The following is a 53603-nucleotide window of genomic DNA, read 5'->3' on the forward strand; positions in this document are numbered from 1 at the left end:
GTTAACCTTCAGGGAACCGCCATGTTTTTCCTCAACAATTTGACGCGCGATCGCGAGTCCTAACCCTGTCCCTTTTCCTACTCCCTTAGTCGTAAATAAATGGTCAAAAATTTTAGATTGCACCTCGGCACTCACACCAATTCCATTATCTTTAATCCCAATTATTACCTGTTTCTGGTCTGCTGATAACTCAGTTACAACTATAATTTGATTGGCAATCTCTGCATAGCCCTTGGTTTGAGTCTTCTAGGGCATCAATTGCATTACTCAACTATGGTAAGGTCAACTTCACGAATCTTAGCCGTTATAGTTCTTTAAGTGAAAAAACTTATCGTCGTCACTTTCTTAAACATTTTAACTTTCCACAATTTAATCAATACTTTCTCCAACAAGCCTTGAATCCTGAGCCGACAATTATTGCTGTCATTGATTGTTCTTTCTTAAAAAAAAGTGGCAAAAAAACTGAGGGTAAAGCTTATTTTTATAATGGCATTGCTCGCACAGAGCTGAACAGGGATTGGGAATTTCTGTGATTTCTATTGTTGAAGTTGAGACACATTTATCTTTAAGAGTTGATGCTAACCTCCGTTATCTTTATACAGGTGAACAAAAGAAACGGGGCGCACCTCGGAAATATGACGGTAAATTTGACGGTCTCGATTTAAGTCGCCTGAATTTTGTTAAAGAAATAAAACCGGGCGTTACACTTTCTACATTAGTTGTGTGGAGTTGTTGTTTAAATTGCCAAATTTGTTTGGCTTGTATTTCTGAAGTTCAAGCCAACGGTAAACTCAAAAATGCCTTATTCTTTAGCACTGATATTCATCTATCGCCTGAACAAATTATTGAATATTATCAGGCGCGTTTTCAGATAGAGTTTGTGTTTCGTGATGCCAAACAATTTACGGGTTTATCTGATTGTCAATCTCCTCATCCCCAACGGCTTGATTTTCATTTTAATGCTAGTTTAACTTCTCTTAACTTAGCCAAATATCAGGCTTATAATTGTCACTTATCAAGCCAGCCTTTTGTGTTTTCTATGGCTGCTTATAAACGTCTGCAACTCAATCGGCATCTGCTTTCAACATTTATCTCTAAGTTAGATTTAGACCCAAATTTGATTTTAAATCACCCTAACTTTCCTGAACTCCTGTCCTATGGTACTTTGGCCGCTTAAAAACTGTCCGAAGTATTGATAGGGTAACGAGCCTGTTTTCAAGTTCGCTAACCGCCAAACGCTGTTCTCGCACTCGACCTACTCTCAGCGCATCAATCAGGCTAAGCAAGGCGTAAAGTTCTGGATCGTTTTTAGCCGCTTGGGGGACTGAACGGTACAGGGGTGCGATCGCCTGCCCTCTGACGACACCTTGAGGGTCAGGCCAGACATAAACCTCAGACGGTGAGGCAATTAGCTTGCTTTTCAACGGCTCAGCCGAATGCGCCGTTGGCAGTCCCCGACTTAAGGGGCCGGGTTGGGCATAGAATACATAGCGCAGCCCGTGAACTACGAATTCTAGTAGTGCTTGGGTCAAAATCCTGCGATTCTCACTATCATAGAGGCCTGCTGCTGCACATCGAGAGAGCGCACTATGAACTTCTGAGGCACTCATACCTAAGCTTTGAGCGAGGGTGCTGTAAGTCCAGGTTGCTTTTTCCCAACTGTGGACTTTGAGTATGGTAACGATATCTTGCGGTTTGAGCATAGCTTTATGGGTAGGCTCCGCCAGCCAAAGGCATCGCTTTCTTTCCTTTATTCTACATTCGCGAATAGCGAATAATCGAGATGTGGCGACTTTAATTTAATGTTCGGCGCTTGTTGAAGGGCGTGAGTTATTTCGGGAGTACAGCGATCGCTTGTGCTGAGAAAGTGGTTGTAGGAGCGATCGCACCATCCACTTCATCCATTTGGCGATTAATTTCTTTAGCAGTATAAATATATCTCTGAACATTGCTATTGCTACACCTTACTTCTGGTTTCGAGGTGAGGTGGATATCGGTTCTTAGTTGAGATTTGAGGATAATTTCTGCTCAATCAAGAAAATCAGTCTCTACAATATATACTTGTTTCTATTGGTAGGGCGATCGCTTGTTTGCACCTTGCAGATTTTGCTGGAAAGTGGCATGGGAAAACACGGGTTAGCGCGATTTCGTTATAGTTCAGTATCAAAACAGCAAGCTCATAAATAATAGAGCCGCTGCTTGCACAAACCTGTAGCTATTGGCGATCGCTTCAGTTGGTGCGATCGCGAGTGATTGGCATTGATTGCCGGTCAATTTGACCTAATAGTTTTCCCTATTCGCTCCCCCGCATTTGCGGGTAGTCATTGGCGCTCGTTTCAGTTGGTGCGATCGCAGGAAATCGGTGTAACTGCTGGCCTGTAGATCTAACCTTACCATTGGCGCTCGTTTCAGTTGGCGCGATCGCAGGAATTGGAATCAAAGCTTACCCGATAGTAGTTCTAGCAGTAACTATAGCTGAAAAGAGCATAAACAAACAGGCTCTACCCAACCACTAAGAGTCAATATTCAGGTTATCCGTTGGAATACTGCATCGAAAAGTATTTGTTGAGCCTGCTAATTCTACTAAAACTGTGAGGGCGATCGTTCGTCTCATTGAATTTTTGTTCAATACTGATCGTGTTGTGGCTCTACCATACAAACGCTCCTCTTTATTAGAGAAGTTTTTTATATTTTGGTATAAATATATCGTTCAACATTGCTATTGCTACTGCCCTTTCCTGCTTTTTGTGCAAGCTTCCTATCTGCATAAGTTTGAGTTCTCATGCGGTTTTTGTTGCTAACAAGCACCCAAATTTAGCTAACAATTAAGCTGAGGCGAGTACAAGTTTACTCGCACATTCTCATAAAAAACAGCGAAAAACAGCCAAAAACTCACGAAAACTCAGCCCTAAAAAGTTAATTTTGAGGTTTTTTCCTGTCCCGGTACGCTTAAGACTTATTTAACAATTTAACAGCCAACTCTACACTCCCAATTCTAGGAATTGTAGCAGAGACAAGCTTGTAACTTGTCTCATTTATAGCAAGGTGTACTTTTACAATTGAGCAAGCAGAACTAATCGAAAATACTGTTAAGGTTGCCTAAAAAATTGCCGCCTCGTTATTAGCCATTCAGCTATTGCATATTAATGTATCGGACAAAGGCGGTAGCGTTTTTCTCTTCTTGAGTTGCAGTTCAGTTTGTTTGGCTTTATTGAATGCAGTGCTACCGCACTTTAGTACAAAAAAAAGCGAAGTGCCTCAATATTTTTGGGCTGCCAGAATGCTCTAACCGTTACTTCGGCAAGCCAGTGAAATTTGTAGTCAAAGGAAAAGCCGCCACAATAGTATGAGCAATCGGCACAGTTGGAGATCGGTTAAAACCAAGCCTTTTGAGACACTTGGCTAACATCGCATCAGTGGCATTGATTGGGACAGTTGAATATCGGGTAAAAATAAGCCCCTTGACACTCCATCTCTAGTTTTTAGGTGTTTGTGGCGATAGCTGCTTCGATCGATTCAAAGCCAATTCTTTGTGGTCATTTGAATTGTCTTGACTTTAAAAACTGCAACTAGCGACTTGACTCCGCTGCCCTTACTCGAATATCCGAATCAGCCTGCAAGTCGTTACCACTGGCTCCCCATTAACCTGATCGATCCAAGTACACTTTGATGACCAAACCAATGCAGAAAACTCGCACTTACTCATTCACAATTTTTAGCTAAAAATTGCGAGGAAAAAAGAGGAGAAAACAGCACAATTATTACTCATTACATCTCGTAATTCCTACTTTTAGCCTCGCAGTGATTATAAATACTTATCATTTTTTGTAAAGAATTGTTGCTTTTGACGCGATTTTTTGTATTTTAGACCCTTCTAAATCCTCCTCAATCCTCGTAATATGTAGGGTAGTCGCATAGCAAGCCATGTCAAATAGACGTTATAGGGGGTAAAAATGAGCACTCTTTGCAAATTTATGGTTTTTGCAAGACTATGATAGGAATTGTTGGTGGGCAGGACTGGCGCGATCGCACACGATAACAGCCAAGGGCTAATTGGGATTATAAAAGCTGGGTATCGCGCAGTGTGTGCTCACGCACACACTGGCAGCCAAGGCAAGAAAGTTTGATGGGGCAGTTTGGACTTTCATAGAACAGTGCGATCGCTCCTAGCTCTCGAAGCCAGGAGCGAGCTACTTGGTGTACAGGTTTGCCTTGGGTACTCGGCATCGGAGCATTGTACGACGCAAGCCAGTTGGTGCAGTTGAGCATTAGCTGGTAATGCCCAACGCGATCGCGCGCCTTGCCATCCTGTTGGCGATGAAGCAGCCAGCAAAGATGTCGATACTCGCTGTGACGATCGTTGGTTCCACAGCGAGCATCGAGCTTGGACTTATCCCTCTTTTGTCACTTCGGGGAGAGAATAACAGTAGGCAACAACCAAATTTGTCACTAATTGAGCCTGAAAAAGAGTCGGAAAATCATTCATAAAAGAGTTTATTAACCAATTTTAAAGTGTCAGATAGCCCAGTCTTAACAAAAGTTAATACGCTGTCGATTACTTTTGTCCGACTACTTAATATATACTATGTTGTGTGGTTATACTCTTATCAGTACCTCAGCTTCGTTGGTTCGCCATTTACCTGGTTTTTAACAAGTCCTACTTTCTGCTGTGAGTAGTTCCGCTTTTTGTTCGCGTGTCGCTATCAAAACTAAACGAGGATATGAACTAAATGTACAAGCTAGCTAAGAGCCATGATTTCCTAATAGTCAACAGTGTAAGCGACTGTTGGCAGCGATCGCTACTCACTAACTCTTAGCAAGGGAAAACTCACCTTAGCAAATCCACATAATTTTACAATTGAATTAAAGGATTCGTTCAATGAAACCCCAATCAGATGTTCAGTTCGATAAACTTGCTTTTGAAAAAATGAAGCGAATAATGCCTAATCTATTGGCAGCTCGTCGAGAAAAAAATCAGAACGAAGATTATCGCACTCGGGCGCTACCAGAAGAAATTGCTTTTAAACTAACGAATCGCTGCAATTTAAGATGTAAACATTGCTATCAATGGAATGAAGATGGTCATCACCACGAGCTAGAAAGAATAGAGCAAAATCGGGATTTAGACTTTTCCATAGTTGAGAAAGTATTTGCACAAACCCATGAAGTAAAGTCCAATGTTTATCTGTGGGGTGGCGAACCACTGATTTACAGAGATTGGGATAAGTTAGTCGATTTACTTGAAAAAGATCCTCGTTGGACATCCATGTGTACTAACGGAATAGGTATCAAGAAGAACCTAAATTCTATTCTGAAGGTGTCAGATTGTTTTGAGATTTTAATTGCTATAGAAGGGTTTAAAGACGAACACGATGCCATCAGGGGCAAAGGTAATTACGAAAAAGCGATCGAAGGACTCGACCTTTTACTAGAGCAAAAAGAGGCTGGTAATTATAAAGGGGAAGTTGCTGTAAATTTTGTTATCACCGATAGGATGGTATCCAGAACTTATGAGTTGATAGAGTTTTTTGAATCAAAAAAAGTCGATACAGTTTATCTCAGCCTACTCTGGTATTTGTCTGACGAGACTTCAGCTAAGATGGATCGATACTATACAAAACACTTTAACTGGCTTTGCACCGAGCAAGAAACTGCCATACCTAGCTGGCACGCTTATAAATATAGACTCAATCCCGATGCTTCCGAGCGACTAATTGAGGAACTGAATAGAGTTAATCAAAGGACTTGGGCACTTAAATTACGCTATAACCCAGCTCTAGATCCTGATGAAGTTAAAGAATTTGTTTTAGGCAGCGATAAACCTGCTCAGAACAAAACTAAATGTTTGTCCATTAAAAACCGAATGGATATTTTTCCAAATGGGGAAGTAGTTTCCTGTAAATTTTTCCCTGAATTATCAGTTGGAGACCTCAAAGAAGAAAGTGTTGGTGAAGTTTGGCAGGGTTGCAAATTTACAAAAGTTCGAGAAACAATCGATCGAGAAGGCTTGATGCCTGTCTGTGCAAAGTGCAATCTTTTGTATTCCCGTGGCATTTGATTCATCTTTGTTTTCCCCTACCTGTTCTTGATATTCCTATCTGTGGGTATTGTGTGGTTGTTGATGCTACGATTACACTCTCCTGAGATGATAGAAGGAATGGAGCGCAAACTCAGAGAGATATATGGTGGGTAAAATCCTTAACCTCAGATATGGCACCGAGCCTTGGCGATTAGAAATCGCGGTTATAAAAACCAAGTCTAGCTGCGCGGACTAATTGAAAATAAAGGAACGGTTTTAAAGCCTGTAGAGGTAGGCTGTATCTGTGTAGCTCCCGACTTCCAGTCTGTGGCTAATAAGGTGTAATATCTGAGTAACGCAAGACTATATTAACCAAAAACAACCTATGCAAGTACACCATTTTTTACAAAAAAGCGCTGAATATTTGCCTAATAAGGAAGCTTTAATCTGTGATGGGCGAAGACTAACATTTGCAGAAATTGAAATTTACTCTAATTGTCTTGCTAATTCCATAAAAGCAGCAGGCTTGCAAAAACTAGACCGAATTGCTATTTACTTAGAGAACTCTGTAGAAGTTGTAATTTCCATTTTTGGGATTTTGAAGGCAGGTTGTATATTTACTATTATAAGTCCCCAGACTAAAGCCAGAAGATTGGAGTACATATTAAACGACTGCCAGGTGAAGGTTTTAATTACTCGCAAAAGTTTTATATTTAGTTGTTTAGAAGATTTCACTAATCTTTCCTTTCTCAAGTTATTACTTCTTGTTGAAGAAAAATTTTTTTATCAAATAGAACCTATCATTCAAGATGTAAAAACATTTTTCTTTTGGGATCTGATAGAAAAATTTCCAAATAGCTGCCCCGATGATGCGTGTAGCGACAGTGACTTATGCAGCATTAACTATACATCAGGTTCTACAGGTAATCCCAAAGGAGTCATGCTGACGCACTCCAACATGGTTTCTGCGGCTGAATCCATAATTGAATATTTAGAAAATACTGCTGAGGATATTATTATCAACGTTCTACCTTTATCATTTGACTATGGGCTTTATAACATATTAATGCCCTTTTATTTTGGCGGAACTGTAGTTCTTGAAAAGTCATTTATTTCTCCTCATCAACTTATTGGGTTAGTCAAACATGAACAAGTAAGTGGGTTGCCTCTGATACCGACAATTATAGGCTTAATGTTAAAATTTAAGAATTTGCAAAAATATGATTTTTCTAGTGTAAGGTACATCACTAATACCGGACAGGCTCTGCCAACTAAGCATATTTTTCAACTCAATGAATTATTTCCTCAAGCTAGGATTTACTCTATGTACGGTCTTACAGAGTGTAAAAGAGTATCTTATCTTCCTCCCGACGAACTGCTGATAAAACCCAAGTCAGTAGGAAAAGCAATGCCTAATGTAGAGGTTTATCTGGTCAGCGAAGATGGTAACAAGATAAATAAACCTGGCGAAATAGGGGAACTCGTGGTTAAGGGACCAAATGTGATGCAAGGTTACTGGAATTTACCTAAAGAAACCGCTAAGGTTTTAAAAATAGATAGAGTAAATGAGAAGGTTTTGTATACGGGGGATTTATTTAAAATGGATGAGGATATGTATCTTTATTTCGTCGGGCGAAAAGATGATATGATTAAGACCTCTGGAGAGAGAGTAAGTCCCAAAGAAATTGAAAATGTTCTGTATCAATTGGAAGGGATAGATGAAGCGGCTGTATACGGTGTTGAGGATGAAATTTTAGGTCAAGCGATTAAAGCAACTTTGGTATTGAAGAAAGGCTCAAATTTAACAGAAAAAAATATTTTTGAACATTGCTCAAAGTATTTAGAAAAATTTATGGTACCCAAGCACATCGAAGTTAAGCATGATCTGCCCAAAACGATAAATGGTAAGATTGACAAAAAAAGTTTAAAGAATTAAAATAATTTTTTGAGAATTAAAATAATCTTTTGTGAGGGTAAGGACTTAAATCTCCAGGTTCTTCCGGATGTTTGGTGTTTAAAGTAGCTGCTTATACATTTTTGCTGGACACTGAAGGCTGAAAATCCTGATGCAGTTAGATTATAAGATTGTGTTATCATCACAAGTACGGGTGAGCCATTCTGGGCTCAAATTGGCTTCTATCTCTCTGGGAAAGGGATTTAGCTCGTTCGCGGTAAATTGTACTCAAACCTAGTCGGAGCAACGAAAAAGTCAAATTGACCTTAATTCGTCTTACTGACTGGGTTTGAGCCTGTTTTCAAGATGAATTTTGTCTAAGTCCCGGTACTCGTGTCGAAGTACGGCGATCGCTGAACTAGGAGACAAGGTTAACACTAAGGTGATGGAAGATGAATGATACTAATTTAAGATTAAAATTTGTAAATCAGGGCTGGAAAAAATTAAAAAAGTTAAACACTATACCTATCGATTTAGAAAGAGTAACTTTAATTCGTGACCAAGACAGCGACTATCTGTCCAATCCTGCTAACGTAGAATCGCTAATGCTTAGCCTTGGTCTTAACGATGAAGGACTAGAAGAATTTCCGGAAAGCTTACACCCCTACTGTGGTCAAGGGTTGCGAATATGGCAGTATCCTGTTCAATTTAGTAAATATTTAGTGGATCTCTCAAAACTCAATATTACTTCCTACTTAGAACTCGGCGTTCGTCATGGCGGAACATTTGTTACCACAGTAGAATATTTGCAGAACTTTAACCCGATCGAGTATGCCGTTGGCGTGGACATTATTCCCTGTCCATCATTACTGGAATACCACAAAATGAACCCGAACGCTGAATTTGCTCAAATCAATACTCAGTCAGATCAATTCCAGCAAATGCTCGATCGCTACGTAAAATTCGACCTGGTATTGATTGATTCGTTCCATGAAGAAGTTCAATGCCGCCAAGAGTTTTTCTCAATTCGAGAAAAAGCCAACATTATTGGTTTCCATGACATTGCAAATGTCAACTACCCAGGCGTAAAAAAAGTTTGGGAAGAGGTAAAAAATATGGGAGAATATGATTGTTCGGAATACACCGATCGATATGAAGAAATCGAACCTTCATACATGGGAATTGGGGTTGCAGTAAGGAAAAATAGACTATGATCGACCAAATTAAAGCTCTTTTAGAAGAAGTAAAAAATGTCCCTGGACTGTCGGAAAACCTTTCTGATTCATCGGACATTATCGATGATGTGAAATTAGATTCTCTAGAAATGATAAATTTCATGCTGAAAATCGAAGAAAAATTGAAAATAGAGATCGATTTCGAGCAACTAGATTTTTCCTATTTGAAATCAATTTCAGCATTTAGTGAGTTTTTGTCTAGGATGGAACGTTTGGATTAAGATCCTCAAATCAAGGTGACGAAATGCTCAATTGTGAAAGTGAAAAAATTACAATTTTAGGTTCTGGGGTCGCGTTAGGGGTTTATATTCCAGCCTTACTTGTTAATTATCAGCTAAGAAAGCTGAACCTCGATTCAGATGTAATGGTTTTAGAAAATTATTACACTGACGATAGTAGAGAAAAATTAAAAGCTTATAAAAAAGCTTATCATACCAATTTCTCTGTGGCTTTAATGGGACATAAAATGACTAAAGATATTTCCGCCAGTTTGGATGATAATTTAGTCAACAATCTTTTGGAGAATTGGCAAGCAGAAAATCGGCTAAAATTTATCGTTTGGTCTGGATTATGGATGCCGATTTTAGAAAAATATAGAGAACAAATTGCTCCTAAAAAATTGAATGTAGATGCTTGTCGAATTGATGCCGATATATCAGCAACATTTAAGATAAACAAGAGCATTAATCAAAATTACAATGAAATTTGGCTGTGGAATTGGGAGCAAAAGAAACTAATCCACGAAATCCCGGTGACAAATCAACCACCTATCCCTTATGCGGACAGAAAAAATCGATTTGTGATTCATGGTGGTGGCTGGGGAATCGGCACATATCAAAGTAGAATTGCCGAGTTAGAAGCCCAAGGAATATTATTAGATATAGTTGCCTATTATCCTGAAGAAACAGAGCGGAAAAACTCAGGAAATAGATATTTTATGGTAGACCCAGATTGGTCTCCCTGGATTAAGAACCAAAATAATCAGCATGAATTTCCTCCGTTTGGCGAAGTAAGCGATTTAAATAATAAGAATTTTCAAACCAAAGAAGAACATCATCTTTTCCACGACTTGGTGAAGCAAAGTAAAGCCATAATTAGTAAACCAGGTGGCGGTACTCTGATCGATTCACTGGCATCGGCAACACCAATTATATTACTGGAAGCTTACGGTTATGCCGAGGAAAAAAATGCGGCCATCTGGGAATATTTAGGCTATGGAATTTCTTACGAAAAGTGGAAAAAAATGAACTATTCCTTGGAAATACTGGAACAGCTTCACCAAAATCTCCTCAATAAAAATCGGTTAATTAACTATCCACAGCAATATGCCGATCGATTATTAGCATTAAGCTGTAAGAAGTAAATGTTCGGAAAGGGAGCAAGAAGGACTAGACATTAATAGACATATTATGCAATTCAATTCAGAACAAGCTCAAAAAAAACTTTGGAATGCTTTTCGCGATGTCTTGAATTCATCGCGCCAAGGCCCTACTCTGCGAGAAATAAACAGAGAGGGATATCTGCCTCTCTCCTTTGCCCAACAGCGTTTCTGGTTAGTCAATCAATTAAACCCAAACAGTTCTGTCTATAATGAGTATGCAGCTTTTCTCCGCTTAAAAGGTTCCCTGAATATAGCTGCATTAGAGCAGAGTTTAAACGAAATTAGACGACGGCATGAAGTTTTGCGAACTAATTTTTCGATCGTCAACGGACAGCCACTTCAGAAGATTTCCCCTTATCATCCTATATCATTACCCGTCATAGATATCCAAAAAATTGCGCCCGATCTGCGGGAGGCAGAAGTTCGATCGCAAGTTATAGCAGAAGCCCAGCAGCCTTTTAACCTCGAACAAGATCCCTTACTGCGATTCAAACTTCTGCGCTTAGACGAAGCAGAATATGCCCTGATGGTAACAGTTCATCATATCGTTTATGATGGCTGGTCTCAAGGCATATTCATCCAAGAATTATCAACACTTTACAACAGCTTCTGCGATCGCCAACCATCACCCCTACCCGAACTGCCCATCCAATATGCCGATTTTGCCCACTGGCAGCGTGAGTGGCTACAAGGCAAAATATTACAGTCCCAGATTGACTATTGGAAGCAACAACTAAATGGTAGCCTTCCCGTATTAAATCTGCCTACAATTTCTCCCCGTATACGCGAAGCCGCTTGTCGCCAAACATCGCCAATTCAAACTTACCAAGGTGCGCGTTATCATTTAGCGCTACCCAAACAACTTCTCGATCGCCTTGATGCTTTAAGCCAGTCGGAAAATGTCACTTTATTTATGACTTTGCTGGCAGCATTTAAAACTTTGCTTTATCGCTATACAGGGCAAAAAGATATTCTGGTTGGTTCGCCCATTGCAAACCGTAACAGACGGGAAATATCAGGGTTAATTGGATGCTTCGTCAATACTTTGGTACTGCGAACTGACCTATCGGGAAACCCAAATTTTAGGGAATTGCTAGGTCGAATTCGAGACGTAGCTTTAGAGGCATATACTCATCAAGATTTACCTTTTGAAAAGCTCGTCGAAGAACTACATCCCAACCGAGATATTAGCAAATCACCACTGTTTCAGGTGATGTTTGTCTTACAAAATACTGCTATACCCACTTGGGAAATTAGAAACTTAACCGTCAGTACAATAGAAGTAGAAAACCAAACTGCTAAGTTTGATTTGACTTTATTGTTAGAGTACACTCCTCAAGGGTTAATGGGGCTGTGGGAATACAACACCAAATTGTTTGATGTTGCCACCATAGCAAAGATGGCAGAACATTTCCAAATCTTACTAGAGGGTATTGTCAGCGATCCAGATCGGCCAATTTACTCTCTACCGATGCTGACACCAGCAGAACAGCATCAGTTAATCGTGGAATGGAATAACACTCAAATTGAAACGCCAAAAATAGAGTGTATTCATCAGTTGTTTGCTGCCCAAGTGGAACGAACACCGGATGCTGTAGCCGTTATTTGTGCAGATGAAGAAATAACTTATAGAGAACTGAATGAACAGGCCGATCGCTTAGCTAATTACCTGCAAGAAATCGGTGTCAAACCAGAATTTTTAGTGGGAATTTGTGTTGAGCGATCGCTAATCATGGTCGTCGGAATATTGGCAATTCTGAAAGCTGGCGGAGCATATATTCCCTTAGACCCTGCTTATCCGCCCGAAAGATTAAATTTGATCTTAGAAGATGCTAATATTTCACTGCTATTAACTGAAAGCAAATTATTGAAAATATTACCAAAAAAACCAGCTAAAATAATATGTTTAGATAATTGGGAAACTACAGAGAAAGATCGGACTAAATCCCGTCAAAATTACCAGTTCTCCCAGCCAATTGCATCTAACTTAGCATATCTTATCTATACATCAGGTTCTACAGGCAGACCCAAAGGCGTTTGCATCGAGCATCATAGCGCTGTCACCCTGCTCCAGTGGGCAAAGACAGTATTTACCCCAGCAGAAATGGCAGGAGTTCTAGCAGCAACCTCTATTTGCTTCGATCTCTCCGTTTTTGAATTATTTGTACCCCTTAGCTGGGGAGGAACCGTAATTTTAGCCGAAAATGCGCTGCATCTTCCCAGCTTAAAAGCAGCAGATAAAGTAACACTAATTAATACCGTTCCCAGTGCGATCGCTCAACTATTCAAAATAGGAGGCATCCCCACTTCCGTTCGCACCATCAACCTAGCGGGTGAAGCCTTATCTAATCGTTTAGTCCAACAGCTTTATCAGTTACCGCACATTGAAAAAGTCTTCAACCTCTACGGGCCTTCCGAAGACACCACGTACTCTACCTTTGCCTTAATTCCCAAAGGATATGATGCTATTCCCCCCATTGGTCGCCCCCTATTAAATACCCAGTGTTTTATCTTAGATGCCCACTTGCAACTGGTGCCCATTGGTGTTCCAGGGGAACTTTACCTGGGCGGTGATGGACTGGCGCGGGGCTACCTCAATCGTCCCGTTTTAACGGCGGAGAAATTTATCCAGAACCAATTTAGCCACAATGTTAGCGATCGGCTATATAAAACCGGGGATATTGTCCGCTACCTAAGCGACAGCAATCTTGATTACCTTGGTCGCATCGATCATCAAGTGAAAATTCGCGGCTTTCGCATTGAATTAGGAGAAATAGAAGCCTTTCTTTCCCAACATCCTGCTGTAGAACAGGTGGTGGTGGTTGACAGAGAAGACAGAAATGGCGACAAGCACTTGGTTGCCTACCTTGTGACCCACCAACCGGCACCAACTCCGGGCAACCTCCGCGCTTTCCTGGCGGAACAGTTACCAGACTACATGGTGCCATCCCGTTTTCTGCTGCTAGACGCACTGCCCCTTACTCCCACTGGCAAAGTAGACCGTCGTGCTTTGCCTGACCCTGAACTAGCTGCTTTCAGCGAACTTGAAAATGGCTTTGTTGCGCCCCGTGACACCTGGGAACTGCAACTCGTCAAAATCTGGGAAAGCCTGCTTAATACAAGTTCGATCGGTGTCAAGGAAAGTTTTTTTGAACTTGGTGGTCACTCGCTTTTGGCTGTCAGCTTGATGGCAGAAATTAAAAAGCAATTTGGACAACAATTACCACTGACGACACTGTTTCAAAAACAAACGATCGAGCAGTTAGCAACTGTTCTTCGTCGTCAGCAACAAACTCAAACCGCCTGGGTTCCATTAGTCGAAATTCAGTCCGGTAATGGTCAAAAACCTTTCTTCTGCGTTCATCCGGTGGGTGGCAATGTCCTCTGTTACCTTGATTTAGCTCGTGATTTGGGTGCAGATCGGCCCTTTTATGGACTGCAAGCCAGGGGTTTGGACGGACAAGATCGGCCTTATGCCAACATTGAAGAGATGGCAGCTTGCTATATTGAAGCTATACGCACCGCTCAACCGCGTGGGCCTTACTGTTTAGGCGGTTGGTCAATGGGAGGAGTTGTAGCGTTTGAAATGGCTATTCAGCTACAAAGACAGGGCGATGAAGTGGCTTTGCTGGCGTTAATAGATAGCTGGGCACCAAACTCTCTTACCAACAGCCTGAGTCAGTTAGATGAGACTGATCTGTTATTGCAATTCGCCAAAGATCTCAGCCTGGGATTAGGCGATCGTTCTCTAGAATTGGACAGCTTACTGCGATCGCTACCCTCATCAGAGCAGTTAAATTTTATTTTGCAGCAAGCACAAATCGCTGGTGTCTTACCAGGGGAAATTGAGCCAGTACAGTTTTATCCATTGTTAGATGTTTTCAAGACCAATCTGCAAGCTATACAACGCTATGTTCCCCAAATCTATTCCCAGAAAATCACCCTTTTCCGAGCCAGTGAAAGTTTATCTGACGGTCTTCAAGATCCGGCATCAGGCTGGCATCCATTGAGTACCGAACCATTGGAACTTTATAACTTGCCCGGTAATCACTATACAATTTTGACTAAACCTTGTGTGGAGAAACTCTCAGCACAATTAAGACATTCTATCGATCGAGCAAGCACGTTTAACCTTCAAGAGTAAAGTTAATGTATTACGATTTGTATTCGCCGCTAATTTGGTTGAAATCTTAATTTCAGCAGTTTTATATACTAGGGTACGCAATCAAAATGAAGAATTTTAGTTAAAACTATGGAACTTACTCGCTCTTATTGGCTGACTAATTTACCCTATCAAGATTTGCACACTACTCCTGAGCTACCTACCCAAACAGATATTGTTGTGATTGGAGGTGGTATTACAGGGGTTAGCACAGCTTACTGGCTGACCAAACATGGACTAAATGTCACGCTGCTAGAACAACGGGGAATTAGTGGCGGTGCGACTGGACGGAATGGCGGGCATTTTAACCCCAGAACTAAGAAAAACTTTGCCGTAGCTTTGAAAGAATATGGGACTGAAACTGCACTGGCAATTCTAGATTATGTTCAGAAAAATGCAGCGGCAATCAAGCAATTTGTAGCCGATCATCAAGTAGATTGCGATCTGTCTATTCGAGGAATGGTGACGCTAGCACTCGATCCTGATGAATTGGAAGCCGTACAGTCAGCAGCATCGGCTCTAGCTCGGTACGGTGTATCAGGAGAATACTGGAACTCTGAGCAATGTGCAGAAAAAATCCATAGCCCAGATTTCTTGGGGGGTGTATTTTTCCCTGATGTGGGTCAACTTTGGCCTGCAAAATTAGTGGTGGCGATCGCTAGAGAATGTCTGAAGCAGGGAACAAATATTCAAACTCAAACGGAAGTGCATCAGGTCGAACGAGCATCTGGCAAAATAATCGTTAAAACTAATCGCGGTTCGATCGCAGCTCAAAATGTTGTCTATGCAACTAATGCTTGGACAAAACATTTACTCCCATTCCTCAAAGACATCATCATTCCCGTTCGCGGACAAATGCTAGTCACTGAACCTGCACCTCCGATGTGGGATTTTAGTTTTTCCACTACCTTTGAATACTGCATTCAACGTCCAGACCGGCGAATTTTTCTGGGGGGAATGCGATGGAAATCTCCCACTGGAGAAATCGATACGGATGACGATTCCACAATTCACCCGGCGGTAAGCCAGGGATTGAAGGAATTCCTGAGCGATCGTTTTCCCGACTTACGCGATCTCAAAGTAGAACAAGAATGGACAGGAATTATGGCGTTTAGCAAAGATCATAATCCTTTAATTGGACAGGTACCCAATCGTCCAGGGGAATACATGGCAGCAGGTTTTACGGGAAATGGGATGGTGATGTCATTTTTAGCAGGATTAGCCGTAACAGAAATGATTTTGGGCCGATCGCCAGAAGTATTTGTCAAGGCTTTTGAGCCGTCCCGGTTTTTTCCTAACTAAGCTTAAAAAGAAAACTGGCATTAATGTATTAATGAACATCATGCTCCCAAACCAATACGACTTTGTTCCTCGCTTCCTGAGACTGGCTTCAATTAATGTCTTTTCCAATATCATGGAGCCTCTAGCTGGGGCAATCAGCCTGGGGTTTTTGGGGCATTTGACTCAAATCGATCATCTAGCAGGGGTTAGTCTTTCGACTACCCTGTTTAACTTTACCTATTTTATGGTGAGTTTTTTACGCATGGGAACCACTGGCGTGACGGCCCAAGCAGTAGGACGAGATGATCGAGAAGAGATGTTTTTGGTGGGAATGCGAAATGGGTTAATTGCATTGAGCATCGGTGGACTACTGCTGCTATTGCAATATCCCCTGCAACAGCTTTGGTTTGCCATAATGACTGCAACCCCAGAAGTGAAAGCATCAGGGATCGATTATTTCAATGCCAGAATTTGGGGAGCACCTGCGGTGGCGATCAACATCGTAATAATTGGTTGGTTCCTGGGACGGGAGATGAGTGGCTCTGTGTTACTGATGTCGCTTCTAGGCAACGTAGCAAATATTACGTTCGACTACCTATTTATCATCCGATGGAACTGGGCAAGTACGGGAGCAGGGTTATCTCAGGCGGTTAGTCAGTATCTTGTTTTAGTGTTAGCGATCGTTTTGGTGAGTTTCCGTATTGAGTGGAACGAAGTCCGAAACGCAGCCAAAAAGTTTTGGAATGTCAGCGCATTCAAAGCAACATTTACCCTCAATGGCAATATCTTCGTCAAGTCAGGAACGACGATGTTAGTTATGACGATTTTCACCGCTCTGAGTTCTGCAATGGGAATAGAAGTCCTGGCTGAAAATGCCTTACTTCTACAAATAATGATGATTTCTGCTTACTTTTTTGAGGGAATCGGGTTTGCTACGGAAACGCTGGGTGGCAACTTCAAAGGGCAAGAAGCGATCGATCGGTTATTGCCCCTGCTACAGGTGACAGTAGGAAGTGGTCTCCTGACAGGACTGATTGCTGCTGGTGTATGCAACCTATTTCCTCAGACGGTTTTTGGCTTATTAACTAATCACAGCGAAGTGACCGATCTGCTGCAAGTTTATGTTCCTTGGCTGCTAGCACTGCTGGCATTTAATTCAGTTTTTCTGATCCTCAATGGATATTTTGCAGGTTTAGCTCTAGGGGAACCGTTACGTAACGCTTCCCTGAGCGGCGCTTTGTTTGGGTTTGCCCCTTTAGCAATTGGAGCATGGCATTTCCACAACAATCACATCTTATTGCTGGCGATGTCAGCGTGTTGGGCAATTAGAGTTTTGGTGCTGGGAATGCAAGTCCCTGAAACCTTGAACAATGAGCCTGCTGTTGGCATTCAACTGCCTGATTCACCAAATATTTTCTAATAAAATTACTATTCAAGTGATATGTATCAATTTCAAAACTCTCTTCCCAAACTGCCCTTGCCAAAACTAGAAGATACCTGCAAGCGTTATCTGGAATTGGTAACACCGCTAATGAGCGAAACAGAATTAGCGCAAACAAAGGCAGTTGTTAGGGAATTTCAGCAAGGTGTGGGAGTAGAACTCCAGAAGCAACTGGAGATGATTGACCAATCTACCAATACTAATTATTTACATCAACTGATAGAGGAAAGCTACTTAGCCAAAAGGGTGTCAGAACTTAATCGAAGATCGACAGTTGTGGCATCACCTGTTTTGACAACCTCACAATATCCATTCAGCAAGATTGTCGCGAGTATAATTTTTAATACTCTCCAATTTCACCTAAAAATTAAATATCGGGAACTCGAGCCAGATCGGGATATATTTCAAGCCAACAAACCTCCCCTTTGTATGGTACAGTACGACAATTTATTTGGCACGGCGCGAATTCCGGGTATTAGGTGTGACGGTTTTCAAAGGGCTAAAAATTCTGAGCATATTGTGATTATCCGACGAGATACATTTTATGCCTTAAGGTTGTTGCCGGAGGATAAGTTGCCGACTGTGGAAGCGATCGCCCAAGCTATCGATTGGATTCTCGAACATACCCCATATAGCGAACCTGCGGTGGGAGTACTGACGGGACTCCCCAGAACTCGGTGGGCGATCGTTCGCTCCTACCTGACAAACTTAGGGATAGAGAATGCTCAGTCTCTAGAACAATTGGATAGCGCTCTGTTTGTCGTCTGTCTGGACGAAATCACTCCTGCCGATTTAGCAACACTGACTAAAACAGCGTTCCCTGGCGATGGTGGGCGAAATCGCTGGTTGGATAAACCGATCAAGCTCGTTTTCAACTCTCAAGGGCAGTTCGCTGTACCGATTGAGCATAGCAATGTCGATGGCTATGCGGCAACACGCTTAGTCGCTGAGATTAACCGAAAACCTCCGTCTGACGCTGAATCAACAGTCACGCTCGAACCTCCTCAACGATTAAAGTGGAAGTTAGATGGAAGACTATTGGGAGAAATAGAGCAGGCATTAAAAGAAGCTGAATGTCTGGGACGGCAGATCCAGATGGAGGTGGCAACTTTCGAGGAATTCGGCTCAGATTTTATCCAGCAGCAGGGTTTGATTCCTGATGCGGTATTTCTGCTGGCGCTCCAGATTGCTTACACTCGTCTACATCGGAAATTTGCTGGGGTCTGGCAAGGTGTACATACTAGGGGGTTTCGGTATGGGCGATATGAGGAAGCGTTTATTGTTACGCAGCAATCTATAGCACTGATTGAAGCTTTTACGGAGAATTCTTCAGAGGAGGTGCGATATTCAGCTTTGAAAGCGGCTGTTAGCGCTCACTTGTGGCAAGTACTCCACAATAAGAACGGTCAGGGAGCGATCCAGCATCTGCACGCGCTCTATAACCTGGCTCACCATCAAAATGGTAGTGTTCCTGATATTTTTCAGGATAAAGCTTTTTTGGAATTCATCTTTGATTCATCCATTGAGGCAAGTAATATTGGTCATACTTCGGGGATCGCACTAAGCTGTATTAGAGGAAATCGAGACTATGGCATCTCCTATATCATTGAGCCCAACAAAATTGTTTTGAGTGTAACGAGCAAACATTTACAACCAGAAAAATTGATCTCGGTTCTACAGCAGTGTCTTTTAGAAGTAGGAAACCTGATTGGTAAAAACGCTCAATTCAACCAATCTAAGGGCTTACTTTCTCAATCATATAGACAAGAAACGCCCAGTACAATAGCAGCCGTACCGAGTCGAAATGCAGAAAATTCGCTGAATTTTAAGACTTTATTAGACTTACTGCGCTACAGAGCCTTGCATCAGCGCGATCGAATGGCTTATACATTTTTGCAAGATGGTCGTAAGGAAGCAGGTAGTTTAAATTATGAACAATTGGATCGACGGGCTAGAGCGATCGCTGCCCAGTTGCAATCCCTCAACGCTAAAGGCGAGCGGGCTTTACTGCTTTACCCACAGGGATTGGAATTCATTGCTGCCTTTTGCGGTTGTTTGTATGCGGGTGCGATCGCGATTCCAGTACCGCCTCCCGATCCTGCCCGGTTAAAACGCACCTTGCCCAGACTTCAAGCGATCGCTGAAGATGCTAGCGCCACCCTGGTGCTAACTACTTCCCGCATCACGACTCAACTGGCAGAAAATTACTCACAACTTCAAGAGGTTCTTGGCGCTCACTGGCTTTGCACTGAAGAGATTGCAGATGACTGGGCAGAACAATGGCAACCACCTGAAGTTGACAGCAACACCCTAGCTTACCTCCAATACACTTCCGGTTCTACTTCCACTTCCAAGGGAGTAACGATCTCTCAAGGCAACCTGATGCACCATGCAAATTACTTACAAAAAGACTGCGGGTATACATCAGACAGTGTTACCGTGACCTGGATGCCTTACTTCCACGATTATGGATTGGTTCAAGGTATCATCCTACCACTGTATACGGGTACTCCTTGTTACCTGATGACTCCCCTTGCCTTTATCAAAAGTCCATTTCATTGGTTGCTGGCGATTTCTCGCTATCGAGCTACGCATACTCAGGGGCCAAACTTTGCCTACGACCAGTGTTTGCGGCGGATTACACTAGAACAACGCAGCCAACTGGATTTGAGGAGTTGGCAAGCCGCAGGTAATGCGGCTGAACCGATCAATCCAGGGGTGATAGAAGAGTTTATCGAAACCTTTAAACCCTACGGTTTCCGTCCCGAAGCCTTTGCACCCGCTTACGGACTAGCCGAAGCGACACTGTTAGTTTCCAGCAGTCCGATCGGAAAACCTCCTGTATTTTACGTTGCAGATGCAGCAGCGCTGGAAAAAAATCGGGTGGTGGAGGCGCTTTCAGGTAACGGTATGGTACGGGTGATACCTGGGTGCGGTCGTCTGGTCAGCGACACCAAAGTTGTGATTGCCAATCCTGAAACGCTGACTCGGTGTGCTACCAACGAAGTTGGCGAGATTTGGGTATCAGACCCAGGTGTGGCTCTGGGCTACTGGCACCGCCCCGAAGATACCGACAAAACCTTTCAAGCTAGACTGCAAGACACCGGAGAAGGCCCATTTCTGAGAACTGGCGACCTGGGATTCCTTCAAGACGGCGAGTTGTTTGTCACGGGGCGGCTTAAAGATTTAATTATCATCTTAGGTAGCAATCATTACCCCCAAGACATTGAGTTCACGATCGAACGATGTCACCCAGCAGTACGACCTAACTCAGGTGCAGCTTTTTCAGTGGAGGTGGAAGGACAAGAGCGGTTGGTCGTCGTGCAAGAAATCGAGCGCGGGCGATCGCAAAATCTAGACGCGGATGAGGTGATTTCGTCTATCCGTCGAGCGATCGCCGAAGGACACGAACTACCAGTTTATGCAGTTGTGCTGATCGCCAGCGGAAGTATTCTCAAAACTTCTAGTGGTAAAATTCAGCGTCGCGCCTGTCGCAGCGCATTTCTTAGCAACACCCTGAAGGTTGTAGCCCAGTGGGTTCCCAACCCTAGTGACGAAGCCGAATCCTGCTCTGAACTTTCTTTGAACGATCAGGTAGTCAGTACAAGGAATATACAAGTCAGTACAGCAAATATACCACAGATTAGCCAGTTAGTCGCTCGCGTTTTAGGAGTTAAAAGGATTGCTCATGATGCCGATTTACTCGCACTGGCAGTCAACTCATTAGACTTGATTCGGCTCCTAAACGAATTGGAGGAAACATTTGGTTTGGCTCCAACTATAGAACAGATAGTTGGTATGAAAACTATTACAGTCCTCACACAATACTACAAGCAAGCGCTACCCTCTGACGATTGAGCGAAAAGCGATTGTCAAGTCCATTTTGCCCAAGGGTCGGTGGCGTTGCACATTTGAGGTAATACCAACTAGGGTCTTGCTTCCCTAAGCACTTGTGGAGCATAGACCATCTTTGCAACCCAGTGCAGAACTAGATCGTCGCTAGCTTTTTAACGAGGGCGGTAACAATGGCTTGCTGACCAGCAAGCGATGGGTGGATTCCATCCGAAAGTAGCAGGTTGGGAGCTGCTTCATGGGCACTTACAGTGAAAAATTCCCGGAGGATCTGGCGATAAAGTTCAATATCAACACCCAAAATGGCAGCTAGCGTCGCCTCATTGTTAATACCTGGCATCTTTGCCAGAATTTTTTCAGGGTGGTAAAACTTGATTGCGTAAGTAAGTTGCTCAACTGGCATCTGACTCATACTAACTTTACAATGATTGAATTGCTGTTCTCGTACTGACTGTCTTAATCTTCCGCGCTGTTGCCGTCACGTCATTAATGTTTTGATAGGATTCGGCATTAACCGCTAGTTCCCGTCCTAGACGAAGGCAGGAAATCTCGCTCTTAGCCCGTCGATCGGGGTTTTCAATTCCGTCCAGATCGATCGTATGTCCAAACCCGATGATGCGACGGATCATTTCCACGCCTGCGAAACCAAGAGCATCGGTGAATATTTGGCCTAAATAAAGTTTCCTTTCTTGTGCTAAAGCCTCTTGTCCAGTTGGATCGGCAAACAGTTGCTCTGTATAGGCTTCGTTGATTGGATACTGCTCCCACAAACTAATGAATTTGTCGTAGAAGTAGGTCCACACATCTTCTACTGTTTTCAATATCCAAGCTTGGTATTCCTCACGGGGTTGCTCAGTTGTGGCATAACCGTCTTGAGCAAAGTAATTTAGTAGCAGATTTCCAATGATATTACCAACATCAAATGCCATTGGACCATAGAAGGCATACTCATGGTCAATCACCATCGTACTCTCCGGTGTTAGCATGATCGAACCAGTATGTAAATCACCATGAATTAATGCTTCTGCATTGGTCATGTGCTTTAACTTTAAACGCGATACTGCCAGCTTCAAAGGTGCATCGTGGCGGAATTCGGCGGCAATACCATTAAGTTGCGGAGATGTCCATTTGTTGTTTTTGGCTAGCCAAAATGGATCTGTGAAAACGGCATCCTCGATAATTTTGCAAAGTTTGGTATTACCGCAAAAAAAAGCCATTTTCTGCTTTTTCTCTTCTGAGGTGAGAAAGAAGCTAGAGGTGAAAAAAAGGGATCTGGCTAGATACTCGGAAATATGCTCAGCAAAGTGTGGATAATAGACGGTTCCGAGCAGACCGTGCCGCATTGTGATGTGTGGAGTCAAGTATTCCATCACGATTAGGAAAAGATGGGAATCATAATGATAGATTCTAGGCACGTTACTTTCACAGTAACGACTATGCTCGATCTGGCATTGATACTGAAAAGTAGTTCTTTCTAGTGTCATGGGCCAGTCTTCCCCAAATGCTCGGACGTATGGAACTGCTTGCTTGACACAGACACTACGGTGCAGTCCTTCTACGCGAAAGACCAGGTTGAGGTAGCCATCGCCGATTTCGTAAACGCGCCAGTCGGAAAACTCACCTCCAAGTTGCGCTGCAACGGACGGTATGCGAGACAGGAACGTGGGTAGCGATCGCTCATCTAAAGCTTGGTAGTCTGGAGGCACAGAGAGTTTCATTGTAGTTTTTGAGATTAGGAGATCGCTTGATTCGAGGATGGAGGAGGTGTAACGCGATAGCGTACAGACAATGACACGAAAAGCATATCCTTCTGATGTTACGGATATAGTATAATAATATGCTATTAGACTTATATTTGAGTTGCCATTGAAATCAACTTAGGCTGACGTGAGGGGAATTTATCGCCATGTTGACTAAACTTGAAATACCAGACAATTTGCCATTTCTGGAGAGTTTGTGTTGGCAGAGAGAAGGCATTAAAAACTTCACCCCACTAGAGATGCTGAGGCGCTATGAGCGGGGGTGGCATTACCGAGGCGTTTTGGCCCCCTGTAGCCCAACTGAAGCTCAGTTTGTACAACAACTAGCTCAATTATATAATTCTTGGTTGGCTTCCTCTTTTATGTTTCAGCAAGACTTCCACCAGAAAATTTTCACGATTCTCAATCAACTTGATGCTGACTTTTTACGAGAGTGCAGAGCTTATTTTGGTGGGGGAACTTTTATAAGTTTAAATCAAGGCGAATATCGATTAAGTAAAGATATTGACTTCCTCTGTTCGAGTGGTGAAGGCTACCGTCTGCTTCGCCAAGAAGTAAGAATTAGGGGTTATAATGCCTTGTTTACCAGTCAAAATCAGATGCGACTCTCTGGAGAAATACAAACTAACCAGTATGGGGTTAGATTTCCGATTTTGGTTGAAGATACGCTGATTAAATTCGAGATGATTGTGGAAGGGCGTATACAATTGGGAGAACCCAATTATCCGAGTTGGTGTCCTGTTCCCTGTTTGAATGAAGTTGATTGTTTTGCTGAAAAGCTGTTAGCTAATGCTGACCGATGGATTGATTCGTCGGTTGAATCGAGGGATCTGATCGATCTGGCTGTGCAAAGGCTTAAATCTCCTCTACCTCAAGAAGCTATTGATAAAGCGGAAGCTGCTTATGATGTGGTTGAATCTCTTAAGAAAGCTATTCTTAATTTTCAGGAAAAACCTGACTATCGAGAGCGGTGTTTTAGCAGTTTGAGAATTTTAGAACCAAACCGAATTATTGATGGAATTGATTTACTGGCAAAAGATTTAGGCTTAGAAGAAACTGTCAGGACTTTCAAGGAATCTTCGGACGAGTGGTAAATCTAAGCTCAATGTCTATCAGAGGCTCAATCTGCTCACACTGCCAAGTGTAATGCTGAACTGTCAGTCGGTCGCGCGTGCAGATACCGTCCCGTCGTTGCCACACTCGAATGCCCCAAAGTAGCCTGCACCAAATGAATTGGCGTATTGCGTTCTAAAGCGTGCGAAGCGTGCGAATGCCTCAGCCAGTGGGGGCTGACGTTTCCCTCAATCCCTGCCCGCTTGCCCGCTGCTGCTACAATCCGATGCACCTGTGCTGGCTTGAGATGTCCGCTGTGCTTGCGAGAGCAAAACACCGGGTCATCTGGTAAGCTTGTCCCTCGTAGCGATCGCACTAACTTCCAAGTCTCAGCACTAAAAATCACCACCCGCGTTTTCGACCCCTTGCCAAATAGCGTCACCTGACCCGCTCCCAACGCCGCCTCCCGCAAATCCCGCCATTTCAGCGCACACAGCTCCGAAACCCGGCATCCAGTTGCATACATAAACCTCAGCAGCACTCGATTTCTAGGATTCGGCTCCAGCGCCAGCATCGTCAAAACTTGGCTTTCCGTCAAAATTCGCTCTGCCAGCGCATTCTTGCCAGTTGGCGGCTTCACCGCAGCTCCCACATTTACAGGCAAAACCCCCAACTTCTGACCATAAGCCAACAGCGACTTCACCGCACCCAATCGGCGAGCAATCGTCGCAGTTGCCAAAATCCGCTTCTGCATCGCATCTTGGTAGAGCTGGATGTCATTCACCGTCACCAGTGCTAGCGGCTTTCCTGCAATTAAAGCCGTAAAATCGGCCACGTCTCGCCGATAAGCTCGCTGAGTTTCTGGCGATCGCCCGTGCAGCCACAGCGAGATCAACTTTGCATCCGACTCCACTTGGGCCAACGGCGTTGTTGAGATTTGGGAGGACTCAAGAAGCATAAAAAAGTTTTATGTCCAAAGAAACCGGGGCTTTCGATCTATTTTACCCATTTTTCTCGCCAATGATCGATAAGAAGACTTACCTCTCTTTCATTAAAGCTACCTCAACCTTTTGGGACTCCCACGTAAATTCAGCTTCTTCGGGGATGGTTGCCACTGGTAAAATTCTCCAAGTGCAGAATATTCCGTTATTGTAGGGTTTCTTTGGGAATGGTGAGCTGTTCTTGGTTCTGAACTCAAAGGCGATCGCACCATCCACTTCATCCATTCGGCTGTTAATTTCTCTACCAGTATAAATATATCTCTGAACATTGCTATTGCTACTAGCGATCTTTGCTTTTTGTGCAAGCTTCTTCTCTGGCATAAGTTTGAGTTTTCATGCGGTTTTTGTTGCGAAAGAGCCCCCAATTTCTGCTAATAATTAAGCTGAGGCGAGCACAAGTTTACTCGCACATTCTCAGAAAAAACAGCGAAAAACGTATGAAAAGGCATGAAAACTCAGTCCCAAAAAGTTAATTTTGAGGTTTTTTCCTGTCCCGGTACACTTAAGATTTATTTAACAATTTAACAGCAAACTCTGCAATCCTATTTTAAGCAATTGTAGCAGATTTATTATTTAATCCCCTTTTTATTGATGTGTGACAGTTGTGGGTGCGGAATGTGGGCTATAAGAACTTGCCGGGTTAACAAAGCCAACCCGAAATCTGAACCCCGAAATTTTGTCTGTATTCCAGTTAAGTAGCGCGATCGCTTTCGCTATTCGTCGGTTGGACTGCCATCATGTAGATTGGCATATTTACTGCTGTTGTTGAGATACTACTTTGGGGGGCAGCAACTAAATTAGCTGGATTCAAAGAAAATAATCCCCCAGTATTAGCTACTGAAGCAGTTGAATTTGTGGGTTGAACCGTTGTCATTTGCGTTGATTGAGATACAAGCGCCCCGCCAACGACCGCCGCGAAATATAATGGCACCACAGGAATCAACTGTCCCGTTTCCTCCACCCTCGAATCGCTGGAAACACAAATAATTTGGGTGAGGATTTCCGTGAATCCTCCCAAAGCATCTTTGTCAGTAAAAGCCTGTCCACCCGTCTCTTGTGCTACGCGGGCGAACTCAGCCGCCGTTTTATCTCGTCCCTTGCTCTTAGAGGTTCCAAAATAAGTATGGACGATCGCCCCGGCACTTTTAGCTTTTTCAATAGCCCGATTAGCTGCTTCGATATCCTCTTGTTCGGTATCGTCACCACCTTCAAGAGCTTCGTCACTTAAATAAAAAATCGCACGGGATGCACCATCTCGCCAATTAAAGTGTGTCGAGATATCCTCAATTGCTCTAGCTCCATCCTCTTGCGCTCCGCCCCCAGGAAGTTCGCCGCGCTTACGACCTCGTATTTCTGTTTCAGCAACTCCGCAATTATTAATTAGATATGCCCGCAAAGTTTGCTGGAAATTGGTATTTTTCCAAGTTCCTTCCAGCCCAAACCACTCAACTCGCAAATCGCTCGGACAGCTTGAACTAGCCTTTTTTATAGCAGCTTCTGCGGCATTGCTCAGGCCTTCAGCTTCGTCTTTCATGGAAACGCTGGTATCAATGACTATCACCAAGTCAACCGATTTGTTTTGAGTAGTAGAACTCGTGCTTGACTGGGTGCTAGTTGCTGAAAAACCAACTAAATGCTGCGCTTGCACGAAGTAAACAGGGATAACGGGAACGAGTTGAGGGGTAGTATCTCTATTTCTAGTCGAGCAAATAACCGTTTTCAGAATCTCAGCAAAACCACCAGTAGCATTTTGATTTCTAAAACCGTGTCCGCCTGTCTCTTGTGCTAGGCGGACGTACTCAGCCGCCGTTTTATCTTGTCCTTGGCTTTTAGATGTTCCGAAATAAGTATGGACGACAACTCCAGCATTTCTGGCTTTTTCAATTGCGCGGTTAGCTGCTTCAATATCCTCTTGTTCGGTAATGTCGCCACCTTCTAAAGCTTCGTCACCTAAATAAAAAATCGCACGGGATGCACCATCTCGCCAATTAAAGTGAGTGGAAATATCTTCAATAGCTCTAGCCCCGTCCTCTTGTGCGCCGTTTCCAGGAACCTCACCCCGCTTGCGACCTCGTAATTCTGATTCGGCTACTCCGCAAGTAGTAACTAGATATTCCCGTAAAATTTGCTGAAAGTTGGTATTTTCCCAAGTTCCTTCAATGCCAAACCACTCAATTCGTAAATCGCAGGGACAGCTAACAGAAGCCTTTTTTATACCTGCTTCTGTGGCGTGGTTAAGAATGTCAATTTTGTCTTTCATTGAGGGGCTGGTGTCGATGACAATTACTAAATCGACGAGGGTAGCCTCTTTTTCAGGGCGAGTGATTGCAGCCATGATTTTTTGTTCCCTAAATAAGTCTTTTTTAACTTTCTGAAAAATCTCACTTATTCGCTAAGACCAAATCCGACCCCGGCGGAATGGCTTCGGGTCTTTTTCTGAAGCTTTTTGATTTTTGAGCATTTCCTCCCACCAAAAGCCATTATTTTTAAGTCCGGTGGCTAACAAATGTTGTTTGGCATCTTCAAGTTTATTGGCTGCTTCTGAGGCATTTTTTACTTGAGATTCCTGCCCCTCTGTAGCTGCTTCTTTTGGCTGGTTTTTCTCGGAATTTTTAGCCATCGTGCGTAATTCTCCCCTTTCTGTTAACTATTACTACTCATGCAGAACATTACAGACACCTACATCCACCGGAAGACTTAACTTTTTGATAACTTCTGTAGGCAAATGCTGCTGGGTCGTTAAAGTTTGCTCCGTACAATAAATCCATGCGAATGCGGACTAAATCTTCTACTGAGCCGTGAATGACATCTACTGCTTGATGAGGATAGATAAGATCGGGTCTTTTTACAGGGGGAGAAAGCTTGGGTAATGTCATTTTTTCCTCTCTAAGCTAATCGGAATGCAGATCCGTAGGTTGGGTGCAAACAAGTAAAACTCAATACTTATTTAAACTTAATTTTGGGTGAAGCCCAGCATAACCCAACCTACTCAAAAAGAAGCATTAATAAGATGTAGACCAAGAACGTACATCGCCCAAGGTAACGGGAATAATATCGCTTACATCGATAGTAAAGCGGTATACCCTCTTAGCACGGCGACTATTTTCTGGATCGAAAAATTTTAGTTTCACATCCCAACAATCGCTATCAGGGCGACAGAAGGGACTTTTATCTACTGTAATACTATCTAATTCCATTCCTTCTGCTACTGCTTGGGCAAACGTTGTCGCCGCTTGGAAAGCATTGGTAGCGGCAAAATTCAGCGCCCTATCTTGGGACGTGGTGCCTAAGTTGCGTAAGTCATAATAAATACGGTTGAGGAAGCTGCTGAGAGTGCGACGGATGGCCTCCTCTTGTGCGTCTGTGGCTGTAGCTCTTACAGTATTTATAGCCGCATTGACTAAGTTGTTAACTTTCCAGCCGTAGAGTCCACGAATGTTGTAAAGTTCAATTACCGGAACGACTTGCCCGGAAAATAGCTTGATGCTGCGCCCGGATAAAACGCCAGGGATGCTGACTCGTTCGACGTATTCGGCGTTATCCTCTGGGTAGATTTGTCCTGCGAGCAGTTGTTGCAATACTGCATAGGCATCTCTAGCAAAACCGCCTACTGGTTCGATAGCATAAATTGGGGTCAATTCTAGGTTGAGCGTCCAAATTAAAGCTTTAGCTTCCGAAAGAGTGTCTGCTAAATAATCCACCATCTGCCGCGCATCATAGGGGTTGGCGGGGAGCGCTGTATTGTCTATTGTAGCTCCTGGCATCAGTTGCTTAAAGGAGTCGCGCCTTGCTTCTGTACCGAAGTCATAACCGAGGGTTCCCAAAGCGTAAACCAAGTTAGCATCGGCTAGTTCGCTTGGGGCTTGGCTGGCGGTGATGTAGTTGGAGGCGTGATTTGACATAACAACCTGTCTTGGGGTAGATGAAAGAGGGAAGGAAGGTGGATTAAAAGTAGCGGGCCTGGAAGTGGCAGGAATAACTTCAGTGGATTCAGTTTCCACTACTGCTTGAGGTTCGCTATTTGGTAGAGCGTCGCTGGCTTGGGTGCCACCACAGCCACAACCAGATGCGAGAACTGTTTCTAATTCTTCTGACACGGTTTCTCCTATCAGATATTGCAAAGCACCAGGAATATTTAATTTGCCAACTAAACAGCGATGGGTATCATCAGTTTCGGTTGGCGAACAGGGTATGGCAGTCTCTAGTAAGGCTGTCCTGACTTTTTGGGGATTGGGTTTTTCTCCCCGTTGCAATTGCAGACTCAGAAGTAAGGCGGCAACTCCGCTGACGATGGGAGTAGCAAAGCTGGTGCCACTGAGTTGGATTGTACCGCCTCCGGGTTTGGCTCCTAAAATGTTTTCTCCTGAAGCGAGGATGCCTTGGTTTTGGTAAGTTTCTCCCCAGTTACTAAAGTCGATGGGTTTTCCCTGTTCGTCCATTGCGCCTACTGCTAGCACAGTTGGCATAGCGGCGGGAACGTGCAAGCATTCGCAACCATCGTTTCCGGCAGCAGCAACTATTAAAACGTTACGTTCATTGCACAGACGCACGGCTTTTTCCAGCCAACTTTCGGCTTCCCCAAAGTCGGTGAGTTGTCCGCCACTTATATTAATGATGTGCGCCCCAGCATTGATGGCTTGTTCAATGGCGCGGGATAAGTCGAGTTGGGATAGCTTGAGTCGTTCATCTGCAAAGACGGGAACGATTAAACCGCGACATTTTGGCGCAATGCCCTGCACGGGAGAACCGGGTTGACCCAAAATAATACTGGCAACGTGAGTACCGTGTGCGGACATGGAACCATTGGCGCTAGGTTCCCCTGCAACTAGGGTAGGCAGTCGCGTTAGGTTTGCCCCTGTAAAACAAGGGTGATTTTGGTCAACTACCCCATCAAGGACGGCGATGCAAATGGTGGAGTCGCCCTTAGTTCTTTCCCATAGTTGTTGTATTCCTGGGATTTGTTTGAGCTTGGGCATTCATTTAAAAAATGCTTGGGCAATTCAAGTTAAAAATATTACCATGAAAGGCGATCGCTCTCCTGCTTTTTCATAAAACTTAAATAAAATCCTTTACAATTCGTTATTTTCCTAAAAAATTGCGGCCTGTTTATTAGGAAAATTCTTGACAAAAGTATTGTTTGTAGTTACATTGCCTTTAAAGTTCATTCCCAAGAGTTTGCAATAGCTTCCAGGGCTGCGGTAGGTACAGTCCCGCAGCGTGCGATCGCCCCTTCAACTGAATCTGTTCAGCGATCGCCCATAAATCCCAATCGCCTTCCTCCCCCAAAAAAGCTATAGCGATCGACCTTTCTATAAGCGACACACAACCAGCTTCTTCCACAACTGAAGAAGGAAACCACTTGAAAAAAGGAGAAAACTAAAATGGAAAAGAAAAACTTGATGCCCCAACAAGCTCAACCTATTGAGCGCATTACTACTGGACAACTGCCGGACGTACTGGCAGAACTCTCGGAAGAAGCCCTGGGTGGGTCTACCTCAACCTTGGCAGCAGTAGTACCCCAGTATACTGGCCCCGATCCAGGTACGTTTTGTTCCGGTGGTGGCCCCGGTTGGTTGTGTTCCTATGAAGGGGAGGACGCGGAGTAATCCAGCATATTTTCCCACTCACCTTCAAAAAAGGTCAAAACTCTTTTCCCTGCTCATGCAGGCGCTCTGTTTGCCTCGATAAACTGACGTACAATCCTTCTCAGGGGGAAAGTCATTCACGGGACTCAGACCTTTTAGGGTGAGTGGTTGAACCCTTGATGAAATGAACCCCAGTAAACAGTGCGATCGCTTCTTACTTCCACAATCCTTTGCGATCGCCCCTCAACTGAATCTGTTCAGCGATCGCCCATTACGATCGCCCCTCAACTGAATCTGTTCAGCGATCGCCCACAAATTCCAATCGCCTCCCTCCCCCAAAAAAGCTATAGCGATCGACCTCTCTACAAGCGACACACAACCAGCTTCTTCCACAACTGAAGAAGGAAACCACCAGAAAAAAGGAGAAAACTCAAATAGAATAGCAGCCATTAAAACTTAACAACCAATGATAACCTTATCAGCAAGTGACTCAACCCGACCTATCTTTACCTTTCCGAAATCATTAACTCAGGAGCAAAAACTACATTTTATCAATGCCCATCGACAAGCATTTGATGTTGAACCTTTATATCCTCTAGATATTTTTCAAGACTTTATTACTAAAATTGATGGTATTGATACAATCGAAGCCTCCTGTAAAATTGAAGCGGATAAATTACAGGCAGCAAGATTGTACGCTTTCTCTTCGCAAGAGATTGAGAGAAAACTAACAGAATTTCTTACCTTTTTTCGTCAAGTGGAAAGTCGAGTGGATGTGCAACTCAACTATGACTTACTTGAGAAATTTCTCGGAAAATCTTTTGACTTCAGCAAAGTAACCAGAATTTCAACGGGAGTGGATCTGCGACAAAATATTCCCGACTCTAGCTTGAAAATCCATATTCGGCTAGATGACCATCCAGAAAAGTTGAAAAAAATAATAGAGGCGGCTTTAATTCTTGATGGCAACAGTTCTATTGCTCAACGCTGGATTGCCTTGCAAACAGTGCATCTGATTGGATTCGATTTCTACTTAAATGGTCGCAGTGAGATTGAGCTTTATTGTGAACTCACCGAAAAACAATTTCAACAGCCCGATATTCAATCTTTTCTCAAACAAACCTTTCCTCCATTCGTCCTAGAACCTCTCAAAGTATCAAGTATGTTCTTTACTGGTTTGTCAAAAGATAATGCCGAGCCAGTGCTATATTATTGCCTGAAAGATAAAAAAGATTTGTTAAGTTATTTTTCAATAAATGATACGGCACAGAGAGTCCATGCTTTTTATCAAAATCAACCTGTTTCCTCTTTGATGTGGCTAGGTGTAACTCAAGGGGAGTTGCAAAAGACTAGAATCGAAAATATCCGACTTTACTACTTTAAATAAAATTACTTTACTACTTTAAATAAAATTATTAATCATCAAATCTTAGCAAACGTCGACCCCAAAATAATACTGGCAACGTGAGTACCGTGTGCGGAGGTGGAACCATCGGCGCTAGCTTCCCCTGCAACTGTGGAGTCGCCTTTAGTTCTTCCCCATAGTTATTGTATTCCTGGGATTTGTTTGAGTTTGGGCATTTATTAAAAAAATGCTAAACTGCTTGGGCAATCAAGTTATAGATAGTACTATGAAAGGCGATGCTCTCCTGCTTTTTCATAAAACTTAAAGAAAATCTTTGACAATTCCTGACTTTTCTACTTTTACTAAAAAATTTCGACCTGTTTATTAAGAAATTTATTGACAAAATTATTGTTTTTAGTTACATTGCCGTTAAAGTTCATTCCTAAGAGTTTGCAATAGCTTCTAGGGCGGCGGTAAGCGCAGTCATGCAGCGTGCGATCGCCCCTCAACTGAATCTGTTCAGCGATCACCTATTTCATCCAAATCGCCCCTCCTCCAAAAAAGTTTTAGTGCGTCAACCACTCTACACGTAACACCCACTAACGAGCTTCTTCCACAACTGAAGAAGGAAACCACAAAAAACAAACAGGAGAAAAGTAAAAATGGACAAAAAAAATTTAATGCCGCAACAAACTCAACCCATTGAGCGCATCACCACTGGACAACTGCCGGATGTACTTGCAGAATTGTCGGAAGAAGCCCTGGGTAGGTCTACCTTGAGAAGTGAGTACAGTGCATCAGTACTACCCCAATGGGGGAGTAGTCAGAATAGATGTGCCTGTTCCTATGAGGACGCGGAGTAATCCAGCATATTTTCCCACTTACCCCTTCAAAAAAGGTCAAAAATCTTTTCCCTGCTCATGCAGGCGCTCTGTTTGCCTTGATAAACTGACTTACAATCCTTGTCAGGGGAAAAGTCATTCACAGGACTCTGACCTTTTGGGGTGAGTGGTTGAACCTGTCTTGGTGAAATGAATCCCAGTAAAGAGTGATCCTTTGCGCTCGCCCGCCGCCACAATATTCTTTCACATTCACGAAGCGGTCAGACCCACCGACTGAGCAAGCCTCGACAACGGGACACCAATCAACCAAAAATTAGGAGAATCCTATAATGGACAACAAAAACTTGATGCCCCAGCAGGCACAACCCGTTAACCGGCTCACCACTGGACAACTGCCTAGCGAACTGGCAGAACTCTCTGAAGAAGCTCTGTCCCGTGTTCAGGGATGGGATGATAGTTCATCTGTACTACCGTCGTGGGGGGATCGTGGGACGTGTAGTCCGAATGATTGGGGGTTGGCGGCGTGCTCTTATGACGGAGAAGACGGAGAATAGGTTCTCACTCTAGCTGCATCTGTTAATTTCCTCAAAAATGTCTTTTCTCCTTTCTAGGAGCGTGATTCGCCCCGATGAATCGCGAGGTAACTACTTTTACTTCGGGGTTTCGGATACCTTGGCACTGAGGGTGGGTTTAGCAGTTTTATTGGAATCTCAAGAGTCACGGTTCAAATCAAAACTCGCCCTCAGTTAATTCGCTATTTGTACCGAATCGCCCATAAATTCCAATCGCCTCCCTCCTTCAAAAAAGCTATAGCGATAGACCTCTCTACAAGCGACACACAACCAGCTTCTTCCACAACTGAAGAAGGAAACCACCAAACAAAGGAGAAAACTAAATTGGATAAGAAAAACTTGATGCCCACCGTGGCACAACCTGTAAACCGTACTACTACAGGGCAAATGCCTGCTGAGTTGGCTGAACTGTCGGAAGAAGCTCTGCAACGGCATGGCGAACAGGATAGTGCATCCCTACTACCGAGTAATTATAGGTCAATGAGCTGTTTCATAAGTAGTTTCTGTTCTTATGACGGAGAAGACGCAGAATAGGTTTCCACTCTAGCTTATCTGTTAATTTCCTCAAAAATGTCTTTTGTCCTTTCTAGGAGCCTGATTTGCCCCGATGAACCGCGAGGCAACTGCCCTGACTTCGGGGCTTTCGGATACCTGGCACCCGCCGCCTGATGTGGAAAGGACAATAGGGGGAGAAGAAGTAGCGTTGCTAGTTCCTTTTTTGTTGTTGCCTCCTTTGAGGTTTAAGCCAGCTAGAAGCTTATTTCCCCAATGGTACTTTCTGGCTGGCTTACTTTTCGGTTGGTAGCGGTTACAAAATCGGCGATATTTCCTTGACATTTCCTTTTAAATCCTTAAAAACTTCGAGCTAGATAAAACTCCATGAACTCGACAAAAAACCCTCAAATTAAACCCCATTTTCGCGTCGAAATCATCGAACCCAAACAAGTTTACCTACTCGAAGAAAACTCCACCCACGCCCTCACAGGAAGCCTCTACTGCCAAATCCTCCCCCTCCTCAACGGTGAAAACAGCTTACAAGACATCATCCAAAAACTTGACGGACAAGTTCCACTCGAACACATAGACTACGTACTGCAACGACTGCAAGCCAAAGGCTACCTCACCGAAGCCGCCCCCGACTTATCGCCAGAAATCGCCGCCTTCTGGAGTGCCTTGGGCATCGACCCCCCCACCGCCGCCCAATCCCTACAGCAAGCAAAAATTGCCCTCACCGCAGTTGGTGAAATCTCCCCAGAACCCCTAGCCGATGCCCTAGCCGCAGTTGGCATTCACACTCAACCTTGGGAAACCCAGCAGCCTACATCGCCCTATACCCTGTTAGCAGTCCTCACCGACGATTACCTGCAACCCGACCTAGCCAAAATCAATCAAATAGCCCTGCAAACCAATCAACCTTGGCTTCTGGTCAAACCTGTCGGCAACATTCTCTGGCTAGGGCCAATTTTCATCCCTCAAGAAACAGGTTGCTGCGAATGCCTCGCCCATCGCTTGCGGGGAAATCGGGAAGTAGAAACCTCCATTTTGCGCCAGAAAGCTAAACTCTCCCTAAATCAGAAAGGGCAAACCCCTACTTCTCTCCCCCTTACTAAGCAGGGGGGGCTCTCCGGTTGCCTTCCCACCGCCCGCGCCACACTCCCCTCCACTGTGCAAACCGCCCTACAACTCACCACCACTGAAATCGCCAAATGGGTTGTGCAACAGGAAACTGCTACCAATCTGAAAGGGAAAATTCTCACCTTCAACCAAATCTCCCTAGAACTGCAAATCCACACCCTGCCTCACCGTCCCCAATGTCCCGCCTGTGGCAATCCGCAACTGTTAACTGAAAGAGGTTTTCAACCCGTTACTCTGCAACCCCTGGCCAAACACTTTACCAGCGATGGCGGTCATCGTTCCGTCACCCCCGACCAAACCGTACAGAACCACCAACATTTAATTAGTCCGATTACTGGAGTCGTTACCGCCTTAGTCCGCGTTTCCGACCCCAACAATCCCCTCGTCCATACCTACAGCGCCGTTCACAGTTTCGGCAGCGCCACCTCCCTGAAAGGACTGCGCCACGCTTTACGCCATAAAAGTTCCGGTAAAGGGAAAACTGACCGTCAATCAAAAGCCAGTGGTTTCTGTGAAGCAGTCGAACGCTATTCCGGCATTTTCCAAGGCGATGAACCCCGAAAAAAAGCAACTTTGGCAGAGTTAGGGGAAAAAGCAATTCACCCATACCGATGTTTGCATTTCAGCCGCCGCCAATATGAAAATCGGGAAGGATTGAACGAGAAAAACACCGTCGCCCACGATTGGATTCCCCAAACTTTTGATGAAAGCCAATCGATTGATTGGACACCTGTTTGGTCGCTAACGGAACAAACCCACAAATATTTACCCACAGCTTATTGCTATTACGATTATCCCTTGCCCAAAGACCGCCGTTTTTGTGGTGCAGATTCCAACGGCAACGCCGCCGGGAACACCTTGGAAGAAGCGATTTTGCAAGGGTTTATGGAATTAGTCGAACGGGATAGCGTCGGAATATGGTGGTACAATCGCCTGCAACGTCCGGCAGTTGATTTAGCCAGTTTTGATGAGCCTTATTTTTTAGAACTGCAAACTTATTATCAAAATAATGGCCGAGAACTTTGGGTACTCGATTTAACTGCCGATTTAGGTATTCCTGCTTTTGCTGGCGTGTCTAGGCGCATTGATGGCGGTACAGAACGAATTATTGCTGGATATGGCGCACATTTAGACCCGAAAATTGCTATTTTACGCGCCGTTACAGAAGTAAATCAAATCGGTTTGGAGTTGGATAAAGTAGAAGCAGAAAAGTTAGAAGGGGAATGGCGAGATTGGCTATTAAATGCCACTTTAGAAAATCAACCTTATCTGGCTTTTGACCCCAATGTTACTCCTAAAATTTACAGCGATTACCCCCAACTTTGGGGCGATGACATCTATGAAGATGTAATGACTTGCGTGAAAATTGCCAAAAATGCCGGATTGGAAACTTTGGTACTCGACCAAACTCGCCCGGATATTCGGTTAAATGTAGTTAAGGTTATTGTGCCAGGATTGCGCCATTTTTGGTCGCGTTTTGGTGCGGGAAGATTGTACGATGTCCCTGTAAAACTCAGTTGGTTATCTGCACCACGTTCGGAAGAGGAAATGAATCCGATGCCGATGCCATTTTAATGGCTTTTTCGGTTTATACTTCTATTTTCAAAGCCAAAGTCCGAAAAACTTCTCAAAAAGGAGAAAACTAAAATGGACAAGAAAAAACTGAAACAACTTGAAATCGAGCCAAATGGAAAAGTGGTGAAAGAACAATTTAATCCTTCCCTGCCACAAATCGCACCATCAAGTTTTCCTGAATATTCAGTCTTCCCCCTAGCCACAGCCATCCCAATGGTAGAAGCGGCAACACTCGATTACCCGGAAATAGATTGGCAACAGACAACCTTTAACCTTTCCCGTTTTGCCTACTTGCATCAACTGAGCGGCAAAATGGTACTAGAATCACCCCTTTCTAAATTTAGAATTACCCTATTAGACAGCCAAGCCAGTGCCATCATCAGCCTATTATCCCAACCCCAAACCCTAACAGCCGTTAGTGTAGCTTTTCCCCATATTAAAATCGAAATTATTCAAAAATTTATTCATCTATTATTAGCCACTAAATTCTTATCAGTAGAACCAGAACCCTTAAAATTAGAACTATGGGAATTTCACAACCTGCTATTTCACAGTCGCAGTCGTTCCGGCAGACATGATTATCAAACAGCATCAATCGAACATTGGGAACAACGGGAACTATTCCCAACAGTAAAACCGCCCATGAGCGAGAAAATCATTCCTCTTTTCCGTCCCAACTTAGAATTATTAGCCCAAACCGATGCTTCCTTAACCCAAGCCATAGAAACCAGACAATCCATTCGGGAATATGACGATTATCCCATCACCATCGAACAATTAGGCGAACTACTCTATCGCTGCGCCAGAGTAACAGAAATTTATCAAATGGAAGAAGTAGGCGAAGTCAGTCGCCGTCCTTATCCCTGTGGTGGTGCGAGATACGAACTGGAAATTTATCCCGTTGTCCAACAGTGTGAAGGATTAGATGCCGGATTGTATCATTATGACCCCCTCAACCATCAATTAGAGCAAATTGCCGATTACAATCCAGAAGTAGCTGCCTTAATTGCCGATGCTCGTTTATCTAGCGGCGAACAAGACACCCCCCAAGTTTTACTGATTATTACCGCTCGGTTTGGCAGACTTTTCTGTAAATATAAATCCTTAGCTTATGCCTTAGTGTTAAAGCACGTTGGGGTGTTGTATGAAAACCTGTATCTAGTTGCCACCAGCATGAACCTCGCCCCTTGCGCGTTGGGGGGAGGAAATAGCGATAAGTTTGCACAAACTACCGGACTGGATTACTACGAAGAATCAGCCGTCGGGGAATTTATGCTCGGTTCAATTTCCCGCAAAGTAGAAACGCAGGGGAGAGAGGGAGCAGGGGAGCAGGAGAGCAGGGGAGAGAGGGAGCAGGGGAGTACAGAGAGTAAGGGAAGCACTTCCTTCACTTCCTCCAATCTCGTAGTACCCATTACCCAGTCCCCAGTCCCCAATCCAACCAACTTTATAACCCCATCAGCCGCCCCAATGAACAACGCAGATAAGTTGCCTGGACTTTATGACCTTTGGGCGCATACAAAAGGCGACCCTGAAATTACCATTGTTATTCTTGATGGTAACGCTGACCTAGAGCGCTCTTGCTTCCAAGGGGCAAACATCAGCAAAGTTTTCCCTTACTGGCACGAAACCCCAGAACCCATTGCTCTAGAATATTACGAGGCTTTTCTAGAGATTGAAAAGAGTGGCGAAAAAGGCGAAGCCAAAGCCAAAAAACTACAAGCTGCCATCCCCGAAGTAATTCTCAATCGCCTAAGTGGAGACTTTCACGCTACTCACATCATCAGTACCATTATCGGTCAACACGGCTCACCTGCTCCCGGAATTGCCCCTCGCTGTCGCGCTATCAATATTCCCCTCAACACTACTGGCGACAATGGTGAGTTTATCTCTCCAATTAATCTTACCCGCGCTTTTGAATTAGCAATGAAACTGGGAGCCAATGTCATCCATTGTGCGGCTTGCTGTGCTACCCAAACAGGTATTGCCCATGACTTGTTAGCTAGAGCAGTGAAAAACTGCCAGGATAACAATATTCTGATTGTTGCCCCTACAGGTAACGATAAAGGTGAGTGTTGGTGCATTCCCGCCATTTTACCCGGTGTTCTGGGTGTCGGCATGATGAAAGACAATGGAAAACCTGCCAACTATAGCAACTGGGGCGGTAATTACCAGTATGACGGAATTTTAGCCCCCGGAGAAAACATTCTCGGCGCACAACCTACAACTGAAGAAACCAAACTTAGTCAAGGTACGAGTTGTGCGGCTCCCATCATCACAGGTTTATCGGCATTGTTTCTGAGTTTGCAATTGCAACGAGGGGAAAAACCCAATGCCGAAGCAGTGCGTCAAGCTATTTTAAATAGTGCCATTCCTTGTGACCCGGAAGAAATAGAAGAACCGGAACGCTGTTTAAGAGGGAAATTAAATATTCCCGGCGCTTATCAGTTACTAACTGGAAAAGAGTTAACCCCAGTTCAATCGCACCCAGAAATCGTTATCCAGGCTAATAGCGAAAGTCCTTTAAAGAGGACTGAAAACCCCATTGAAAGTCCGCTGACTTCCAGTATTAATGCCAGTAATCGCCCAGAAAATCCCTCTGTTGAAGCTTCAGTTAACACTACCCTTGAACAGGCTTCTGCTATGAACTACGGAATTGATTCTCCGGCAGACTCTGGCACAGGGCAACCATCCAATACAACGGTTGCCACCCTCACCCCCAGTCAAACCGCCGAAGGCATCACCCCCAGTGCCACCTCTAAATTTGTCTACGCCTTGGGAACCATCGGCTACGACTTTGGCAGCGAAGCCAGACGCGACACCTTCAAACAACTAATGCCAGCAATCGAAATTGACGGGACAGTAATTCCCCCCAATCCCTACGATGCCCGTCAAATGGTCGATTATCTCTCAGAAAATCCCAGTGAAGCCAAAGCCTTAATTTGGACGCTCAATCAAGAACTTAAACCCATTTATGTCTTAGAACCAAGACAGGGTTTTGCTGCGGATGTCTACGAAATATTAATCATGATGTTAGCGGGGCAAATTGAACCGGAAGATAACGATGATTTTATCGAACGAGTCAGCATTCCCGCTAAAACAACGGATAAAACCGTGCGGTTATTTTCGGGGCAAGAAGTTCCTGTTATTACCTTAATCAATACAAGGGGAATGTACGGTTGGAAAATTAACAACTTAGTCGAAGCAGCTTTACAAAGTGTAGCTCCTCAAGCACCGCAAGTCGATGAAATTGCGATGCGAAAAGCTCTTACTAGCTTCGTAAATAAAGTTTATTTTGAGTTCCAAAATTTAGGGCAAACGTCTAAAGACAGGGCGTTGAACTTTTCTGTTACTAACGCTTTCCAAGCTGCTTCGAGCTTCGCAGAAGCGATTTCAAGAGGGATGCAACTCGATACGATTGAAGTAGAAAAAAGCCCGTTTTGTCGGATTAATAGCGATTGTTGGGATGTGATATTAAAATTTTTCGATCAAGAAAATGACCATAGGGCTAAGAAAGTTTATCGATTTACGGTTGATGTGAGCGACAGAATTCCTGTGACTATGGGTGAAGTTCGCTCTTGGTCTGTACCAAAATAAATTTGGTGTCAATGAGGGGTATAAGTGGATGCCTAAGTGTAGCGAACTGCAAAAAGCAGAGGTCAAAACTGCAAAAAGGGGATTTTTGAAACCACATTAAAGGTCTTGGCAACTTTTGGTGATCCTAACCCGAAAAGCCGTCATAAAGGATGCGGAGCTTCAAAAGAAACCAGAGCAGAGGCATGGAGTCTAGGTCTGAAATACCTGGAGCTTGCCCTGCTCAAGCTATTTAATTATCCGTATGTTTAGCTCTCTCACGCTTGATGCCAACTGGCTTGAGATAAGGAGCGATATGGAGAATCACCCCTGAAAGGAGAAAGAGGTTGGTTACAGGCGATTCTGAGAGGAGTTTTTTAGGGGCGATCGCTTATCTGGCAGAATGCGATCGCACCTCAATTATTCAAGAGCCTGCTTCAATCACTCTCACAAAGCCCTCAGACCTAGTGGCAGTTATTGCTACTTTGCTATCACAATAGCTTACTATTTTTGAAAGAATATCTCCCCAACCCTAGTTATAACAAGTTAAATCAACGCATAATAGTTTGTCACGCCACAGCTTTCAAGCTATAATGATATCAAACTAGCAAAGATTACTAATGTTCGTAGTTAGCCTTTTATCGAGAAAAGGAGGGTCGGGAAAGACAACCCTTGCCGTCCACTGGGCTGTCGTTGCCGTAAAGTGCGGTTTGAGTGTCGTATTGGCAGACATGGATTCCCAGAAGTCCTCAGCATCTTGGTTTAACAAGCGAGAAGCTGAAATCCCGCTACTGATACAGCCCCAACCGTCCAACATCTCTGACCACATTCAAGCTTGCCGCGAGGGTGGCATTCACTTGGTGCTGATTGACACTCCCCCTGACATTGACACAAATGCCGTGTACGCAGCGCGAGTTTCCGATTTAGTAGTGATTCCGGTACGGCCTTCTGTACTGGACTTGGAGGCGATCGCAGGTACGGTAGAACTGGTACGAGGAATAGGCAAGCCCGCAGTATTCGTCCTCAACCAAACACCGCCCAGGTCAGGCGTTACCGATGAAGCTAAAACCGCCCTCGCTGCTTATGGCTTACCCATTTGTCCTGTGGCGATTGCCACTCGCATTGCCTACTCACGCGCCTTGATTGACGGTAGGGTAGCTTCGGAAATTGAGCCAAGGGGAAAAGCCGCGATAGAGATTAACCAAAGTTGGAATTGGATTGCTCAACAGTTGAAAGCAGGGAGTAAGTAATGCCTAAGAAGAAACCAAGTTTGTCAGATTTGACACTCTCCAAGGGAACAACCACAGTACAAGCACCGTCCTCCGCCACAGAAGCTGAACCCAAACGCAGGGGGCAGACATTACGGTTAGATGAAGGGGCGTGGAAGCAACTCAAGCACCTGGCGACTGACTTGGGGAAACCGTCTCACGATTTGCTCATAGAGGCCGTCAATGACCTGTTTAAAAAATATGGCAAACCGCCGATCGCTTAAACTTAACCGTAACCATCATTTTGCCCGGCTTTTCCTCAATCAACCATAATAAGAGTCGGTTAATAAGAGTCGGTTGAGGCGATCGCACAAGCGAAATTAGGACAGCCCCAAGCACCCCCCATTCGCTGTGTTTGGGAACCAGAAGAGTGTTGCTATTTTGCTATCAAAGCAGCTTACTATAATTTTAGGCAAACCACTCTACCCCTTACTATTAGGTGCTTTTAGCGACCAATGCTGCTCTGATAATTGACAAGTTAAGCTACCATGCTATCAAAGTAGCACCAAGTAATTTACAACCAGCAGCTTTTGAAAAGGAAGGGAGAGGGGGAAAGAAAGCGGAAGGGGAGTAGGAACTGGGGACTAGAGACTAGGGTTCAAGAACAGAAAATTCTTCCCCTTCTCCTCCCCTTACCAGAGGCACGCTCGCACTCCATGATAAAATAAGCCCATACCGACATTCGTGAACCTGGGCTGATATGGTGTTTGTGCCAAATGGGTTAGATTCTCGCAATCTACCTGCCTACTCAATAGCAGATGCCGCCCGTTATCTAACGATTCCACTCCCAACGCTGCGGTCTTGGTTGCATGGGCGTTATTACCCAACCACAGAGTGTAAGCGATATTTTCAGCCATTGATTGAACGCCCAAATCCTCAATTTCCTCAACTCTCATTTACGAATTTAGTTGAGGCGCACGTTTTGAGAGTGATTCGTCAAGAGCATAAAATTCGCTTGGATAAAATTCGACTCACCCTGGATTATCTAGCAAGTGAGTTTGGTGTGCCTCATCCCTTAGCACAACTTCGGTTTCAAACGGATGGCGTGGATCTGTTTGTGGAATATCTAGGCAGTCTAATCGCTGTTTCTAGGGACGGACAATTGGTGATGCGGGCAGCATTACAACATCTTTTAAGGCGGGTTGAGTGGGACTCACAAGGCATTGCAGCCCGCCTATTTCCGATTACTCGTTTGAATGCGGTAGAGGCTCCCAAAGTGTTAGCAATTGACCCTTTAATCGCGTTTGGTCGTCCAGTTTTAGTAGGTATTGGCATTCCTACAGCTATCTTAGGAGAGCGATATAAGGCAGGAGATTCAATTGACACTCTGGCTCTTGATTATAGATGTTCGCACCTCCAGATTGAGGAAGCAATTCGCTGTGAAATGGCGCTTTCAGTGGCAGCGTGATTAAATCAGAAACTCCTGTCTTTTTTATCGATCGCGAAGAAGGTAAATGGTCTGTGGCGGATGCTCTACGGCAAGCAGGCGTGCGGGTGGAAATTCACGACGATCGTTTACTTCTGATTCTTTTTCTTTAACTTTTTAAGCTCCTGATCATACAATTCTGCTGCTTCTTGCAAGGGATTTTTGCGTTGTTTAGGTGTGGGGGCTGGTTGCTTTAGCAATGTATTATCTAGTTCAGAAGATAACTGGCTGTAGAAAGACTCGATTGTTCCTTCACCAGGTTCTTCACTTAAAGGTTTGACATTGTTAATACTAGCAGCAAATATCTCGGCTTCAGCCGCAAAATCTGCGGCTGATATGCTGTCGGGGGGTTGCCAGCGATGCACGAAATCGTATTTCCATAAACTTCGTCCCAACACCTGAATTAAACTTACTTTTAATGCCGTTGTTATTGCTACCGCTTGCTGGTATACTTTCTCTCTAATCACCCGTTGGTTAAACAAAAAATCGTAAACATAAGGAATTCCCCAGAGAATGCCTACTGCTTCAGCTTGTCGCACCGAAACCAATCCACCGAATAACTTTCCTATGTATTTATCTAAAGCTTGCTGGTTAAATGCAAAATATTTATCGGGATTGGTTAAATTCTTTCGAGGTAGATTTCGGTCTTCGAGAAAATCAAACACTACTGTCCAGATAGTTTGACTGGTGATGAAATTTACCTGCTTTTCTTCTATCATATAGACAGAAAAAGCCATTGACAGAGTGCGTAAATCTTTTTCAAAGTTACGCTTTAAATCAATTGTTAAATCTTGATTGTTCTCGATGACTGCGGTCAAGTTTCCCAGAATTTCCTGTTCAAATTCACTGGTGTTTTGACTATAATATTCAGTAGCTGTAGTCCGCAAATTTTCCCCATCAAATGGGACACCGTTTTTAAGTTGTTGGTAAGCTGGCTCAATTAAGCTCATCAAAACAGTATCGGCTAGTTCTGTTTCAGTACCGCCCAATACTTGGGGCGATTTCTGTACATTATGATAGGTAGCACGGCACAAATCTACTGCTATTTCTGTAGTACCATAAAATTTCAGTTGTTCTAAAACATCGAGCACAAAGTCTATTCCCGAAACCGAATCTGCTATAGACCGAGTTAGGGAAGTGCGTACCTGAGCGAGGTCGTTGCGAAACAGATAATATTCTACTAAAAGATTGTCGAAATAGGGATATTCTTCTTGATACAACTGTGGTTGCTGCTGTTGAAACTTAGTAACGAAAGCTAGGAAAAGCTCAATTAGATTGTTGCTATCTAATTCATCGCGCATTTCCACCAGTATTGTTCCCAAATCCACGTCCTGAATTAACTGGGGAGATAGTGGTTGGTTGAATACCTCCATGAGCATTTCATATCTCTGTTTGACAGAGGCCAGATCGTAAGCATCGCACCACTGTTCGGGGTCGGTCAATATTATAGACATAGAAAAAAAACTTTCTCTTCATTAATAACTGTATCAGCGAAGCTGTGCTGTCACCAGCCGCAAAGTAGCAACTTAAATCCTTCATTTGATTTTGATAAAGCTACTTTGCTATCAAACTATCTTGATTTCAATTGATTTATCTTTTTTAACCTCAATTACAGAAGCAAGTTTTAGTTATCGCAGAGCTAAAAATTTACATATTAAACTATCTTGCTATCAAGCTACTAAAGCTATCAAAATATTAAAGGAGAATCCCTTGTAACCAAAATGGCACACGCGCTCCTAAAGTGGGAAGGTCAGGGCGATCGCACAGCCAAAGTTAAAGGCTCAATTCCACTTCTGGAAAGCAAGGTGCAGAACTGGGGAATTTTCTAGTCCGAACAGGTGTAGAATAATTAGTCAATGCCAATATCTCTGCAATTAACAGAATTCTGATACCAAGGTGTGCCCAATGACCCAAAACCCCCTCATTCAAAGAGCCTTAAATTCCGCTAGCCTTGAAAATAAGGCTAAAATTGGCATCAATCCAAATCCTCTCACCTTTGAAGAGTATGTGGAGCGAACCCCCGGAAAACTGGAGTTATACAACGGATTCCTCGGTAGCAGAAGCGATTTGAAAGATTCAATAGAACTTTTGCTGATGAGCCTCCAATGCTTCGGATTAACTAACATTGTGTCACTGTTGCCGAAAGAATTGTGGTTGGAAGCTTTGAATTCTGCTTATCCAAGCGATGAAAAATAAAAAATGCTTCCCTTAACTTCAGAAAACTTTGAACAAAAGCTCGCTCAACTGAGAGAATTAAGAAAGGAGTTTGAGGCTCAACCCAAAGCATCCAGTCTTTCTCAGCAAAACCTCAAGCAACTGTTGCAGAACTTAGAGAAAATGTCAGCCAAGATATCCGATTCCATCGGCTTGCAAACTGAACGCCAGCAGTCACAAAGTGAAAGCGTTTACTCATTTTACAATCCATTAACTCTTTCAGATCGCCAATCAGAAGACGCGCCAAAAAACATTCTAGTTCTGATTAGGCTTCGCAAAGAAGACTTAGACAAAATACCAACTAAGCGGGATTGGGTAATCCCAGACACCTTATCTGATGCCACCGCTGATTTAAGGAAGATGACCGGACAAATCCTCCCCGAAAGCTGCAAATGCTCCGAATGGGCAGGCATAAGCCTCAAAGTGGAGAAAGTGGAGTTGTTAAAACCAACGGCGGGTGAAATCGCCAAAGAATTGGCTGGGATTTGGGTGATTCGAGTTGCTATTTGTGATTGAAAATTTTATGGATTATGGATTAATAAGCAGAAGTTTGTAGTAGTCTTCATGGGAGTAACAATTCTCTAAAAACTACAGTCAGCAACCCCACACTCTCTGTGACACTGATAAATGAGGATTTCCATCTAGGTATGACCCTGTTCCCACAAATCCAAGGATTGTTTATGAAAATTCCGATTATTAACGAAGTTGAATTTAATCAAATTGATGCTTCTCGGCAACTGATAGCCACCGAGTATTCACGCCAATTTGCCATCATTGACCTGGGCGAAAATTTGGGAGTTTACGGCATTAGTTGGAACAGCGATTTAATTAAACCGATGGTGAAACTTTCACCAGACGGACAAACGATTTGGGTGGGTGTTGAACAAAAAGTAGCTGCGATTTGTAGGGAAACGGGTAAAATTTTGCTAACTTTGCCGCTAACTTCCTATTTGGTGCAAATGCTAACTTTAGACAAAGTTACTGCTGTCATTACTGAAGAGGACTTTTTACTTTTCAACCGCAGAGGCTCTATCCGCTCTAATAAGTCTTTACCTGATACAGCGATTGGAATGTCGCTGGTTGAAGGCGATTTAGTGATAAAATTACTGTCGGGCGAGTGTTTAACCATCAACCCTGAAACTGGCAGTTTTCAGAAGGCTGGCTTCATTGGGAATGGGATCAGTTTAGGATTGGCCTAGCTTGGCACTCCGCTTGGCAAAGGTAAGCTTAATTCCTTACATTGCTGATGTCTGGATATGCGTGCATAGCCAAAGCCGTCGCCTTCTCTAATAGCAAACTATCAAATAAAAAATGGCAACAGGAATTCCAGGGACTAGCGGAAAAAAGAAAGCTTTAAACGGCAGTAATGGAATGTCATTCAGACTAGAGTACGAAGGCAAATCTTCAATAGAAGACATCAAAGCTACAAAACCAGCCTTGCTACAGCGTGCTGTCAAAGTGCCAGGGTCGCCGACAAATAAACTCATCTACGGAGATAATTTGCGAGTTCTCCGCGCCCTACTAGATGATGCCAATATTGCTGGGAAAGTCAGCCTTGTGTATATAGACCCCCCTTATGCAACCGGGGCAAATTTTGCATCTCGCAACTTGGATCATGCTTACAATGATTTCCTAGAAGGAGCAGAATATTTAGAGTATATCCGCTGCCGTCTAATCTTAATGCGCGAGCTTTTGGCAGAAGATGGGTCTATCTACGTGCATTTAGATGAAAACATGGCTTTCCCTGTGAAAATTCTCATGGATGAAATTTTTGGCATTAAAAACTTCCGCAACTGGATTACTCGCAAAAAATGCAACCCCAAAAACTACACGCGCCGCCAATACGGTAATGTTTCAGACTATATTCTATTCTACAGTAAAACCGAGCAATATATTTGGAATCAACCTTTTGAATCTTGGACGGAAGTGACGGCAAATAAAGAGTACGAATATGTAGAAAAAGAAACAGGAAGGCGTTACAAGAAAGTACCCATTCATGCACCAGGAATTAGAAACGGAGCCACAGGTCAAAAATGGAGAGGGATGATGCCACCCCCAGGCAAGCATTGGCAATATACTCCCGCAACTCTCGATCTGATGGATGCGCGAGGCGAAATTTACTGGTCGTCTACAGGAAATCCACGCCGAAAGGTTTACTTAGATAACAGCAAAGGAATTCCCATACAGGATATCTGGCTTGACTTCAAAGATGCCCATAATCAGAACATTAAAATTACGGGTTATCCAACTGAAAAAAATCCTGAATTGCTAAAACGCATGATTATTGCCTCTTCTAACCCTGGTGACTTAGTGTTAGATGCTTTTGCGGGAAGCGGCACCACAGCAGCAGTTGCAGAGAGTTTAGGCCGGCAGTGGATTGCGATTGATAACGCTAGGCTTGCACTAGAAACAATGGTGTGGAGACTAGCAAAAGGCACAGAACCAATGGGTGATTTTTTAAAAGGCAATGATGACCAACCCAAACAAATATCGTTATTTGATGAAAACCGAGTGCTAAAGAGCGGACTTGATATTTATATTGAATCAGCAATAGATTTAGAAATAATCCCCGAACTTCTTTTAGAAAAGTGGGATAGCTTGCTCAACTCTCCAACCATTCCCTGGTTAATCGAGAGTCAAGCATCTTCAGGGTACACACCATAACATCTCCCTCTCCGTAGGTTTCTAAGGCTGCATAGTCATTCCACATTGAACCGAGGGTTAATCCGGGGCCGTCATTCAAGAAAAACACTTTGAGGGGTACTTTTTTCTCCGAAGCATACTTACGAATTTCCGTCACTTTATCACGATTGCCGCCTGTGCGGTCATCTTCTTGAGCGCCTCCTCGGTCAGAATCATAACGAGCAAATCCCAAAACTAGAGGAGTTTTATCAGGGCGAGATATGAGGAAATCGGCGGGAATCCTAGATTCAAAATTAGGTAAGACTTCATTGAGCATTACATCTCTTCCAGCCCTTGGCGGCCCCTGAATTTTGTAATCGTCTCCAAAGGTTTTGTTAAACCAAAGGAAAAATGCTTCTGTTAATTCATAGCCTTTTTGCCCCCGGCTTTTATACTCATAAAGAACTGCCATCATTGCTTCATCAGGGTCAGGGCGGCTTAGCAGATTTCGCCTAACTTTTTCTAATGAACGGAAGCGTGTACCAAATTCGGTAATAATTTCCGGTATTTTGTTTTTCCGCTTCAACATCTCAACTGACGTATCTGGCGAAACATACTTGCGAAAAACGCGAAGCAGTTGCGTTCTTGACGGATTCGGTTCTTGCGAAATTCTTGTTAGCAAGTCAGCCGAGGAATGCACTTCGCTTACCAGCGTTGCAAACTGTTCCAAAACGCTCCCGTAGACGACTTTTGCTTCGTCTAAGTAGTCTGGGTAGAATTCTGAATCTATGAACGTAATCCACCTCGATGCACTCGCCTTGTAGCTGTCAAACGAAGCCAACTGAATTCCTCCCGGTTAAGCGCGGTTGCCTGCCATCTCCTGACGGTAGCCGATGCCGTGCATAAATCTCTTTCTACTGCAAAATTTTATAACAACTTGCAGCCAGTCCCAAATACCGTACATTGCTGATGTCTGGATAAGTATTGTGTGCCGACCAAAAGCCGTCACCCTTTCTCTAACTGTTTTTGAAGTAACGACCACATCTGAATAATATGGGTACAGATTATTTACACCTCCGTTGGTCTTTTCTTACGAGGAATCGACAACTTTTGCATCGCTTGTCGCTTCGTCTCCTCCCCGCGCCGATCGTACTTAGCCGTAATCTCAGTTTTCGAGTGCCCCGCCAACTTCGCCACCGTCACAATATCTACCCCCGCGTCCAACAAATCCGAACAAAACGTCCGCCGAAAATCGTGAGGCGAAAACAAATCAAGCCCCGCTTCCTTGCCCCGCTTGCGAACCATCCGAAACACCGCATCCGCACTCATCGGCCGCAACTTAATCTTATCGCTAGTGTAAAGAGGGCAGAACAGCGCCCCAGGCTCACTCCCTCGAACCTCAATCCAATCCTTCACAAAAGCCCCAGCATCAGGTGGCAAATATACAATGCGATACGCCCCTCTCTTGCTATTGTGAATGGACAAAGCTCCACTGTTGGGAGCAAAATCCTTCAACTTCAAACTCACCACTTCCTTGCGCCTCAACCCGCAGCACAAAACCGCAATCAAAGCCGCATCTCTAATATCAATCGCAGCCGGCTGTTCCGGCTGGCACGCATCCATTAGCGCCACAATCTCAAAAGAAGCCAAAGCCCGACCCCGAAGCCCAGAAGGAGGCAAATCCAGTCTCGGTAAATCCACCGCCCTGAGATAATCCTCAATCCCCAACAGCCCCAACCGCGTCGCTTCCTTGAGCACCCGCTTCAAAGCGCACAACATCTTACAAGCCGTCGCCCTTGCATACCTCTCCATCAAAGCCGCCCGCACCGCCGCCGTATGCTGGTAGCGCAGTTTCGACCAATCCAGCGCCAGCGCATCGCACTCACCATCCGTCAACAGTTGGGCTATAGCGTTAAGAGTCCAGCGCATCGTCGGTCTTGACCCCTCACTAAGTCCAGCCAAATACACCGCAGCCGGGTGCTGAGTCAGGGGTATGGGTTCAGCTAACTTGAGGGAACAAGTTGTAACAACAGAGTCAAGCTCACGCACACTGTCTCTGGAAAAGAGGTTCTCAGGATTTATCATCTCACCTAAGTAAGACTTTGAGATCGGATAGATTGGGAACAAGGGAGTAGCGAAGGTACTGACCAGCTACGACGAAGGCTGTCCTGAGTTTTTTCCACTCCATACCGAGTTACCCAATGAACCAAAAAACCCGTGAAATAGATGAGCAAATCGCCCAACTTATAGCCAGCTTGCCCAGCGATGACCTCCTACAGCAAGCTAAGACACCAGCTCAGATAGAGGAATGGTACAAAGCGAGAAAAACCCAGCTTCTTCTGGCTGAGTGCTGGAGGGCTAAGGGGCTCATTAAGAACTATTATCCAATTGAGGAAGCTCTGGAAAAAAAAGAAATTTCTCAACGAAAAGCTAAGTTGATCAATCAACAAGTTAATGAATACAAAGCGCGGTGGGAGCTTTGCCAAGTTGCTGAAAAATACGTCAGAAAACTCCACACTGATCTTCAAAAGTTGATGGGTTATGTGGATCATTTTCCTAAGCCATTCGTCCATCCTTGGTATAAGTTTTTTTACCAAATCTCCCTGAAACAATATCCATTTCAATCAGCTTATGATTTATTTGCAGAGACTTTAAAAGAAGATGTTAACGGTTCTTTCTCTGTATGCCTGGAACCCTACTATGAGGTGCCGATGAAAAAGTGGAAGCAAGTCGCTAAGCAGTACACTGAAATTTTGGAGCAATCCGAATTGGATGGCTTTTACCCAAAACTTAGGAATGCAGAAGAGCAGAAATTAAAAAGAAACTTGGTTTGGGACAAAGTTGGTTTTTCTTGGATTGGAATGGTTATGTTGGTGTGCCAAAGTGAGGCGAAAAATGACTCGCAACTCAGGAAGAAATTACTCGCCTACAACGACTCACTACACGAAGCGCTCAGTCTAGCTGTGACAGCTAGCAGCACTTTGCCTGGTTGGGCGTGGCACAAAGGGGATTTGCTTGATGCTTGTGGGGCAGGCGGTGTTTACCGCAAAGCTTAACAAAACTTCAAATCTGGATCGCATTTCATCCGACACCTGGGCTGATTACCTATGTTGGATTGCAATAGTTTCAGATAAAGGAGCCTTTTTTCTCATGTTCGACCCTCACACCGCTATCGTTGTGTTAATCTTTCTGGGCGCGTTCATTGCTATAGCCAAGTATCGGGAAGATATAGTGATGCTTTTAGGGGGCTTGGCTGCTTCTGGCATCTATTACTTTCTGTTTTTGTGTCACACCTTAGTAGCCATTTTCGAGGCCATTTTCAAGCTGACGACAGTAGGTCGTTAGACAATGGAGGTGTCTTGGCTGTCTTGAGATCACTGCTTGGGAGGATTTATTAGCTAGCTGCGGGAGTCCACATTAACGCCTTGGCGATCGAGGTGCTACCACACCTAGCTATTAAACTACTTTGATAGCATGATACTAAAATGGAGAACTCTATTTGTGTTGCGTCTGAAGCTTTGATACAAGCCATTCTTGGAGTTCAAAGCTCTGTAGCGGCAGTTGAAGTTAAAGCTACTTTAATAGCAAAGTAGCTTTAAGACTAGCTTTCGCTGACAAAAAAATCGCTCTCGTTTAAGCTGCTGTGGTGTAAATACTGCGCCCTGCCTCAGAATAAGATTCGTAAACGTGCTGGTAAACTTCTTGACACTTGCGCTGATACGCTTCGGTTGAGTAGCTTTCTACAAGTCGCGAAACACGCCAATATAGTCCACAATCAGCCCGTTTACCTTTCCCCCAAATACCCGATTAGCCCTAGCGATGGTTGATAGTTCTAATGCTGCTTCTGAGTCGGGTGGGACCTAGTTTTAGATTATTAATTGCTTTATAATTTCGTCTAACGCACCCGACAAGTCGATGGTTGTGTGTCCGTTTTGCAAGTTTTATTTTAGATGATTTTCAGGATAATTGTAGCATAATTTGTCTAATTTGTTTGAGGATTCGCATGATGTCATAAAGTTGATTGCGATGGGGGAGTAACAGGGAGAAAATATTAGATAAATCGTAGTTCGGGTGAGGTTGAATTAGGAGTTTAATAAATTGAAATTCATCACCGTTTGCGATTAATCCATAAACGGGGCGTTCTGGGTTGGGGTTGGCTATCAAGTAGGTGAGGGCTTGGGGTAGGGCAACAGAAAAGGCGATTGTTGATTTAGATTCTACAACTAATACCCAGAGTTGCTGTTGAATAATCAGGGTGTCGATGCGTCCTCTGAGTATTTCGTCTCTGTCTTCTAAGAAGAGTTCAACTTCGGGTTCTGTGGTGACAAAGAAGGGTTCGTCGTATAAACCAGCTAGGGTTAATAAGGGGGAAATGACTAAGTGATTGATGGTTCCTTCAGCTAAGGAACCGCGTTTGCGATGACGAATAAATCGGTTTCTGATTTGGTCTAGTGCGGCGGTTTCTGGGTCGGTGAGTTCAGGTAAGTTTTGATTCCATTCAGGAAAGAATTGTGCGTTTTCTGTAGGACGGAGATTAAATCTTTCTTCCAGGTTGTCTAAGCTGGTGATGGTTTTGGAAATCGGTTTAGTTTGAACCATAGCTCTAATGCAAGTGAAGGTGGATAATTGGTAGAGAGTGTCGGTGGAATCTCTCTATAGTATATGGTGGAGTTAGCAAACTTTAACTAACATTTCTTCTGTCAACTTATAATGATGTAAAACCATCAGTTGATTAGCCTTTAAAGTCTCGATCGCATAAGCCCGACCATTCAAATCGCTAAACTCAACTTCAAAAACTCCCGGTTCGTACACTTCAACAATAGTTCCCACCTGCCCCTGATATAATTCAAGCTCTGGCAAATCTTCTAGTAATGCTACCACATCTAGTAACTTCATTAGCAAATTCATAATTTTACCTCTTATTATAGAACAAAAGACGTTACCAATCGCGGGAAATCTTCATCATCCCGAACAATCCAAACACTGCGAACTGTTGCCTGTTTTTCCTCTCTAATCATCAAAAAATCTACTTGATATTTCTGACCGTATGGACTGCGTTTATCGAGAACGGCATCAGTAGTTTGAATAGCTTGTAGCAATGCCATTCTTAACTCATCAGCATCCTCTATCCCCATTCCTAAAGCAGATTGAAACACCCGCGCTTTGTGTTGACCATCTGAATGTCTCGGATTGAGACAGTAACCGGATAGTTTTTCCTCATCAATAATAGCTTGTTCAGGATTAGGAAGTTTCATATAATATAGCAATAGGCTAATTCATCAAGTATTCAAAATTTGCATCACATTATCCGAAGCGATCGCTGAAAACTTATAATCAGCGTAGAGGAGGAAGACCAACCCCAGGACGGGTACGGAATATTCGGAAGGCTTAAGTTTAGAGTTGGCCCGCTCGTTCGTCTGCTGCTTCCCAAAGGCGTTTTTCGAGTTCGGTGTAGAAGGCTGGCATCGTTGGCGTTATCTTCCCATATCCTTGACTAATTCCTTCAGTGAGGCAACAACAAACAGCACCGCCTCGTACAAACCCTTATTTTAGGCGAGATCGCCGGGAGAAACGTAGAAAAACAACCATCGTCAATTTTTTGACACCGTTTTGATACTGTTTTGATATCCTAATGTCCCCGGTTCTGTCGTTTACCACTAAAACGAAAGCGAGTTTAGTTTTCTTCTAAAGAATCGCCGTCAAAATTAGTGAAGCGAGTGTCATCCTGTCCCTTCTTCTGCAAGCTCTAAGCGGTGCGCGTAAGTGTTGACGAATTGCCCCGAAAACAGGGATTTCACCATTACCTGAGCCCCAGAAACAGCTCTAACGACATATTTCTGAACCTTACCGCAGAACCTCACCACCGA

Annotated in this window: 48 protein-coding genes and 1 pseudogene; 28 read left to right on the forward strand and 21 right to left on the reverse strand. The window is 43.9% G+C overall.

What is annotated here, in order from left to right; genetic code table 11:
- Nucleotides 1-271: pseudogene (locus PN499_RS29590) on the reverse strand (sensor histidine kinase); the annotation flags it as partial.
- A 258-nt stretch (nucleotides 272-529) separates the two neighbouring features.
- On the opposite strand from PN499_RS29590, the gene PN499_RS18320 reads away from it, so the two are divergent.
- Nucleotides 530-1177, forward strand: a complete 648-nt coding sequence (locus PN499_RS18320) for a transposase (RefSeq protein WP_272033533.1) — start codon at nucleotides 530-532, stop codon at nucleotides 1175-1177.
- Here PN499_RS18320 and PN499_RS18325 read toward each other — a convergent pair.
- The 3 genes from PN499_RS18325 to PN499_RS18335 form a co-directional block, all read right to left on the reverse strand.
- Nucleotides 1134-1703: a hypothetical protein gene (locus PN499_RS18325; protein ID WP_272033534.1), complete on the reverse strand. Its 570-nt coding sequence runs from the start codon at nucleotides 1701-1703 to the stop codon at nucleotides 1134-1136. The genes PN499_RS18320 and PN499_RS18325 overlap by 44 nt on opposite strands.
- 590 nt (nucleotides 1704-2293) lie before the next feature.
- Nucleotides 2294-2440 (reverse strand): hypothetical protein, encoded by a 147-nt coding sequence (locus tag PN499_RS18330; RefSeq protein ID WP_272033535.1) that lies wholly within the window; start codon nucleotides 2438-2440, stop codon nucleotides 2294-2296.
- Between the two features lie 1704 nt (nucleotides 2441-4144).
- Nucleotides 4145-4333: a hypothetical protein gene (locus PN499_RS18335; protein ID WP_272033536.1), complete on the reverse strand. Its 189-nt coding sequence runs from the start codon at nucleotides 4331-4333 to the stop codon at nucleotides 4145-4147.
- 546 nt (nucleotides 4334-4879) lie between these two features.
- On the opposite strand from PN499_RS18335, the gene PN499_RS18340 reads away from it, so the two are divergent.
- The 9 genes from PN499_RS18340 to PN499_RS18380 all read left to right on the forward strand — a co-directional run bounded on the left by PN499_RS18340 (nucleotide 4880) and on the right by PN499_RS18380 (nucleotide 21271).
- Complete coding sequence (locus tag PN499_RS18340) at nucleotides 4880-6058, forward strand: radical SAM protein (RefSeq protein ID WP_272033537.1); 1179 nt, start codon at nucleotides 4880-4882, stop codon at nucleotides 6056-6058.
- A 346-nt stretch (nucleotides 6059-6404) separates the two neighbouring features.
- The gene (locus tag PN499_RS18345) at nucleotides 6405-7955 is read left to right on the forward strand and encodes a class I adenylate-forming enzyme family protein (RefSeq protein WP_272033538.1); all 1551 of its coding nucleotides are present in this window, start codon (nucleotides 6405-6407) and stop codon (nucleotides 7953-7955) included.
- 410 nt (nucleotides 7956-8365) lie between these two features.
- Complete coding sequence (locus PN499_RS18350; protein WP_272033539.1) at nucleotides 8366-9127, forward strand: class I SAM-dependent methyltransferase; 762 nt, start codon at nucleotides 8366-8368, stop codon at nucleotides 9125-9127.
- Nucleotides 9124-9369 carry a phosphopantetheine-binding protein gene (locus PN499_RS18355; protein WP_272033540.1) on the forward strand — a complete coding sequence of 82 codons (246 nt, stop codon included), beginning with the start codon at nucleotides 9124-9126 and terminating at the stop codon, nucleotides 9367-9369. Before PN499_RS18350 ends, PN499_RS18355 begins: the two co-directional genes overlap by 4 nt.
- Nucleotides 9370-9392: 23 nt before the next feature.
- On the forward strand, nucleotides 9393-10511 hold the full coding sequence (locus PN499_RS18360; RefSeq protein ID WP_272033541.1) for a hypothetical protein: 1119 nt from the start codon (nucleotides 9393-9395) through the stop codon (nucleotides 10509-10511).
- 46 nt (nucleotides 10512-10557) lie between these two features.
- Nucleotides 10558-14673: a non-ribosomal peptide synthetase gene (locus PN499_RS18365; RefSeq protein WP_272033542.1), complete on the forward strand. Its 4116-nt coding sequence runs from the start codon at nucleotides 10558-10560 to the stop codon at nucleotides 14671-14673.
- 108 nt (nucleotides 14674-14781) lie between these two features.
- Nucleotides 14782-15993, forward strand: a complete 1212-nt coding sequence (locus tag PN499_RS18370) for an NAD(P)/FAD-dependent oxidoreductase (RefSeq protein ID WP_272033544.1) — start codon at nucleotides 14782-14784, stop codon at nucleotides 15991-15993.
- Nucleotides 15994-16033: 40 nt separating this feature from the next.
- Entirely contained in the window at nucleotides 16034-17392 is a 1359-nt protein-coding gene (gene gntT / locus PN499_RS18375) for a guanitoxin biosynthesis MATE family efflux transporter GntT (protein ID WP_272033545.1), read from the forward strand.
- Nucleotides 17393-17413: 21 nt separating this feature from the next.
- Nucleotides 17414-21271, forward strand: coding sequence for a choline/carnitine O-acyltransferase (locus PN499_RS18380; RefSeq protein WP_272033546.1), 3858 nt, complete (start codon nucleotides 17414-17416; stop codon nucleotides 21269-21271).
- A gap of 130 nt (nucleotides 21272-21401) precedes the next feature.
- Here PN499_RS18380 and PN499_RS18385 read toward each other — a convergent pair whose 3' ends face one another.
- Both PN499_RS18385 and mtnK read right to left on the reverse strand, forming a co-directional pair.
- Nucleotides 21402-21677 carry an SGNH/GDSL hydrolase family protein gene (locus PN499_RS18385; protein WP_272033547.1) on the reverse strand — a complete coding sequence of 92 codons (276 nt, stop codon included), beginning with the start codon at nucleotides 21675-21677 and terminating at the stop codon, nucleotides 21402-21404.
- Nucleotides 21678-21684: 7 nt separating this feature from the next.
- A complete protein-coding gene (mtnK, locus tag PN499_RS18390) occupies nucleotides 21685-22983 on the reverse strand; it encodes an S-methyl-5-thioribose kinase (protein ID WP_272033548.1) in 1299 nt (432 codons plus the stop codon).
- Nucleotides 22984-23171: 188 nt separating this feature from the next.
- Here mtnK and PN499_RS18395 point away from each other — a divergent pair, with 188 nt between their 5' ends.
- Entirely contained in the window at nucleotides 23172-24119 is a 948-nt protein-coding gene (locus tag PN499_RS18395) for a nucleotidyl transferase AbiEii/AbiGii toxin family protein (protein WP_272033549.1), read from the forward strand.
- A 35-nt stretch (nucleotides 24120-24154) separates the two neighbouring features.
- Here the strand turns inward: PN499_RS18395 and PN499_RS18400 are convergent, their stop codons facing one another.
- The 7 genes from PN499_RS18400 to PN499_RS18430 all read right to left on the reverse strand — a co-directional run bounded on the left by PN499_RS18400 (nucleotide 24155) and on the right by PN499_RS18430 (nucleotide 30401).
- Nucleotides 24155-25036 (reverse strand): tyrosine-type recombinase/integrase, encoded by an 882-nt coding sequence (locus PN499_RS18400; RefSeq protein ID WP_272033550.1) that lies wholly within the window; start codon nucleotides 25034-25036, stop codon nucleotides 24155-24157.
- A 79-nt stretch (nucleotides 25037-25115) separates the two neighbouring features.
- Nucleotides 25116-25400, reverse strand: a complete 285-nt coding sequence (locus tag PN499_RS18405) for a hypothetical protein (protein ID WP_272033551.1) — start codon at nucleotides 25398-25400, stop codon at nucleotides 25116-25118.
- A gap of 370 nt (nucleotides 25401-25770) precedes the next feature.
- Nucleotides 25771-27414, reverse strand: a complete 1644-nt coding sequence (locus PN499_RS18410) for a vWA domain-containing protein (protein WP_272033552.1) — start codon at nucleotides 27412-27414, stop codon at nucleotides 25771-25773.
- Between the two features lie 57 nt (nucleotides 27415-27471).
- The gene (locus PN499_RS18415) at nucleotides 27472-27699 is read right to left on the reverse strand and encodes a cyanobactin biosynthesis PatC/TenC/TruC family protein (protein WP_272033553.1); all 228 of its coding nucleotides are present in this window, start codon (nucleotides 27697-27699) and stop codon (nucleotides 27472-27474) included.
- Between the two features lie 49 nt (nucleotides 27700-27748).
- Entirely contained in the window at nucleotides 27749-27955 is a 207-nt protein-coding gene (locus PN499_RS18420) for a cyanobactin biosynthesis system PatB/AcyB/McaB family protein (protein ID WP_272033554.1), read from the reverse strand.
- A gap of 126 nt (nucleotides 27956-28081) precedes the next feature.
- The gene (locus PN499_RS18425; protein WP_272033555.1) at nucleotides 28082-30055 is read right to left on the reverse strand and encodes a S8 family peptidase; all 1974 of its coding nucleotides are present in this window, start codon (nucleotides 30053-30055) and stop codon (nucleotides 28082-28084) included.
- Nucleotides 30056-30233: 178 nt separating this feature from the next.
- Nucleotides 30234-30401, reverse strand: a complete 168-nt coding sequence (locus PN499_RS18430; protein WP_272033556.1) for a hypothetical protein — start codon at nucleotides 30399-30401, stop codon at nucleotides 30234-30236.
- Between the two features lie 59 nt (nucleotides 30402-30460).
- Between PN499_RS18430 and PN499_RS18435 the strand changes: the two genes are divergently transcribed.
- Nucleotides 30461-30685 carry a DUF5837 family cyanobactin class RiPP gene (locus tag PN499_RS18435; RefSeq protein WP_272033557.1) on the forward strand — a complete coding sequence of 75 codons (225 nt, stop codon included), beginning with the start codon at nucleotides 30461-30463 and terminating at the stop codon, nucleotides 30683-30685.
- Between the two features lie 222 nt (nucleotides 30686-30907).
- On the opposite strand, the gene PN499_RS18440 is transcribed toward PN499_RS18435, so the two are convergent.
- The gene (locus tag PN499_RS18440; RefSeq protein ID WP_272033558.1) at nucleotides 30908-31114 is read right to left on the reverse strand and encodes a hypothetical protein; all 207 of its coding nucleotides are present in this window, start codon (nucleotides 31112-31114) and stop codon (nucleotides 30908-30910) included.
- A 16-nt stretch (nucleotides 31115-31130) separates the two neighbouring features.
- On the opposite strand from PN499_RS18440, the gene PN499_RS18445 reads away from it, so the two are divergent.
- The 11 genes from PN499_RS18445 to PN499_RS18495 all read left to right on the forward strand — a co-directional run bounded on the left by PN499_RS18445 (nucleotide 31131) and on the right by PN499_RS18495 (nucleotide 43013).
- Complete coding sequence (locus tag PN499_RS18445; RefSeq protein WP_272033559.1) at nucleotides 31131-32051, forward strand: DUF5838 family protein; 921 nt, start codon at nucleotides 31131-31133, stop codon at nucleotides 32049-32051.
- Nucleotides 32052-32671: 620 nt separating this feature from the next.
- A complete protein-coding gene (locus PN499_RS18450; RefSeq protein ID WP_272033560.1) occupies nucleotides 32672-32872 on the forward strand; it encodes a DUF5837 family cyanobactin class RiPP in 201 nt (66 codons plus the stop codon).
- Between the two features lie 308 nt (nucleotides 32873-33180).
- A complete protein-coding gene (locus PN499_RS18455; RefSeq protein ID WP_272033561.1) occupies nucleotides 33181-33405 on the forward strand; it encodes a DUF5837 family cyanobactin class RiPP in 225 nt (74 codons plus the stop codon).
- A 342-nt stretch (nucleotides 33406-33747) separates the two neighbouring features.
- The gene (locus PN499_RS18460; protein WP_272033562.1) at nucleotides 33748-33957 is read left to right on the forward strand and encodes a DUF5837 family cyanobactin class RiPP; all 210 of its coding nucleotides are present in this window, start codon (nucleotides 33748-33750) and stop codon (nucleotides 33955-33957) included.
- A gap of 345 nt (nucleotides 33958-34302) precedes the next feature.
- Complete coding sequence (locus tag PN499_RS18465; RefSeq protein WP_272033563.1) at nucleotides 34303-36633, forward strand: TOMM precursor leader peptide-binding protein; 2331 nt, start codon at nucleotides 34303-34305, stop codon at nucleotides 36631-36633.
- A 72-nt stretch (nucleotides 36634-36705) separates the two neighbouring features.
- Nucleotides 36706-40230, forward strand: a complete 3525-nt coding sequence (locus tag PN499_RS18470) for a PatA/PatG family cyanobactin maturation protease (RefSeq protein ID WP_272033564.1) — start codon at nucleotides 36706-36708, stop codon at nucleotides 40228-40230.
- A 323-nt stretch (nucleotides 40231-40553) separates the two neighbouring features.
- Nucleotides 40554-40706 carry a hypothetical protein gene (locus PN499_RS18475; RefSeq protein ID WP_272033565.1) on the forward strand — a complete coding sequence of 51 codons (153 nt, stop codon included), beginning with the start codon at nucleotides 40554-40556 and terminating at the stop codon, nucleotides 40704-40706.
- Nucleotides 40707-40826: 120 nt separating this feature from the next.
- Nucleotides 40827-41456 carry a ParA family protein gene (locus tag PN499_RS18480; protein ID WP_272033566.1) on the forward strand — a complete coding sequence of 210 codons (630 nt, stop codon included), beginning with the start codon at nucleotides 40827-40829 and terminating at the stop codon, nucleotides 41454-41456.
- Nucleotides 41456-41698 (forward strand): ribbon-helix-helix domain-containing protein, encoded by a 243-nt coding sequence (locus PN499_RS18485; RefSeq protein ID WP_272033567.1) that lies wholly within the window; start codon nucleotides 41456-41458, stop codon nucleotides 41696-41698. Before PN499_RS18480 ends, PN499_RS18485 begins: the two co-directional genes overlap by 1 nt.
- 476 nt (nucleotides 41699-42174) lie before the next feature.
- Nucleotides 42175-42882, forward strand: a complete 708-nt coding sequence (locus tag PN499_RS18490; RefSeq protein WP_272033568.1) for a DUF433 domain-containing protein — start codon at nucleotides 42175-42177, stop codon at nucleotides 42880-42882.
- Nucleotides 42879-43013, forward strand: a complete 135-nt coding sequence (locus PN499_RS18495; RefSeq protein WP_272033569.1) for a hypothetical protein — start codon at nucleotides 42879-42881, stop codon at nucleotides 43011-43013. Before PN499_RS18490 ends, PN499_RS18495 begins: the two co-directional genes overlap by 4 nt.
- Here the strand turns inward: PN499_RS18495 and PN499_RS18500 are convergent.
- Nucleotides 42990-44354, reverse strand: a complete 1365-nt coding sequence (locus PN499_RS18500) for a hypothetical protein (protein ID WP_272033570.1) — start codon at nucleotides 44352-44354, stop codon at nucleotides 42990-42992. The two genes, PN499_RS18495 and PN499_RS18500, sit on opposite strands and share 24 nt — an antisense overlap.
- A gap of 451 nt (nucleotides 44355-44805) precedes the next feature.
- Between PN499_RS18500 and PN499_RS18505 the strand changes: the two genes are divergently transcribed.
- The 4 genes from PN499_RS18505 to PN499_RS18520 all read left to right on the forward strand — a co-directional run bounded on the left by PN499_RS18505 (nucleotide 44806) and on the right by PN499_RS18520 (nucleotide 47778).
- Nucleotides 44806-45096, forward strand: a complete 291-nt coding sequence (locus PN499_RS18505) for a hypothetical protein (protein ID WP_272033571.1) — start codon at nucleotides 44806-44808, stop codon at nucleotides 45094-45096.
- 3 nt (nucleotides 45097-45099) lie between these two features.
- The gene (locus tag PN499_RS18510; protein WP_272033572.1) at nucleotides 45100-45630 is read left to right on the forward strand and encodes a hypothetical protein; all 531 of its coding nucleotides are present in this window, start codon (nucleotides 45100-45102) and stop codon (nucleotides 45628-45630) included.
- Nucleotides 45631-45728: 98 nt separating this feature from the next.
- Nucleotides 45729-46313 carry a hypothetical protein gene (locus PN499_RS18515; protein WP_272033573.1) on the forward strand — a complete coding sequence of 195 codons (585 nt, stop codon included), beginning with the start codon at nucleotides 45729-45731 and terminating at the stop codon, nucleotides 46311-46313.
- 112 nt (nucleotides 46314-46425) lie between these two features.
- The gene (locus PN499_RS18520) at nucleotides 46426-47778 is read left to right on the forward strand and encodes a site-specific DNA-methyltransferase (protein ID WP_272033574.1); all 1353 of its coding nucleotides are present in this window, start codon (nucleotides 46426-46428) and stop codon (nucleotides 47776-47778) included.
- On the opposite strand, the gene PN499_RS18525 is transcribed toward PN499_RS18520, so the two are convergent.
- From PN499_RS18525 to PN499_RS18535, 3 genes are read right to left on the reverse strand one after another with little or no spacing between them, the layout of a single operon-like run.
- Nucleotides 47717-48577, reverse strand: a complete 861-nt coding sequence (locus tag PN499_RS18525) for a hypothetical protein (RefSeq protein ID WP_272033575.1) — start codon at nucleotides 48575-48577, stop codon at nucleotides 47717-47719. The genes PN499_RS18520 and PN499_RS18525 overlap by 62 nt on opposite strands.
- A gap of 15 nt (nucleotides 48578-48592) precedes the next feature.
- A complete protein-coding gene (locus PN499_RS18530; protein WP_272033576.1) occupies nucleotides 48593-48778 on the reverse strand; it encodes a hypothetical protein in 186 nt (61 codons plus the stop codon).
- Between the two features lie 26 nt (nucleotides 48779-48804).
- A complete protein-coding gene (locus PN499_RS18535; RefSeq protein WP_272033577.1) occupies nucleotides 48805-49785 on the reverse strand; it encodes a tyrosine-type recombinase/integrase in 981 nt (326 codons plus the stop codon).
- Between the two features lie 152 nt (nucleotides 49786-49937).
- Between PN499_RS18535 and PN499_RS18540 the strand changes: the two genes are divergently transcribed.
- On the forward strand, nucleotides 49938-50792 hold the full coding sequence (locus tag PN499_RS18540; RefSeq protein ID WP_272033578.1) for a hypothetical protein: 855 nt from the start codon (nucleotides 49938-49940) through the stop codon (nucleotides 50790-50792).
- 901 nt (nucleotides 50793-51693) lie between these two features.
- Here the strand turns inward: PN499_RS18540 and PN499_RS18545 are convergent.
- From PN499_RS18545 to PN499_RS18555, 3 genes are all read right to left on the reverse strand, one after another.
- The gene (locus PN499_RS18545; RefSeq protein WP_272033579.1) at nucleotides 51694-52335 is read right to left on the reverse strand and encodes a type I restriction endonuclease subunit R; all 642 of its coding nucleotides are present in this window, start codon (nucleotides 52333-52335) and stop codon (nucleotides 51694-51696) included.
- A gap of 72 nt (nucleotides 52336-52407) precedes the next feature.
- Nucleotides 52408-52644, reverse strand: coding sequence for a DUF4926 domain-containing protein (locus tag PN499_RS18550; protein ID WP_272033580.1), 237 nt, complete (start codon nucleotides 52642-52644; stop codon nucleotides 52408-52410).
- Between the two features lie 14 nt (nucleotides 52645-52658).
- Nucleotides 52659-52991: a DUF6883 domain-containing protein gene (locus tag PN499_RS18555; RefSeq protein ID WP_272033581.1), complete on the reverse strand. Its 333-nt coding sequence runs from the start codon at nucleotides 52989-52991 to the stop codon at nucleotides 52659-52661.
- Nucleotides 52992-53603 lie beyond the last annotated feature (612 nt).

It is taken from the genome of Kamptonema animale CS-326 (assembly GCF_028330895.1).
Classification (GTDB): Bacteria; Cyanobacteriota; Cyanobacteriia; order Cyanobacteriales; family Microcoleaceae; genus Kamptonema; species Kamptonema formosum.

Excerpts from the sequence above, each read along its gene's own strand:
- PN499_RS18420 (WP_272033554.1), bottom strand. The coding sequence starts at position 27,955 with ATGACATTACCCAAGCTTTCTCCCCCTGTAAAAAGACCCGATCTTATC.
- PN499_RS18450 (WP_272033560.1), top strand. The coding sequence starts at position 32,672 with ATGGACAAAAAAAATTTAATGCCGCAACAAACTCAACCCATTGAGCGC.
- PN499_RS18490 (WP_272033568.1), top strand. The coding sequence starts at position 42,175 with ATGGTGTTTGTGCCAAATGGGTTAGATTCTCGCAATCTACCTGCCTAC.
- PN499_RS18355 (WP_272033540.1), top strand. The coding sequence starts at position 9,124 with ATGATCGACCAAATTAAAGCTCTTTTAGAAGAAGTAAAAAATGTCCCT.
- PN499_RS18545 (WP_272033579.1), bottom strand. The coding sequence starts at position 52,335 with ATGGTTCAAACTAAACCGATTTCCAAAACCATCACCAGCTTAGACAAC.
- mtnK (WP_272033548.1), bottom strand. The coding sequence starts at position 22,983 with ATGAAACTCTCTGTGCCTCCAGACTACCAAGCTTTAGATGAGCGATCG.
- PN499_RS18505 (WP_272033571.1), top strand. The coding sequence starts at position 44,806 with ATGACCCAAAACCCCCTCATTCAAAGAGCCTTAAATTCCGCTAGCCTT.
- PN499_RS18520 (WP_272033574.1), top strand. The coding sequence starts at position 46,426 with ATGGCAACAGGAATTCCAGGGACTAGCGGAAAAAAGAAAGCTTTAAAC.
- PN499_RS18385 (WP_272033547.1), bottom strand. The coding sequence starts at position 21,677 with ATGAGTCAGATGCCAGTTGAGCAACTTACTTACGCAATCAAGTTTTAC.
- PN499_RS18360 (WP_272033541.1), top strand. The coding sequence starts at position 9,393 with ATGCTCAATTGTGAAAGTGAAAAAATTACAATTTTAGGTTCTGGGGTC.
- PN499_RS18510 (WP_272033572.1), top strand. The coding sequence starts at position 45,100 with ATGCTTCCCTTAACTTCAGAAAACTTTGAACAAAAGCTCGCTCAACTG.
- PN499_RS18405 (WP_272033551.1), bottom strand. The coding sequence starts at position 25,400 with ATGCCAGAGAAGAAGCTTGCACAAAAAGCAAAGATCGCTAGTAGCAAT.
- PN499_RS18400 (WP_272033550.1), bottom strand. The coding sequence starts at position 25,036 with ATGCTTCTTGAGTCCTCCCAAATCTCAACAACGCCGTTGGCCCAAGTG.
- PN499_RS18555 (WP_272033581.1), bottom strand. The coding sequence starts at position 52,991 with ATGAAACTTCCTAATCCTGAACAAGCTATTATTGATGAGGAAAAACTA.
- PN499_RS18345 (WP_272033538.1), top strand. The coding sequence starts at position 6,405 with ATGCAAGTACACCATTTTTTACAAAAAAGCGCTGAATATTTGCCTAAT.
- PN499_RS18500 (WP_272033570.1), bottom strand. The coding sequence starts at position 44,354 with ATGTCTATAATATTGACCGACCCCGAACAGTGGTGCGATGCTTACGAT.
- PN499_RS18425 (WP_272033555.1), bottom strand. The coding sequence starts at position 30,055 with ATGCCCAAGCTCAAACAAATCCCAGGAATACAACAACTATGGGAAAGA.
- PN499_RS18480 (WP_272033566.1), top strand. The coding sequence starts at position 40,827 with ATGTTCGTAGTTAGCCTTTTATCGAGAAAAGGAGGGTCGGGAAAGACA.
- PN499_RS18380 (WP_272033546.1), top strand. The coding sequence starts at position 17,414 with ATGTATCAATTTCAAAACTCTCTTCCCAAACTGCCCTTGCCAAAACTA.
- PN499_RS18550 (WP_272033580.1), bottom strand. The coding sequence starts at position 52,644 with ATGAATTTGCTAATGAAGTTACTAGATGTGGTAGCATTACTAGAAGAT.
- PN499_RS18340 (WP_272033537.1), top strand. The coding sequence starts at position 4,880 with ATGAAACCCCAATCAGATGTTCAGTTCGATAAACTTGCTTTTGAAAAA.
- PN499_RS18455 (WP_272033561.1), top strand. The coding sequence starts at position 33,181 with ATGGACAACAAAAACTTGATGCCCCAGCAGGCACAACCCGTTAACCGG.
- PN499_RS18440 (WP_272033558.1), bottom strand. The coding sequence starts at position 31,114 with ATGGCTGCTATTCTATTTGAGTTTTCTCCTTTTTTCTGGTGGTTTCCT.
- PN499_RS18540 (WP_272033578.1), top strand. The coding sequence starts at position 49,938 with ATGAACCAAAAAACCCGTGAAATAGATGAGCAAATCGCCCAACTTATA.
- PN499_RS18395 (WP_272033549.1), top strand. The coding sequence starts at position 23,172 with ATGTTGACTAAACTTGAAATACCAGACAATTTGCCATTTCTGGAGAGT.
- PN499_RS18485 (WP_272033567.1), top strand. The coding sequence starts at position 41,456 with ATGCCTAAGAAGAAACCAAGTTTGTCAGATTTGACACTCTCCAAGGGA.
- PN499_RS18365 (WP_272033542.1), top strand. The coding sequence starts at position 10,558 with ATGCAATTCAATTCAGAACAAGCTCAAAAAAAACTTTGGAATGCTTTT.
- PN499_RS18370 (WP_272033544.1), top strand. The coding sequence starts at position 14,782 with ATGGAACTTACTCGCTCTTATTGGCTGACTAATTTACCCTATCAAGAT.
- PN499_RS18350 (WP_272033539.1), top strand. The coding sequence starts at position 8,366 with ATGAATGATACTAATTTAAGATTAAAATTTGTAAATCAGGGCTGGAAA.
- PN499_RS18435 (WP_272033557.1), top strand. The coding sequence starts at position 30,461 with ATGGAAAAGAAAAACTTGATGCCCCAACAAGCTCAACCTATTGAGCGC.
- PN499_RS18415 (WP_272033553.1), bottom strand. The coding sequence starts at position 27,699 with ATGGCTAAAAATTCCGAGAAAAACCAGCCAAAAGAAGCAGCTACAGAG.
- PN499_RS18325 (WP_272033534.1), bottom strand. The coding sequence starts at position 1,703 with ATGCTCAAACCGCAAGATATCGTTACCATACTCAAAGTCCACAGTTGG.
- PN499_RS18410 (WP_272033552.1), bottom strand. The coding sequence starts at position 27,414 with ATGGCTGCAATCACTCGCCCTGAAAAAGAGGCTACCCTCGTCGATTTA.
- PN499_RS18465 (WP_272033563.1), top strand. The coding sequence starts at position 34,303 with ATGAACTCGACAAAAAACCCTCAAATTAAACCCCATTTTCGCGTCGAA.
- PN499_RS18470 (WP_272033564.1), top strand. The coding sequence starts at position 36,706 with ATGGACAAGAAAAAACTGAAACAACTTGAAATCGAGCCAAATGGAAAA.
- PN499_RS18445 (WP_272033559.1), top strand. The coding sequence starts at position 31,131 with ATGATAACCTTATCAGCAAGTGACTCAACCCGACCTATCTTTACCTTT.
- gntT (WP_272033545.1), top strand. The coding sequence starts at position 16,034 with ATGCTCCCAAACCAATACGACTTTGTTCCTCGCTTCCTGAGACTGGCT.